General features: G+C 64.7%; 49 protein-coding genes and 1 tRNA gene (2 of these 50 running past the window's edge). 28 read left to right on the forward strand and 22 right to left on the reverse strand.

Annotated features, from left to right (window positions below; translation table 11 throughout):
- On the reverse strand, positions 1-1,091 hold the 5' portion of the coding sequence (locus ACL02S_RS05855) for a glycoside hydrolase family 183 protein (RefSeq protein WP_412801261.1). The gene continues 16 nt to the left of window position 1, outside the view; the window shows 1,091 of its 1,107 coding nt (coding positions 1-1,091); its start codon is at positions 1,089-1,091; its stop codon lies off the left edge, out of view.
- Positions 1,092-1,624: 533 nt separating this feature from the next.
- Between ACL02S_RS05855 and ACL02S_RS05860 the strand changes: the two genes are divergently transcribed.
- From ACL02S_RS05860 to ACL02S_RS05875, 4 genes are all read left to right on the forward strand, one after another.
- The gene (locus ACL02S_RS05860) at positions 1,625-2,389 is read left to right on the forward strand and encodes a crotonase/enoyl-CoA hydratase family protein (protein ID WP_412801262.1); all 765 of its coding nucleotides are present in this window, start codon (positions 1,625-1,627) and stop codon (positions 2,387-2,389) included.
- Between the two features lie 95 nt (positions 2,390-2,484).
- Positions 2,485-2,709 carry a hypothetical protein gene (locus tag ACL02S_RS05865; protein ID WP_412801263.1) on the forward strand — a complete coding sequence of 75 codons (225 nt, stop codon included), beginning with the start codon at positions 2,485-2,487 and terminating at the stop codon, positions 2,707-2,709.
- Positions 2,696-2,992: a hypothetical protein gene (locus tag ACL02S_RS05870; RefSeq protein ID WP_412801264.1), complete on the forward strand. Its 297-nt coding sequence runs from the start codon at positions 2,696-2,698 to the stop codon at positions 2,990-2,992. Before ACL02S_RS05865 ends, ACL02S_RS05870 begins: the two co-directional genes overlap by 14 nt.
- A 107-nt stretch (positions 2,993-3,099) precedes the next feature.
- Positions 3,100-3,441 (forward strand): hypothetical protein, encoded by a 342-nt coding sequence (locus ACL02S_RS05875; protein ID WP_412801265.1) that lies wholly within the window; start codon positions 3,100-3,102, stop codon positions 3,439-3,441.
- A gap of 93 nt (positions 3,442-3,534) precedes the next feature.
- Here ACL02S_RS05875 and ACL02S_RS05880 read toward each other — a convergent pair whose 3' ends face one another.
- The gene (locus ACL02S_RS05880; RefSeq protein ID WP_412801266.1) at positions 3,535-3,837 is read right to left on the reverse strand and encodes a DUF1905 domain-containing protein; all 303 of its coding nucleotides are present in this window, start codon (positions 3,835-3,837) and stop codon (positions 3,535-3,537) included.
- Positions 3,838-4,249: 412 nt separating this feature from the next.
- On the opposite strand from ACL02S_RS05880, the gene ACL02S_RS05885 reads away from it, so the two are divergent.
- Positions 4,250-5,269, forward strand: a complete 1,020-nt coding sequence (locus ACL02S_RS05885) for an alpha/beta hydrolase (protein ID WP_412801267.1) — start codon at positions 4,250-4,252, stop codon at positions 5,267-5,269.
- A 233-nt stretch (positions 5,270-5,502) separates the two neighbouring features.
- Here the strand turns inward: ACL02S_RS05885 and ACL02S_RS05890 are convergent.
- Both ACL02S_RS05890 and ACL02S_RS05895 read right to left on the reverse strand, forming a co-directional pair.
- A tRNA-Gly gene (locus ACL02S_RS05890) sits at positions 5,503-5,573 on the reverse strand.
- Between the two features lie 194 nt (positions 5,574-5,767).
- Positions 5,768-6,523 (reverse strand): helix-turn-helix domain-containing protein, encoded by a 756-nt coding sequence (locus tag ACL02S_RS05895; protein ID WP_412801268.1) that lies wholly within the window; start codon positions 6,521-6,523, stop codon positions 5,768-5,770.
- 655 nt (positions 6,524-7,178) lie between these two features.
- Between ACL02S_RS05895 and dcd the strand changes: the two genes are divergently transcribed.
- The 4 genes from dcd to ACL02S_RS05915 all read left to right on the forward strand — a co-directional run bounded on the left by dcd (position 7,179) and on the right by ACL02S_RS05915 (position 12,791).
- Positions 7,179-7,778, forward strand: a complete 600-nt coding sequence (gene dcd, locus ACL02S_RS05900; RefSeq protein ID WP_412801269.1) for a dCTP deaminase — start codon at positions 7,179-7,181, stop codon at positions 7,776-7,778.
- 592 nt (positions 7,779-8,370) lie between these two features.
- Positions 8,371-9,762: a helix-turn-helix domain-containing protein gene (locus ACL02S_RS05905; RefSeq protein WP_412801270.1), complete on the forward strand. Its 1,392-nt coding sequence runs from the start codon at positions 8,371-8,373 to the stop codon at positions 9,760-9,762.
- A 119-nt stretch (positions 9,763-9,881) separates the two neighbouring features.
- Positions 9,882-11,138: a pyridoxal phosphate-dependent aminotransferase gene (locus tag ACL02S_RS05910; protein ID WP_412801271.1), complete on the forward strand. Its 1,257-nt coding sequence runs from the start codon at positions 9,882-9,884 to the stop codon at positions 11,136-11,138.
- A 378-nt stretch (positions 11,139-11,516) separates the two neighbouring features.
- Positions 11,517-12,791 (forward strand): YibE/F family protein, encoded by a 1,275-nt coding sequence (locus ACL02S_RS05915; protein WP_412801272.1) that lies wholly within the window; start codon positions 11,517-11,519, stop codon positions 12,789-12,791.
- Between the two features lie 16 nt (positions 12,792-12,807).
- On the opposite strand, the gene ACL02S_RS05920 is transcribed toward ACL02S_RS05915, so the two are convergent.
- Together ACL02S_RS05920 and ACL02S_RS05925 are read right to left on the reverse strand one after the other, a co-directional pair.
- Complete coding sequence (locus tag ACL02S_RS05920) at positions 12,808-14,112, reverse strand: DUF7159 family protein (RefSeq protein ID WP_412801273.1); 1,305 nt, start codon at positions 14,110-14,112, stop codon at positions 12,808-12,810.
- 151 nt (positions 14,113-14,263) lie between these two features.
- Positions 14,264-15,586 (reverse strand): UDP-glucose dehydrogenase family protein, encoded by a 1,323-nt coding sequence (locus ACL02S_RS05925; RefSeq protein WP_412801274.1) that lies wholly within the window; start codon positions 15,584-15,586, stop codon positions 14,264-14,266.
- 144 nt (positions 15,587-15,730) lie between these two features.
- Here ACL02S_RS05925 and ACL02S_RS05930 point away from each other — a divergent pair, with 144 nt between their 5' ends.
- Positions 15,731-16,267: a YdcF family protein gene (locus tag ACL02S_RS05930; RefSeq protein ID WP_412801275.1), complete on the forward strand. Its 537-nt coding sequence runs from the start codon at positions 15,731-15,733 to the stop codon at positions 16,265-16,267.
- Between the two features lie 171 nt (positions 16,268-16,438).
- Here ACL02S_RS05930 and ACL02S_RS05935 read toward each other — a convergent pair whose 3' ends face one another.
- A complete protein-coding gene (locus tag ACL02S_RS05935) occupies positions 16,439-19,495 on the reverse strand; it encodes a (Fe-S)-binding protein (RefSeq protein ID WP_412801276.1) in 3,057 nt (1,018 codons plus the stop codon).
- Between the two features lie 461 nt (positions 19,496-19,956).
- On the opposite strand from ACL02S_RS05935, the gene ACL02S_RS05940 reads away from it, so the two are divergent.
- Positions 19,957-20,631: a DUF8020 domain-containing protein gene (locus ACL02S_RS05940; RefSeq protein WP_412801277.1), complete on the forward strand. Its 675-nt coding sequence runs from the start codon at positions 19,957-19,959 to the stop codon at positions 20,629-20,631.
- Positions 20,632-20,702: 71 nt separating this feature from the next.
- On the opposite strand, the gene ACL02S_RS05945 is transcribed toward ACL02S_RS05940, so the two are convergent.
- From ACL02S_RS05945 to ACL02S_RS05965, 5 genes are all read right to left on the reverse strand, one after another.
- Positions 20,703-21,590: an NRDE family protein gene (locus tag ACL02S_RS05945; RefSeq protein WP_412801278.1), complete on the reverse strand. Its 888-nt coding sequence runs from the start codon at positions 21,588-21,590 to the stop codon at positions 20,703-20,705.
- Positions 21,591-21,724: 134 nt separating this feature from the next.
- Positions 21,725-23,047, reverse strand: coding sequence for a S1 family peptidase (locus ACL02S_RS05950; protein ID WP_412801279.1), 1,323 nt, complete (start codon positions 23,045-23,047; stop codon positions 21,725-21,727).
- Positions 23,048-23,147: 100 nt separating this feature from the next.
- A complete protein-coding gene (locus tag ACL02S_RS05955; RefSeq protein ID WP_412801280.1) occupies positions 23,148-24,506 on the reverse strand; it encodes a S1 family peptidase in 1,359 nt (452 codons plus the stop codon).
- A 155-nt stretch (positions 24,507-24,661) separates the two neighbouring features.
- Positions 24,662-25,906: a hypothetical protein gene (locus tag ACL02S_RS05960; RefSeq protein ID WP_412801281.1), complete on the reverse strand. Its 1,245-nt coding sequence runs from the start codon at positions 25,904-25,906 to the stop codon at positions 24,662-24,664.
- 47 nt (positions 25,907-25,953) lie between these two features.
- Positions 25,954-28,545, reverse strand: a complete 2,592-nt coding sequence (locus tag ACL02S_RS05965) for a LuxR C-terminal-related transcriptional regulator (protein ID WP_412801282.1) — start codon at positions 28,543-28,545, stop codon at positions 25,954-25,956.
- Positions 28,546-29,506: 961 nt separating this feature from the next.
- On the opposite strand from ACL02S_RS05965, the gene ACL02S_RS05970 reads away from it, so the two are divergent.
- A complete protein-coding gene (locus tag ACL02S_RS05970; RefSeq protein WP_412801283.1) occupies positions 29,507-30,151 on the forward strand; it encodes an endonuclease in 645 nt (214 codons plus the stop codon).
- Between the two features lie 26 nt (positions 30,152-30,177).
- Here the strand turns inward: ACL02S_RS05970 and ACL02S_RS05975 are convergent, their stop codons facing one another.
- On the reverse strand, positions 30,178-31,341 hold the full coding sequence (locus ACL02S_RS05975; protein ID WP_412801284.1) for a zinc-binding dehydrogenase: 1,164 nt from the start codon (positions 31,339-31,341) through the stop codon (positions 30,178-30,180).
- Positions 31,342-31,864: 523 nt separating this feature from the next.
- On the opposite strand from ACL02S_RS05975, the gene dnaK reads away from it, so the two are divergent.
- From dnaK to ACL02S_RS06000, 5 genes are all read left to right on the forward strand, one after another.
- Positions 31,865-33,712 carry a molecular chaperone DnaK gene (gene dnaK, locus ACL02S_RS05980; RefSeq protein ID WP_412801285.1) on the forward strand — a complete coding sequence of 616 codons (1,848 nt, stop codon included), beginning with the start codon at positions 31,865-31,867 and terminating at the stop codon, positions 33,710-33,712.
- Positions 33,709-34,365: a nucleotide exchange factor GrpE gene (grpE, locus tag ACL02S_RS05985; protein ID WP_412801286.1), complete on the forward strand. Its 657-nt coding sequence runs from the start codon at positions 33,709-33,711 to the stop codon at positions 34,363-34,365. The genes dnaK and grpE overlap by 4 nt, the downstream gene beginning before the upstream one ends.
- Positions 34,366-34,389: 24 nt before the next feature.
- Positions 34,390-35,550 carry a molecular chaperone DnaJ gene (dnaJ, locus tag ACL02S_RS05990; RefSeq protein WP_412801287.1) on the forward strand — a complete coding sequence of 387 codons (1,161 nt, stop codon included), beginning with the start codon at positions 34,390-34,392 and terminating at the stop codon, positions 35,548-35,550.
- Positions 35,550-35,969 (forward strand): heat shock protein transcriptional repressor HspR, encoded by a 420-nt coding sequence (locus tag ACL02S_RS05995; RefSeq protein WP_412801288.1) that lies wholly within the window; start codon positions 35,550-35,552, stop codon positions 35,967-35,969. The genes dnaJ and ACL02S_RS05995 overlap by 1 nt, the downstream gene beginning before the upstream one ends.
- Before the next feature lie 491 nt (positions 35,970-36,460).
- The gene (locus ACL02S_RS06000; RefSeq protein WP_412801289.1) at positions 36,461-37,630 is read left to right on the forward strand and encodes an FAD-binding oxidoreductase; all 1,170 of its coding nucleotides are present in this window, start codon (positions 36,461-36,463) and stop codon (positions 37,628-37,630) included.
- A 63-nt stretch (positions 37,631-37,693) separates the two neighbouring features.
- On the opposite strand, the gene ACL02S_RS06005 is transcribed toward ACL02S_RS06000, so the two are convergent.
- Complete coding sequence (locus tag ACL02S_RS06005; RefSeq protein WP_412801290.1) at positions 37,694-38,443, reverse strand: SDR family oxidoreductase; 750 nt, start codon at positions 38,441-38,443, stop codon at positions 37,694-37,696.
- 277 nt (positions 38,444-38,720) lie between these two features.
- Between ACL02S_RS06005 and ACL02S_RS06010 the strand changes: the two genes are divergently transcribed.
- Positions 38,721-39,182 (forward strand): hypothetical protein, encoded by a 462-nt coding sequence (locus ACL02S_RS06010; protein WP_412801291.1) that lies wholly within the window; start codon positions 38,721-38,723, stop codon positions 39,180-39,182.
- A gap of 318 nt (positions 39,183-39,500) precedes the next feature.
- Here ACL02S_RS06010 and ACL02S_RS06015 read toward each other — a convergent pair whose 3' ends face one another.
- From ACL02S_RS06015 to ACL02S_RS06025, 3 genes are all read right to left on the reverse strand, one after another.
- Positions 39,501-40,271 carry an FAD-binding oxidoreductase gene (locus tag ACL02S_RS06015; RefSeq protein ID WP_412801292.1) on the reverse strand — a complete coding sequence of 257 codons (771 nt, stop codon included), beginning with the start codon at positions 40,269-40,271 and terminating at the stop codon, positions 39,501-39,503.
- A gap of 15 nt (positions 40,272-40,286) precedes the next feature.
- Positions 40,287-41,444 carry an FAD-binding oxidoreductase gene (locus tag ACL02S_RS06020; RefSeq protein WP_412801293.1) on the reverse strand — a complete coding sequence of 386 codons (1,158 nt, stop codon included), beginning with the start codon at positions 41,442-41,444 and terminating at the stop codon, positions 40,287-40,289.
- 259 nt (positions 41,445-41,703) lie between these two features.
- Complete coding sequence (locus ACL02S_RS06025; protein ID WP_412801294.1) at positions 41,704-42,639, reverse strand: NADP-dependent oxidoreductase; 936 nt, start codon at positions 42,637-42,639, stop codon at positions 41,704-41,706.
- A 399-nt stretch (positions 42,640-43,038) separates the two neighbouring features.
- On the opposite strand from ACL02S_RS06025, the gene clpB reads away from it, so the two are divergent.
- The 6 genes from clpB (at position 43,039) to ACL02S_RS06055 (ending at position 50,643) form a co-directional block, all read left to right on the forward strand.
- Positions 43,039-45,594, forward strand: coding sequence for an ATP-dependent chaperone ClpB (clpB, locus tag ACL02S_RS06030; RefSeq protein ID WP_412801295.1), 2,556 nt, complete (start codon positions 43,039-43,041; stop codon positions 45,592-45,594).
- A 229-nt stretch (positions 45,595-45,823) separates the two neighbouring features.
- Positions 45,824-46,645, forward strand: a complete 822-nt coding sequence (locus ACL02S_RS06035; RefSeq protein WP_412801296.1) for a DUF5666 domain-containing protein — start codon at positions 45,824-45,826, stop codon at positions 46,643-46,645.
- A 140-nt stretch (positions 46,646-46,785) separates the two neighbouring features.
- Entirely contained in the window at positions 46,786-47,826 is a 1,041-nt protein-coding gene (locus tag ACL02S_RS06040; RefSeq protein ID WP_412801297.1) for a TtfA family protein, read from the forward strand.
- 444 nt (positions 47,827-48,270) lie between these two features.
- Positions 48,271-48,822 (forward strand): orotate phosphoribosyltransferase, encoded by a 552-nt coding sequence (gene pyrE, locus ACL02S_RS06045; RefSeq protein WP_412801298.1) that lies wholly within the window; start codon positions 48,271-48,273, stop codon positions 48,820-48,822.
- Between the two features lie 51 nt (positions 48,823-48,873).
- Positions 48,874-49,932, forward strand: a complete 1,059-nt coding sequence (locus ACL02S_RS06050) for a beta-ketoacyl-ACP synthase 3 (RefSeq protein ID WP_412801299.1) — start codon at positions 48,874-48,876, stop codon at positions 49,930-49,932.
- 3 nt (positions 49,933-49,935) lie between these two features.
- Positions 49,936-50,643 (forward strand): lysoplasmalogenase family protein, encoded by a 708-nt coding sequence (locus ACL02S_RS06055; RefSeq protein ID WP_412801300.1) that lies wholly within the window; start codon positions 49,936-49,938, stop codon positions 50,641-50,643.
- On the opposite strand, the gene ACL02S_RS06060 is transcribed toward ACL02S_RS06055, so the two are convergent.
- On the reverse strand, positions 50,627-51,073 hold the full coding sequence (locus ACL02S_RS06060; protein WP_412801301.1) for a hypothetical protein: 447 nt from the start codon (positions 51,071-51,073) through the stop codon (positions 50,627-50,629). The genes ACL02S_RS06055 and ACL02S_RS06060 overlap by 17 nt on opposite strands.
- Positions 51,074-51,263: 190 nt before the next feature.
- On the opposite strand from ACL02S_RS06060, the gene ACL02S_RS06065 reads away from it, so the two are divergent.
- The 3 genes from ACL02S_RS06065 to ACL02S_RS06075 all read left to right on the forward strand — a co-directional run bounded on the left by ACL02S_RS06065 (position 51,264) and on the right by ACL02S_RS06075 (position 53,632).
- A complete protein-coding gene (locus ACL02S_RS06065; RefSeq protein ID WP_412801302.1) occupies positions 51,264-51,590 on the forward strand; it encodes a DUF4190 domain-containing protein in 327 nt (108 codons plus the stop codon).
- A 47-nt stretch (positions 51,591-51,637) separates the two neighbouring features.
- Positions 51,638-52,324: a TrmH family RNA methyltransferase gene (locus tag ACL02S_RS06070; protein WP_412801303.1), complete on the forward strand. Its 687-nt coding sequence runs from the start codon at positions 51,638-51,640 to the stop codon at positions 52,322-52,324.
- Between the two features lie 222 nt (positions 52,325-52,546).
- The gene (locus ACL02S_RS06075; protein ID WP_412801625.1) at positions 52,547-53,632 is read left to right on the forward strand and encodes a glycoside hydrolase family 76 protein; all 1,086 of its coding nucleotides are present in this window, start codon (positions 52,547-52,549) and stop codon (positions 53,630-53,632) included.
- A gap of 7 nt (positions 53,633-53,639) precedes the next feature.
- Here the strand turns inward: ACL02S_RS06075 and ACL02S_RS06080 are convergent, their stop codons facing one another.
- Together ACL02S_RS06080 and ACL02S_RS06085 are read right to left on the reverse strand one after the other, a co-directional pair.
- On the reverse strand, positions 53,640-54,290 hold the full coding sequence (locus tag ACL02S_RS06080; protein WP_412801304.1) for a DedA family protein: 651 nt from the start codon (positions 54,288-54,290) through the stop codon (positions 53,640-53,642).
- Between the two features lie 52 nt (positions 54,291-54,342).
- Complete coding sequence (locus ACL02S_RS06085) at positions 54,343-54,999, reverse strand: DedA family protein (RefSeq protein ID WP_412801626.1); 657 nt, start codon at positions 54,997-54,999, stop codon at positions 54,343-54,345.
- Positions 55,000-55,356: 357 nt separating this feature from the next.
- On the opposite strand from ACL02S_RS06085, the gene fbaA reads away from it, so the two are divergent.
- Positions 55,357-56,391 carry a class II fructose-bisphosphate aldolase gene (gene fbaA, locus ACL02S_RS06090; protein WP_412801305.1) on the forward strand — a complete coding sequence of 345 codons (1,035 nt, stop codon included), beginning with the start codon at positions 55,357-55,359 and terminating at the stop codon, positions 56,389-56,391.
- A gap of 66 nt (positions 56,392-56,457) precedes the next feature.
- On the opposite strand, the gene ACL02S_RS06095 is transcribed toward fbaA, so the two are convergent.
- Both ACL02S_RS06095 and ACL02S_RS06100 read right to left on the reverse strand, forming a co-directional pair.
- Positions 56,458-57,519: a fused (3R)-hydroxyacyl-ACP dehydratase subunits HadA/HadB gene (locus tag ACL02S_RS06095; RefSeq protein ID WP_412801306.1), complete on the reverse strand. Its 1,062-nt coding sequence runs from the start codon at positions 57,517-57,519 to the stop codon at positions 56,458-56,460.
- A 99-nt stretch (positions 57,520-57,618) separates the two neighbouring features.
- Positions 57,619-57,671, reverse strand: partial view of an Rv0361 family membrane protein gene (locus tag ACL02S_RS06100; RefSeq protein WP_412801307.1) — the 3' end only. The gene runs 1,459 nt beyond the window's last position; the window shows 53 of its 1,512 coding nt (coding positions 1,460-1,512); the start codon falls outside the window, past its right edge — the gene reads right to left on this strand; its stop codon occupies positions 57,619-57,621.

Raw genomic sequence — 57,671 nt, forward strand, 5'->3', positions numbered from 1 at the left:
ATCAGTACCACGTTGTACTGGCTGTGCACTGTGGTGAGGAAGTACAGATCGCGCCCGGTCTGATAAGGGAAGATCGATGGCGCGTAGGCGGTCGGTAGTTCCCGCGTGTCGATCAGCACCTCGGGTGCGCTCCACGGGCCTTCCGGGGAGGGTGCGCGGCGCATCACCACGGAATTGAACGGATCGGTGGTGAGCGAGATGAACTGCCCGAGGTACTCGTTGTACATCACCGACAGTTCCCCGACACCCCACATGATGGGCGCGGCGGCGTTCACATCGTTCTTACGCCAGCCGTGCCCGTCCCAGTATTCGTACTCGCCGAGATTCGCGATGTCCTGCGCGCGGACGCGAGCGATATGCGCGGCGCGATTGCGTCCGGGCCTGGTGCCGTATTCGTAGATGTATCCGCCGTCCGATAGGAAGGCGTTCATCTGGAATTCGGCGTGCCCGCCTTCGTTCGGTCGCCGGGTTGCGGGCAGCTCGGCCCAGGTCTCGCCGTTGTCGCCGGAGGCGGCCAACCCGGAGTAGTTGGTACTCCACTTACCGACGTCGTCCCAGCTGCGTACCGACATCAGGCTCATGTACTGCACACCGTCGACCGCGATACCTGCCGTCGGGATCCGGCTGATCTCGAGGAAGGGAATCTTCGGGCTGGGAATCAGATCGCGGGCCTGGCCGAGCATATCGGTGACCACGCTGTTGAAGTAGATGCCTTCGGCCGGATTCTTGGTGTGGCTGCGCACGAGGATATTGCTGCGCCAGGACCACATACTGCCTGCGAGCAGATTCGGGAAGCCGATGCCCGCGGTATCACCGAACGCGGTGAGCATTTCGCCGCGTCCGTTGTCCCACATGATGCCCAGGTCGGTGCCGAGGATGTTGTAGTTCTGCGTGTTGTTCGGGCTCGCCATACCTGTCACCTGGAAGACCGCTCTTGTGCGGCCGACCAGGTTCGGTAATCCGGTCGAGCCGTTGAGTACCGGGATCGGGTTGATGGCGTTCGGATTCGCTATGGCTTGCGTAGGTGTGGTGCAGAGCAAGGCCGAGATGCCCGCCAGCACCGACATCAGCAAAGATGCGGTTTTGATCAATGTCTGTGAGCCCTCCGGTTCTTGCCGAGAAACGGTGCGGAGTGACAGAGGTCCCGCGACACCGGCCCTTCGTAGCGTGTCGCGCACCGCTGATCGACTGGCTGGCAAAATCTCAGCAAATGATAACAACGCGACTGGAGGGCGTAAGGCTTTTGTTTTAAAATGGCAAATCTCCAGCTATATCTAATCTAATGGCGAAAGCGTGCAGGCAGGGGACTTCAGCAGACGGGTTTGCTGGATGGCTGCGAGCGAATGGAGCAGACTGCTCGTGCGTATGAGATCTACCGGCCCGTGCACCTCCTCGGTGGCGTCACAGCCAACCGGACCGATGCCATGGTTGCTACCCGATCGAGATGATGCGCGCCGGACAAGGGCGCACCCGGCCGGGCGGTGGAAGCTATGGCAAAGAGGTACATCGGTAATCAGGTGAGCAGCATACTGGTTCGGGTGCCGGATATCGATGCCGATGCGGCACACTGCGGAGTCGAGCTCGCAGCGGACATGCTCACCTTGTTCACCGAGAGGAACGCCGGATGGCCGACCTGGTACTTGTCGAACGGCACGATGCGATCACCGTGCTGACGATCAACCGCCCCGAAGCGCGCAATGCCATCGACCTTGCCACTGCGCACGCCATCGAAGCCGCTGTCGACGAGTTCGAAGACGACGCTGCCGCGCGCGTGCTCGTGCTCACCGGAGCAGGCGGAACATTCAGCGCCGGAATGGATCTCGTCGCCGCGTCGAAAGGGGAGATGCCGATGACGCAGCGGCGCGGTCCGCTCGGTATCACGGCGAAGCCGCCGGCGAAACCGATGATCTCGGCAGTCGAGGGTTTCGCATTGGCCGGTGGTTTCGAACTGGCGCTGGCAGGCGACCTCATCGTCGCCGCGCGTGATGCGCAGTTCGGCATCCCCGAAGTCACTCGCGGCCTGGTCGCCGCTGGCGGTGGTGTGCTGCGGCTGACACAGCGTCTGCCGCGCAGTACGGCTGCCGAACTCGCGCTCACCGGTGGCCGGATCGGTGCCGAGCGGCTTCACCAGCTCGGTATGGTCAACCGGATAGCCGAGCCGGGTGCGGTGCTGCCGGTCGCGCTGGAACTCGCGGCCGAGATCGCCGCGGCCGCGCCGCTGGCCGTGGCGGCGAGCAAGCGGATCATCGACGAGTCGCCGGATTGGCCGATCGCGGAGGCATTCGCGAAGCAGGGCGAGATCGCCTTGCCGGCACTGCTGTCCAAGGACGCCGCCGAGGGGGCGCTCGCATTCGCGCAGAAACGTACGCCGCAGTGGCAGGGGCGTTGAGAGCGGCGCCGGAGCGTATCCGGTGGTCGCGAGCGCGGCGCGCTACCAGCGGGCGCGCGGCCGCCGGGTACGGAATTATCGGTACGGTAAATGGTATGGCAACACGTAAGGTCACACTGTCGCTGGACGAAGCCGCGTGGTCCTACGCCGAGCAGGCGGCAGCCCGCGCGGGTATATCGCCCTCGGCATGGATATCGCGGGCCGTGCGCCGGGAGGCGGTACGTATGGGTGTCGGCCCGATGCCGGAGGTGACCACCGAGGCCGCGGCAGACGCCGCCGAGCTCGCGGCTGGCGAGGAGGCGATGCGTGCGTCGGGGTGAACTGTGGACCTACACCCCGCATGGTTCGCTGCGTCGCCGGACCGTGGTGCTGATCAGCAGTGACGGCATCAACGATTCGTCGCGGCCGTGGCTGATCGGCGCCGAGGTGGTCGAGGACGACCCGCACGACATCCTCGCGGTTCCGGTGCGGGAGCACGGTTGGGCGCATGCCGGGAACATCGGTCGTGTCTTTCGTGGCTGGCTGGCCGAGCGGGTCGATGTGGTGGACACCGGCACCCTCGACCGGCTCGATACCGCGCTGCGGGCGGCGATGGACCTGTGACTCCTGCTGGTGGTGCTCGCTGCGGGGCCGCAAGCGAGTGCCACCGGACGGTGTACGGCATTATGGTGGCCACGCGGGGGTGGTGACAAGGAGGAGAGGGAAATCAGGTGCGGATCTGCATGATCGCCGCGGCGTTTCTCGTGCTGCCGGTGCTCGCGGCATGCGGTAGCGACAGCGATACGGCGCCAACGGTGACGCAGGCCGATATCGCCAAATCTTTACAAGACAAAGGTCTGGACAATGCGGAGTTGGCGAATTGCGCTGCGCGAATATTCGTCGACCAGGGGATTTCGCAGGCCGGGCTCCGAGCTTTGATCAGCGATGAGTACGACACGAAGGCCCCCGATCCGGAGACGCTGGGGATGAGTGCGGAGGATGCGGACAAGGCCCGCGCCGCCAGCAGCCGGATCGCCGGCGAGTGCATAACGGGTGCGGTGGGGTCACGCTAGCGAGCCTTCGCTGGATGGCGGTACCGCTTCCTGACACGGCCTTCGTGGCGGACATCGCACCGAGCTACCTCTGTCGCACCGCGCACCCGGTTCTCATAGCGCGATGGTGAGTTCGATCGATGCGGTCGACCCCGCTACCAGGTCTTCTGCCGTGCGCACGGCTTTCTTCAGCGGAAGCAGGTAGGTCGCCCGCGAGGTATCCGGGAACAGCGAGGTGGACCACCGGCTGTCGCCGACGACCACATGCACCCGGACCGAACCGAAGCCGCCAGAACGGTGCCCGTACCGTTCCTCGATCTCGTCGGCTATGTCTTCGGGGAGCGACACGAAATGCCATGCGGCATTGCCCTGGTGCTCCCATACCCGCGCTGTGAACTCATACCGCGCTCCAGTCACGCCAGTGACTGTACGACAGGAGTACGACATTCCCAGCCGGTCACATATCCGGTGCGGTAGGCAGGTTCCGCTGTGATCGGTTCTACTCCAGCGGGATATCGCCCACAGCCGAAGTCCTGGTCAGGAAGGTGAGCCGCGGCAGCCACTTCCGTTCGCCCCTGGTAACGAGTAACAGTCTTGCCGAACAGGAAGACATAGCGAGTCGAAGGCCGGGCAGCATCCGGCCGGACGAATCGCAGCAAACAACGGAGTGATCGATGAACTGTCGAATATCCAGACAACCTCCTCAACGGCGCATTGGCGTGACGGCGCGACCGCGCGCTGGCTATGATCAGCCCGTTCGTCAGGCTGCTGGGGAAACCACTTCGACGATGTGGCCGACAGCGCCCTATGGATTGGAATCGACTGCTCGATGAAACTCTCTGCCCTACGCGGTATCGCCGCTCTGCGAACCACCGCTGTCGCGCTCACCGGCGCTCTATGCGTAACGATGCTCGGCGGCACCGCCTCGGCGGCGCCACAGCAATCCTCCGCCGTCACCTCTGTCACCAAGGAGGGGCGTGCGTGGCGGCTGCAGGTGTACTCGGCGGCAATGGACACCGAGATCAGAGTCGATGTGCAACGTCCGGCCGATGAGTCGACCCCGGCGCCGAACCTGTACATGCTCAACGGTCTGGACGGCGGTGAGGGAACCGCGAGCTGGAACGCCCAGACGGATGCCCTGGAATGGCTGTCCGACAAGCATGTCAATGTCATCCAGCCGATCGGTGGCCGTGGTAGTTACTACACGGACTGGCAGGCAGAAGACCCGGTTCTCGGCCTGAACAAGTGGACGACTTTCTTCACCGAGGAACTGCCTCCACTGCTGGACAAGACGCTGGACTCCACGGGGCTCAACGCACTGGCGGGCCTGTCGACATCGGGCACATCGGTGCTGCAGCTGGCCGAGGCCAAGCCAGGGCTGTGGAAGTCTGTCGCCGCCTATAGCGGATGCGCGCAGATCGCCGACCCGGTGGGACAGCGGTTCGTCAAGCTCTCCACCGAGACCTGGGCCGGTGGCGACACCATGAACATGTACGGTCCCCCGGACAGCCCGCTGTGGGCCGAGAACGACCCGGTCATCAATGCCGAGAAGCTGCGCGGCACCCTGCTCTACATCTCCACCGGAAGCGGTATCCCGATGATCGAGGATGTCGAGTACTACCTGAACAGCGCGCCCGGCCCCGTCGGCGCACTCAACCTCGGTCTCGGGGTGGTGATCGAGGCGGCCGTCAACGGCTGCACGATCAACTTGAAGAACCGGCTCGATTCGCTCGGAATCCCGGCGACCTACCAGTTCAATCCGGTCGGTACGCACTACTGGCCTTACTGGGAAGAGGCGCTGCACAATTCCTGGCCGCTGCTCGCCCAGGGCATGGGGCTGGAGGGCTGACAGCCCCCGGACCATATCGACGAAACGCTCGGCCGGGGTTTCCGGCCGAGCGTTTCGCGTAGGTGGGAACTGGGTTCGCCGACGACGTTTCACTCTCCTCGTGCACACTCGGCGGCGGTGACGAATCGCTTCATCCTGAAGTCGGTGCGGGAGAGCGCCGACTCATCGGCCACAGGCATGATTCGAGAAAGGCCCTTGATCCGCGTTTACGCGGATCAAGGGCCTTTCTGCGGAGCCGATGACGGGAATCGAACCCGCGCCGTCTGCTTGGGAAGCAGAAGTTCTACCATTGAACTACATCGGCAGCAGTACCTGGGTACATCGGAGACTGTAGCAGAACCCGTGCTCAGGTGGGAAAAATCCGGATGGATCGTCCTGACCCGTACCGATGTCTTCCCACGTGGTAGACGGGAAGCGCCGCTCAGGCAGCGGTCGACGCGAGTGTCGCGGCCGACCGGTGTTTCGGCGAGGTGCAGCCGCTCTAGCGCTGGGGCCGGGTCACGTGGTGAAGGCCAGGGGGCCGTCCGTATCGGCGAGGTGGTAGATCCACCAGGGGCGGTCGGGGAACTCGGTGGAGGTGATCGTGAGGTAATGCGGGCGCAGTAGTCCGGTGCCTGGGTCGCGGACCATGACGGTGTCGCGGGGGATGTCTTCGACGGGAACATCGGTAGTCCACAGGCGTTCCCAGCTGTCGGCCTTGCTGAAGGTGTCGATCATCCGGTTGCGTTCATCGTGGGGGATGAGCCCGAACGACAGCATTTTGAACGCGTGCACGATGAGGTGGGCCTCGCGTTCGAGGCCGGTTTCGCCCATCGCTTCGACAGCCCGGTCGTCGAGCAGCATCCATTCGATGATGTTCCCGCCGGGGACCAGGCCGGGAAACGAGTCCAGATAGCGTTGATTGGCGGCGGCGACGGTGAAGTCGGGGAGGGTTTGATAGCAGGTGGCGCCGTTGTAGTCGGCGAGGACGCGGAGGTCTTTACGGGTCGGCCGGTGGAACGTCGCGCCGAGGATGCTCGGGATCATGTTCGGCGCGGTGAGATGCATGACGTGCTGGAAGTACCAGCGGGGGATTTCCAGTGCGGTGAACAAGGCGGCCAGTACCTGATCGGTTGCTGGGCGGAGACCTTGCTCGATCTTCTTGATGATGCTCGGGCTGAGGTTGGACCGTTCGGCCAGCTGTTCTTGGGTCAGTCCGAGGTCGCGGCGGCGGGCGGCGACATAGGCTGCCAGGAGGTGGCTGGGTCTGGACATATGGGTTTTACCTGCCCTTCCGGGAACTTCGAAGTGGCGAAGGGTCTGATTTGTGTCACTCGCGAGATTGTGCGGCGGTGGGGGCGCATCGCAGGATTAGGTGTGCGAGTTTCGTGATGCGATCGGCGGGTGCGGTGCATCGCGGCGTGACTATCAGACGGCGTCGGCCGTGTAGTGGGATATGTGTTCGAGTGGATGTGTGGCTGGAGGTGAGATCAGCAAAGCTGGGTATGGGGCTGTGACTACCGTTGCCCGGTCGGCTGTGCGTCACTTCGAGTGGTTCGGCACGAAGGTGTATGCCAGGAAGGTTTCAGCATCCTGTGGCGCAGGGGGCCATGGGTAGCGCTGGGCTGGATTTCCGGGCCGAATCGGCGGAACAGCGCGATGTCGCGGGCGGCACTCCTATGTAGCGTGCTTTCGGCAATACGGTAGAAGGCAGAGTGGGACCGCGATTTTCATGGAGAAATGTTAGCAAGCGCTCCAGGGGTGGCTGGTTGGACAGGTTGCTGTCAACTTTCTGGCAAACCGAGTGTGAGTTCATCTCGCCGGTCCGGTAGCTCTGGTCGATGCGCTCCGGTCGATAGCGAGGGGATCGTGCTCGACTGAGCGCTGTGCGGCTGAACTGCCGTGACATGCGGGCGCTAGGCTCGTCGGCGTGCTGCTTTCCGATCGTGACATCCGTGCGGAGATCGCCGCTGGGCGTCTGGGTGTCGATCCGCTGCTGGACAATCTGATCCAGCCGTCGAGTATCGATGTGCGCCTGGACCGGATGTTCCGGGTATTCAACAACACCCGGTACACCCATATCGATCCCGCGCGGCAACAGGATGAGCTGACCAGTCTGGTCGAGCCGGAAGCGGGCGAGCCGTTCGTCCTGCATCCCGGTGAGTTCGTGCTCGGCTCCACCTTGGAGTTGTGTACATTGCCGGACGATTTGGCCGGTCGGTTGGAGGGAAAGTCGAGCCTGGGCAGGCTCGGTCTGCTGACCCACTCGACTGCGGGCTTTGTTGATCCCGGCTTCAGTGGGCACATCACATTGGAACTGTCCAATGTGGCGAATCTGCCGATCACATTGTGGCCAGGCATGAAAATCGGCCAGCTCTGTCTGATCAGGTTGTCCAGTCCTGCCGAGCATCCCTATGGCAGCGCCGCGGTGGGTTCGAAGTACCAGGGCCAGCGCGGACCGACTCCTTCGCGGTCCTACCTCAACTTTCCGATCCCGGAAGCAGCCCTTGGGGCTGCCGAGACACGCTGAGTGTCAACCGGGTCGGTTGCCCGAGCGGGGGCCTTGGGGTGGCGACGGGAACTGCTCGCGGAGGTGATCAGCCCCCGTCGCCTGCTCCCACCATGCGTGCCATGGCGCAGGTGACCGATGGCGGTGGGAGCGTGTCACCGCGGCTCGGCGTTTGGTCCAGAAGCACCCTTTCCGGACCGGCTGCCGTGGCCAGTCGGTGTCATTACAGCACTGCCCAGTGCGGGCAGTTCGATATTCAGCCGATCGAGTATCGCTAGGACGGGATCCGCGGGCTGTTCGGCTCGGTGCGGGAACACTGTGACGTATCGGATATCGGGAAGCGCGGCGAATCCGGCGCGCTCGATGACGGGTTGTCCGAGCCCGTGCCGAGAGAGTGTGACCCGGCCGTCGGTGGTCCCGAGTTTCTTGACATATGCGGCGAACTCCTTGTCTTCTGCTCAATGATCCCAGTCCTCGGCATATTTCGGTGTTGTCCGTATGCCAGCCTTTTGCTGCCCTTCCACCGCCATTGATAGAGACCATCTTTCACCTGTGGCCCTGCTCACAAACCGCTCGTACTCTGGGAGGAAGTTCGTTCGGAAGGGATGACATCGTGATCAGGCATTGGTCAGGTAGAGAAGTCCGGGCCCTTCGCGATGCCAAGCGGATGAGCATCAGGGAATTCGCCGCCCATCTGGGAGTGCACGAACGCCTGGTGTCCAAATGGGAGGCCGGGGGCGTCCGGGTCCATCCGCGACCGATCAACCAAGCTGCCCTGGATACGTCTTTGGACAGGTCCGACGAGGTGGTGCGGGCGAGGTTCGCCGCGCTGATCGATCAGCCTGTGATCGCTTCGGTCGGTGTGCCTGGATCCGATGGGCGCGCAGACACCTCGGTGCGTGTCCAGTATTCGGGCGATGCGGATCTATTGGCCCTCGTAGCCACTGGTGCGCTGAGAGGTGTTGCTATAGCAGCGATTTCGGAGAGGGATCTGATCATGGCGGCTGCCCATGAGGCCAGTGAGCATGCAGGCAAGGCCGAGAGCACGAATATCGGTTCGGCTACTTTGGAACAGCTCGACGCCGATGTCATGCGTATCGCGAACGATTATGTGCGTATTCCGCCGATTCCGATGATGGTGGAGATGCTGCGGGTGCGACGTCGGGTGTATCGGTTGCTGGAGGGACAGCAGCGGCCCGCTGATACCAGCCATCTGTATCTGCTGGCAGGTATGCTCTCCGGGCTGCTCGCCAATGCGAGCACCGATCTCGGTCAATACGACGCCGCGGGCGAACAGGCCAGGGCCGCCTGGGCCTATGCGGAACTGTGCGGGCACAACGGTCTTCGTGCCTGGACCCGCGGTATGCACGCGCTGATCGAATACTGGTCGCAGCGTCCGCGCCGAGCGGTGCAGCTCGTGCAGAGCGGGCAGGATTTCGCCGAGTCCGCGACCGCTGCTGTGCGATTGCACACTATCGAGGCGCGGATCTGGTCTGCTTTGGGCAGCACGGCGGACACCAGCCGATGTCTTCGGGCTGCCGCCGCGGCCCGCTCGACTACCGTGACCGACACTGTGCACGACGAGGTGGGCGGGGTCTTCGGATTCAACGACGCCAAAGCCAGCTATTACGCGGGCGCGACCTGTATCCACTTGGGTGCGGCCGAGTCGGCTCTCGCCGCTACTCGGCGGACTATCGAGTTGTATTCGAACGGTCCGGCCGAACAACGCTCCTATGGTGCGGAAGCTCTGGCCAGGGTGGACTGTGCCGCCGCGCACTTGATCGACGGCAGTGTGGACGGTGCGGCCGAAGCGCTGGATCCGGTGTTCGGTCTCGATGAGGACAGGCGCATCGCGCAACTGGGGGAGCGGCTGGGCGGTATCCGCAGACGGATCGCGGCCCCGGCCTTCCGGCATGCGGTGGAGGCGCGGCGATTGGATGAGCGGATCGAGGAGTTCTGCGGCTCCACGGCGGCCGGAGGTATCTCTCCGGGCAATTCGGCGTGAGCCGGATCACCGCATCGCGATCCGGCCCGTGGCGCCCTCACCGGCTGGGCGCACACGGTGACGGGCTGCTGGGTGCGGGCTTCGGCCAGGTGGTTTAACCGTTTGCGCCGGATGGCACCATGGGACGGGTGAGTCCTAGTCAGCATCCGCATCGTCCCCCGCGTGTTCTGGAGCAGTCCACGAAGCTGCAGAATGTCGTCTACGAGATCCGTGGACCGGTACACGCGCATGCGGCACGGTTGGAGGCTGAGGGCCACCGCATCCTCAAGCTCAATATCGGTAACCCCGCGCCCTTCGGGTTCGAGGCCCCGGATGTGATCATGCGTGACATCATCGCGGCGCTCCCGTACGCCCAGGGCTATTCCGAGTCCAAGGGCATCCTGTCGGCCAGGCGCGCGATTGTGACCCGCTACGAGCTGGTGCCAGGCTTCCCCGAACTCGACGTCGACGATGTCTATCTCGGCAACGGCGTCTCCGAGCTGATCACCATCACTATGCAGGCGCTGCTGAACAATGGTGACGAGGTGCTGATTCCCGCACCGGACTACCCGCTCTGGACGGCCATGACCAGTCTCGCGGGTGGCACTCCGGTGCACTATCTGTGCGATGAGACCAATGGCTGGCAGCCGGACATCGCCGATATCGAATCGAAGATCACCGACAAGACCAAGGCGCTGTTGGTGATCAACCCGAACAATCCGACCGGCGCGGTGTACTCCGCCGAGGTGCTCCAGCAGCTGGCCGATCTCGCGCGCAAACATCAGCTGTTGCTGCTCGCCGACGAGATCTACGACAAGATTCTCTACGACGACGCCAAGCACGTCTCGATGGCGACCATGGCACCCGACCTGTTGTGCCTGACGTTCAACGGGTTGTCCAAGGCCTATCGGGTCGCGGGATACCGGTCGGGATGGTTGGCGATCACCGGCCCCAAGGAGCATGCTGCCGGTTTCCTGGAAGGCATCGACCTGCTCGCCTCGTCCAGGCTGTGTCCGAATGTTCCCGCGCAGCATGCGATCCAGGTCGCGCTCGGTGGGCATCAGAGTATCGAGGATCTGATCCTGCCCGGTGGCAGGCTGCTCGAACAGCGTGATGTCGCCTGGGAGCGGCTGAACATGATTCCCGGGGTGTCCTGTGTGAAGCCGAAGGGCGCGCTGTACGCGTTCCCCAAGCTGGATCCGGATGTCTACGAGATCCACGACGATTCGAAGCTGATCCTGGATCTGCTGCTGCAGGAGAAGATCTTGATGGTGCAGGGCACCGGTTTCAACTGGCCCGACCACGATCACCTCCGGATCGTGACGCTGCCCTGGGCACGGGATCTCGCGGTCGCGATCGAGCGCTTCGGCAACTTCCTCTCCAGCTACCGGCAGTGATGGGGAGCGGTGATGGATGGCGTACATGCCCCGGTTCGAGCTCATAAACAGACCGTCCGTACGGATAGATGCCGAATTTCGCGACCGCCTAGCGCAAAAGAAGTACTTTTGTGTACAGTAGTCCTCGGCACCTAGAGTGCCCGGCCGGATTGCCTACCCCCCCTGGGCACATCCGGCCCCGGGTTAGGCCGCCTACCCCCCTGGGCCGCCTACCCGCGGGCGGCGGAGACATCCCCCTGCTCTCCGCCGCCCCCTTCCCGAATTCCACTCGGCTCGGGCCGCGCCACCTCTGGTATCCGGTGTGGGTGTTGCGCCGCTTATGAAAATGAAATCCTTTAAGCTCGCTCCGGTAGAGCACCTCGGAGGTTAGGGAGCGCGGTGGGCGGCCATCATCACCACGATCACTCGGGACCGATCGCGATCGGGACGACTGCGGCACGTGTGGTCATCGGGTTGCTCGTCGCGATCGGTGGCATCGTCCTGCTCGGCGCTACCGTGCTGTGGCCTAGTGAACAGCACGTCGATATCCCACTGCCGATGCAGAACGCGGGCGGTGGTGCGGTGCAGACCGAAGCGGGCACCGTACTGCGGCAGGACATCGGCCCCTGTGGCAGTCCCTCCCAAGGCAGGGTGTTCGTCGACCAGCCAGAGGCACCGCGCACCAACGCCTACTCGTGCCAGCGCAGTCTGATCGCTATCGAGTCGGGACCGCATGAGGGCACCCGCACCCTATTCGAAATCTCGCCGAGCCCAGGACAACCCGATCTGCGCGTTGGCGACGAGATCCGGCTGGTACGGCAGACCGATCCGAACGGAGTGCCGCTGTACTCCTTCGAGGACTATGCGCGTGGACTGCCGCTGACCCTGATCGGCCTGGCTTTTGTGCTGGTGATCATCGTGGTGGCTCGGTGGCGCGGGGTGCGCGCGTTGCTCGGGTTGGTATTCGCTTTCGCTGTGCTCGTCATGTTTCTGCTGCCTGCTTTGCTGGACGGCAAACCAGCGATACCGGTCGCGTTGGTCGCAGGCGCTTTGATCCTGTACGCGGTGCTGTATCTGGCGCACGGGGTGAACCTGCGCACCAGTTCCGCATTGCTCGGCACGCTGACCGCGATGCTGCTCGCCGCGGGGTTGTCCTGGCTTTCGATCGAGCTGACCAGTCTGACCGGACTTTCGGAGGAACAGAACACCGCCGTCGCCACCTATATTCAGCACGTCAGTATCACCGGGCTGTTGCTGGCCGGGTTCATCATCGGTTCCCTCGGTGTGCTCAACGACGTCACGATCACCCAGGCATCGGCCGTGTTCGAGCTGGCCGCCATCGATGAAACGGCCTCGCGTCGCGCGGTTTTCACCGCCGCTATGCGGGTGGGGCGAGACCATATCGCCAGCACTGTCTACACTCTGGTGCTCGCCTATGCCGGTGGGGCATTGCCGCTGTTGTTGCTGTTCAGCGTCGCCGGGCGGTCGATTCGCGATGTGCTGGTCGGGGATGCGGTGGCGATCGAGATCGCCCGTTCGGCGGTCGGCGGTATCGCGCTGGCGCTTTCGGTACCGTTGACCACCGGTATCGCGGTATTGCTTGCTCGCCCGTTCGGTGGGGAGAAGCTCACTGCACCGCCGCAGCCGCGTCCCGCCAGACACGCCAGGGTCTGATTCGGCCCGCTCCAGGTCAGCGGGGCGGCGGCAAAGGGAAAATTCCTGGTGGAAGGGTAGGCACCACGATCGGCGGAAGGCCTGGTACCACAATGGTGTTCGGACCTGGCGCCGGTGGCGCCTCGCTGGTCGGCTCCGGCCGGTACGGCCGTGGTGCGACAGCCGATGCCTGTAACAGCGATTCAGTGGTGGTCGGCACTACCACGGTCGGTGGTTCGAGGCTGGTGGCCGGCGGTGCGCTGGTCGGTGATAGCGAGGGCGGTGCTCCCTCGCTCGTATGCGAATCACTTTCCAGAACCTCCGGTCCGTAGCTGAGGCCGAGCCCGATCGCGGAGATCGCGGCCAGCGCACCGACCGTCAGTACCGCACCGCTGATCTGCCGCTTGCCTCGCCGGGCCGGTGCGGACAACCACGCGGGCGATAGGTCGTTGTCGAGTACCGGTTGCGGGGCGGCGGTCTCCGTGTGGTTCGGTCTGGCCAAGAGCGCGGCACCGCGGGCGACGACGCTCTCCGGGCTGTCCGGCACGATGACAGGCACGCCCATCCAGCGTTCGAGTACGCCCGCGACCAAAGGAATGCGCGCGCAACCGCCGATGGCGAGCACTCCGTGCACCGGGCGGTCGGAGCGCACGATCACGTCACGGGTCATCCGCGCCGATGACTCGATGGCCAGCATCAGCAGCGCTTCGAAGTTCTCCTGTGCCAGCAGCACCAGCCCTTGTTCGCTTGGCAGTGCCACTGCGGTATTGCTGCTCAGCTGTTCTTTGGCCGACCGGCACAGGGCGTCGAGCGCGGCCAAGCCTGCGGCGTCCGGTGGCGGTGCGATCCGGCCGGATGCGATCTGCTGCTCACGGATCAGTGAATCGAGATAATCGCCGCTGATATCACTGGTGCGTTCACTGTAGTGAACCTCACGGGTATGGGTATCGACCACACTCACCGAAAGGCCTGAGCTGCCGAGATCGTAGACGACCAGCGAGGATACACCGCGGATATCGCCTGTGGCCTGGGCGAATTCCAGTACCGCCGATATTTCCGGGATCAACTCGTAATTGGTCAGCTGCTGACGTGCCATAGCCGCGCGAATCGCGTGCGCGTGCTGCTCACCACGGTGGCCGATCGCGATGGCGTCGATATCCGGCGCGGTCTCCAAGACGACCCCGATAGCTTCGGCTGTCAGTTCCGCCACGTTCCGGTCGACGACCGGGATGGTCTGCAGATCGAAAGAATTCGTAGCGACCTGCCCGTTGGGGTCGCCGGCGTGTGGTCGCGCCATACGAACGGCGCTCGCTCCCACCGAAACTCCCAGTACCGAACTCATCAGCTGTCCATCTCGTTTCATACGTCACGACATGCGAGCCCGCCGTATTTGCCGGTATCGGCCCGCTGGACGGACCCTACCGTCGGCGATCAGCTGTGCTCGAGGCAGGACTGATCATTCGTCCGGTCGTAGTCCGCCTCGTACCGCGAGTTTACGGTGTGCCGAGTCCCGCGTATACCCATCCCGCTGCTCGCCACGTGGCGCGATCGAGACAATTCCGTCCGTCGATGATCGAGCGGGTGCGCACCACCCGGTCCAGATCCTGGGGGCACAGAGTGGCGAACTCGCCCCATTCGGTGAGGACAAGCACCACATCGGCTCGCTCACACGCCTCGACGATGGAGGTCGCGTAATTCAGGGTCGGGAACACTCGGCGCGAGTTCTCCAGTGCCTTGGGGTCGTACACGGTCACCACGGCGCCGTGCAGCTGGATCATGCCCGCCACATTCAATGCGGGCGAATCGCGGACATCGTCGGATTCCGGTTTGAATGCCGCACCGAGTACGGCGACATTGGCACCGAGCAGCGTGCCGCCGCAGGCGCGGGCAGCCATATCCACTACCTTGGCGCGGCGGCGCATATTGATGTTGTCCACCTCACGCAGCAGGGCCACAGTGTGGTCGGCGCCGAGTTCACCCGCTCTGGCCATGAACGCGCGAATATCCTTCGGCAGACAGCCACCGCCGAAACCGAGTCCGGCATTGAGGAATCGGCGGCCGATCCGCACGTCATAACCGAGGGCGTCGGCAAGCATGGTCACATCGGCGCCGGTCGTCTCACACACCTCGGACACCGCGTTGATGAACGAGATCTTCACGGCCAGAAAGGCGTTTGCCGAGACCTTGACCAATTCGGCGGTGGCAAGATCGGTCAGCAGGAACGGGACCTCGGCGGCGATCAGTTCGGTGTAGAGCTCCCGGACCAGCTCCTCGATCCATCCCGCGGCACCACGTTCCCGATCGACACCGAGGACCAGCCGATCCGGGCGCAAGGTGTCTTTCACCGCGAAGCCCTCGCGCAGGAATTCCGGGTTCCACGCCACCTCGACGTCGGTCGAGCTCAGCGCGCGGGCACGAGTGCCGAGTGCGGCTGCCGTGCCGACCGGAACCGTCGACTTACCGATGATCACCGAGGGGCGCTCCAGCATCGGAGCCAGCGTATCGACCACGGCGTGCACGTATTTCAGGTCGGCGGCGTACTCGCCTTTCTTCTGCGGGGTGCCGACGCCGAGGAAATGCACCTCCGCGTGCGCGGCCGCCTCGGCATACGAGGTGGTGAACCGTAGTCGTCCCGCGTCGAGGTTGCGGCGCAACACATCTTCCAGGCCTGGTTCGTAGAACGGCACCACCCCATCGGACAATTTCGCGACTTTGCCAGGGTCCACATCCACCCCGATGACCTGGTGTCCTAGTTCGGCCATGCACGCCGCGTGCGTAGCTCCGAGATACCCGGTTCCGAAGACTGTGCATCGCATGATCGATTGGTAAGTCCCGCCGGTGGCCACGCCACGTCACAGAGGCAAGGGCTCGGGCAACGGCAGATGTACATGCGACGACATCGTTCTTCTCGTCCCTGTGACCTGGGCGGAGCGGAATGGCGCCCGGCTAGCATCGGCGTGGTGCGATGTCGTCGGTGGGTCTGGACTCTGCTCGGCACCGCGCTGTCGGTCGTTATCGCCGTGGTCGCGCTGTGGCCGGTCTATGTGCGCCCGCGTACCGACCCGCCCGCCCCCGCGGATGCCATCCTCGTTCTGGGTGGCGCCCATGACGGGCGGGAACAACTCGGTCTGCGTTTGGCTCGTGCGGGTTACGCACCACGGGTGGTGTTCTCCAACCCCTACACCGACAGCGCCATGATGAATCGCATCTGCCACGGCGGCTACAGCTTCGAGGTGCTCTGCTTCGATCCAGCCCCACGCACCACCCGCGGTGAGGGCCGTGCCCTCGCTCGGCTCGCGTGGGCCGACGAGTGGCGCCGGGTGATTGTGGTCACCTTCACGCCACATGTCGCCAGAGCCCGATACATCCTGGGGAAGTGCTGGGACGGAGAGCTGCTGTTCGCCGAGCACCGGCCCGACCTCTCCGTCGCCCGCTGGGCCTACGATTACGCCTATCAGTCAGCAGGGTTCGTCAAAGCGTTCTTCGAGGATTGCTAGCCGTCGCGGGTACACGGACGATGCCGTGGTGGTGCCGAGCTGTGCGCGGGATTTCCGGCGGCAGGATCACCGCACTGCGGGACGTGCACTGAGATGAGCAGAGCCCGGGCCCCTGTGCGGGAACCCGGGCTCTGCTCATCTATCGGGCGGCTCGCTTATCGGATGCCGTGCTCAGTTCTTCCGTCCCGGCGCCTTGGCGCCGGATTTGAAGCCGAGACCACCCGGCTTGGCGGTGGGCGGTGCGATATCGGACGCACCGTTACCGCCTGTGCCGTTGCCGGACTTTTCTGGCTCGGTCGGTTCCGCGGCGGGGACTTCGTCCGTCGCGGCGGGCTCGGTGGGAGCCGGGGCCGCGGCACCGGGAGCCTTGGGGCCGGGGCGCTTGAAGCCGGACTTCATCGCCAGGCCCTTGGCGGGAACTGTCGGCTTGGTCTCGGTCGGCGCAGCCGCTGTCTCGGCGGCAGGCGCCGCTTCGGCGGACACCTCAGCCGCGGGTGCCTCGGTGGTTGGCGCCTTGCTACCCGGCGCCTTGGCCGCACCCTTCATCGCGAGTCCCGGTGCCTTGGCTCCGCCCTTCATACCGAGGCCCTTGACCGGCGGTGCCGCCGGTGCCTCGGTCGCCGGGGTGGATTCGGCGGCGGGGGCTGCGGGTGCCTTGGCGCCGGGTGCCTTGGCTCCGCCTTTCATACCGAGCCCGCCGGGTGCCTTGGCCGGGCCCTTCATGGCCAGGCCCTTGACCGGCGGTGCCGCCGGTGTTTCGGCTGCCGGGGTGGATTCGGCGGCGGGGGCTGCGGGTGCTTTGGCGCCGGGTGCCTTGGCAGCGCCTTTCATACCGAGTCCGCCGGGTGCTTTGGCCGGGCCCTTCATCGCGAGGCCGCCACCGGTCGGCGCGGCCTTGGTGGCGGGCGCGGGGGCCGCGGCAGCCGGGGCAGGTTCCGGTTCCGGCTCGGGTTCGGTTTCCGGCGCCTTCGGCTCCTGGATCACGGTGAGCTTCTCGGTCAGTTCGGCAGGCTCGACGCGATCGATGGCATCGAGCATCAGCTGCGCGACGTCCACCACCTCGACGCCTTCGCCCTCACCCTTCTCTTGGCGAGCAGTGACGCCATCGTTGAGCATCACCCGGCAGAACGGGCATCCGGTCGCGATCTTCCCCGGTGCGGAGCCGCCCGAAGGCGCGGCGAGGGTGCTCAATCCCTCGTCCACCCGGTCGATGTTGATGCGCTTGCCCAGCTGCTCTTCCATCCACATCCGCGCACCGCCCGCGCCACAGCACATGGACCGTTCCCCATGCCGTGGCATCTCGACCAGATTCGAGCCGGAGGCGGCCATCAGCTCACGCGGCGCGTTGTAGACCTTGTTGTGCCGACCCAGATAGCAGGGGTCGTGGTAGGTGACGTTCTGCGTTACCGAGGCCACCGGGATCAGCTGCTTGGACCGCACAAGGCGGTTGAGCAGCTGGGTGTGGTGCACCACCTCGTAGTTACCGCCCACTTGCGGGTACTCGTTGTTCAACGCGTTGAAGCAGTGCGCACAGGTGACGACGATCTTCTTCTTGGACTGCTCGACACCTTCGAACACCGAGTCCAGCAGTTCGATGTTCTGCTGGGCCAGCTGCTGGAACAGGAACTCGTTACCCGCGCGCCGCGCCGAGTCACCCGTGCAGGTCTCCTCCGCGCCGAGCACCATGAATTTCACGCCCGCGGTGGCCAGCAGCTCCGCGACCGCCTTGGTGGTCTTCTTCGCCCGGTCCTCGTACGCACCCGCGCAACCGACCCAGAACAGGTACTCGTACCCGTCGAAGGAATCCGCTTCCCTGCCGAAGACCGGGATCTGGAAGTCCAGCTCGTTGATCCAGTTCAACCGGTCCTTGGAGTTCTGCCCCCACGGATTGCCCTTGTTCTCCAGGTTCTTGAACAGACCAGCGAGCTCGGACGGGAAGTCCGATTCGATCAGCACCTGGTAGCGGCGCATATCGATGATGTGGTCGACGTGCTCGATATCGACAGGGCACTGCTCCACGCACGCGCCGCAGGTGGTGCAGCTCCACAACACCTCGGGGTCGATGATGCCGCTGACATCCTCGCCGCCGACCAGCGGACGCTCGGCCTCCGCTTTGGCCTGCGCCGAGATCTTGGCCAGCCGGGCCTCGTCCGGGTTGCCCTCGGCGTCGACCAGGCCGACCTCGTCGCCACCGATGTCCTTGCGGCCACCGGCCAGCAGATAGGGCGCCTTGGCATAGCCGTGATCACGCAGCGACATGATCAGCAGCTTGGGCGAGAGCGGCTTACCGGTATTCCAGGCCGGACACTGCGACTGGCAGCGACCGCATTCGGTGCAGGTGGTGAAGTCCAGCCAGCCCTTCCAGGAGAAGTCCTCGATCCGGCCCGCGCCAAGCGTGTCGGTATCGGGATCGACGTTCTCCATGTCAAGAGCGCGGCCCTTGGACATCATCGGCTTGGCGGCGCCGAGGGCGACATCGCCGTCGTCTTCACGCTTGAAATAGATATTCGGGAACGCGGAGAACCGGTGGGTGATAACACCCCAGGTGACATTGCGGCCCAGGTACCACAGGAACGCCATACCCGACATCAGCTTGATGAACGCGAAGATCGACACCATGGTCGGGCTCGCGGGCAGCAGCTCGGCCACCCGCATGGTGAAGAAGTCGGTCGCCGGATTGGCGTGGCCGTAGGTCGCGATCTTGCCGGCCTTGACGAAGATCATGCCCAGACCCTCGAGCAGACCGACAGCCTCGATGAAGTACGCGGCGGTGAAGTTCGAACCGCTGAAGCGTGACAACCGCTCCGGCACGCGCGGGTGATTCAGCTGACGGATGGTGATCAGCGTCAGAATGCCGATAACCGTTCCGATACCGAGAACTTCGTCCCACAGATGGTATACAGCCGTATCACCGATGATCGGCCAATGGAATTCGGGATCGAAAGTCTGACCGTACGCCTCGAACCACAGCATGAAGCCACCGAGAAAACCGATCATGAAGATCCAGTGCGCCCAGCCCACGGTGCGGAACTTGACCATTCGCGTGTGTGCGATGAACTCCACCAGCATGGTCTTGAAGCGGGGGAGGAACGGACGCCAACGATCAGGAGCCGACTGGCCGATCATGACGGTACGGACGACTCGGGACACGCCGCCGAAGAACGACGCCCAACACACAAGGCTGAGCACCGCTCCAATCGTGCCCAGCGTCACGGTCAGGGCATTCATGTTGCGACCTTTCTTTCGAGGCAACACGAGCGAAGGCGGCCATAGCACCGCCTCGGTTGGCTCGTATCCTAACTGGCAGTAAGTTACCCGCCGGTAACAAGACTGTCCATCATCGGTTTTTCACTGTGCCGGGGCTTTATATGCGCCCGAGGTCGACTCGATATCCGTCTGTGATGAATGTCATAACAGTGCGGCGGCTGATTCGAACTCGGCTGACTATCACCGTAAACGCCAAGGTGTTCTGCCCTATTGGTAAGGATTGGCTTAGTTCTCCCGGTCGGTAAAGGATGTCGCTTTAAGTCGTAGTGTCCGATTACACTCACAGCATTCTCTTAACTGTGCCTGTCTTCACACTGCTCGGGGAGGGTCCGTGGTCGATACCGGATTCGATGCAGAAGGCTCTCGCGTGCTGAAGACCGGCTGGTGACAACGGTGTGACCACGGAACGGATTGGAAACTGAATGAAACTCCGCAGAATCGCCGCGGCGTCCGCGATGGTGATCGGTGCGATGACGATCGGCCTCGGGACCGCGCACGCCGAGCCGGTCTCCACATCCGGGCAGGACATCAGGTACTCGGTCAAACTGGTGGACCAGACCGTCGTGACGACGCTCAAGGGAGGGACGTTCGAACTGGCGAAATCCTCCGAGGACGTCGAGGAAAACGACATCTACAAGGTCAAGGATGCGGCCGGGGAGACGGTGATGGCCTTGCCGATCGCCTTCCAGCTCGGCGAGATCACCGTGCCGGTGAAGGCCGTGGTTTCCGATGACGACGCCGTATTGAAGCTGACCCCGGAACAGGGCGTCGCGTCCACAGACGAAACGGTTCGCTCGGTCAATGTCGTCGCGGACCCGATCGCCTCGCCGATGGAGAACCAGCGCGCGCAGAACAACTTCTCCAGCCAGTTCGGACTGGCTACCGCGATCGGTGGTTTCGTCGGCACCGCTGTCGGCGCCGCGGTCGGTTGTGTCGTCACTCTCCCTGTCTGCATCCCGGGCGTGCTGACAGGCGCTGGTGTCGGCGGCATCCTCGGCACCATTGCGGCCGGTGGCCCCACGCTGGTGGTGGCGGGTATCGATCTGCTCAACACGCTGCAGGCGCCGGAAGGCACCACACAGTGGGCGGATAAGTAACTCATCCGGCCGGACGTAATACGTTCGATTCCTGGCGGCCCGTGTTCCTCGGAACGCGGGCCGCCAGCCGTCTATCGGGGAAGATCCAGCCGGCCGCGCACAGCGACCTCGCCCAGTTCCCGGCCCTGTTCGCCGAAGGAGCGTTCGACCATATCGAAGGTCCCGTTCTCGCGTACGAGCAATACGGTGCATGCCCTGGTGCCGTGTACCGCGTCCGCGATGAATCTGGCCGACAGCGCCCGTTCCAGCTCCAGCGGTACCCCGGTCCGCGGTAGCGACTCGTCCGGAGCCACGGTGCGATCGGCGAGTACCGCGAAATAGCGATCGATCGCACTGGGCTCGGTCTGCACTACCGCCCGTAGCTCGGCCACACCTGTCCGTACTTTGGGCCAGACGGGCTGTGGTGCGCCCAGTTCTGGTTCCGCCTCGGTTATCCCCGCGGAAGCGACGAATGCGTCGTTGGAGACGCCGTGGAAGCCAGGAGCCAGTTCCCTTGGCTCCGCGGTGCCGCGGTTGGAATGCCACCACAGTGTCCGCAGATCGGAGACCACCAGGTTGTAGCCGTTGTACTCATCGGGTGCGGTGGCGATATCGAGTACATATTTCTCCGGGCTGGGCAGTTCGCCCACCGGGTGGTGGTCCGCGGTCCCGCGTAGGAAATCCAGCAGCAGTGCCCCGCGGGAACGGGCATCGAGGCGCTGGCCGCTGGGGTTGCGCACATTCGTGACCGCCGCGAAGCGACTGTTGCCTGCAGGCTCGGCGATGAGCCCTAGCCAGGTACCGGGAGATTCGTTCGCTGCCCGGCCCGCGGCGCCGGTATCCCGCCCGGCGAGCAGATCGGGTACTTCCGGCCACCAGCGCATGGGCTCGGTCGGCCGGGTATAGAACTCGTCCCGGTTGGCGGCGACGATCAGCCGGTATTCCGGATGCGCGCGCCAGCCGATCAACATCAGACACATGTAGTCCAGAATGCCGGACCGGACAGACCGGACAGACTGCCTACCCGGTGTTCTCCCCGCTGGGCCGGATAAGGGCAGCGGAAAGGAGGAGCAGGCAGCGGGCCCCCGCTGCCTGCTCCTCCGGTGTCCTGCGGTCAGCTGGTGCGTACGCGCAGCCCCGGGTTATCGGAGAGCACGACATGCACCGGCTGTACGAACAGTTGCGGCACGTCACCGGTGAGGACACCGAGCAGGTTCGGGATCGCGCACACCGGATACTGCGCTACCGTCGACGCGCTGGAGATGCCGAGTGCCAGCCTGCCGGTTACCACCGGACCACCGCTGTCACCGGGCAGGGCGCAGATATTGGCCGAGAAGCTCTGTGTGAGCTGCCGCTCACCTACCTGCACAGTCTGGTCGACAGCGTTGATCACGCCGCAACTGAAACCGGTGCGTGTGCCGGATTTGCATACCGGCGCTCCGATAACCGGGATGGCTACGCCCTCGATCGCGATCGCGCCCGCACCAGGAACCCGGACGGCGTTATTGGCGAAGCGGCTCTCGGCCTGGTCATCGATACGCACAATCGAGTAGTCCTGCGCGCCGAGCACCGATTTCTGGAATACGCCGAGGCGCGCGCCGGGATCGTTGCCGTGCAGCTCGTAGATGGCCGCGGCTTCGGTACTGCCCGCCGATGGAATATCCGGGTTGCAATGACCCGCGGTGATGTTCACTGTATCGCCGTTACGGTCGATGCCATTGAAACCGAGCGAGCAGCGCAGCGACTCGTCTCCAGAAATCGACGCGTAGCCGTCGCCTCCGGCGAGGGCGCCCTGTGCCCCGGCGATCTCACCGGCTTGCAGGGTGGTTTTCTCGCCCGCCACCGGTGGGGCTGTCACCAGCACCCGTGCCGGATCGATGAAGCTGGGCATGGGCAGGCCCGCTTGGTCCACACGTACCGCGATGGTGTTGTTCACGGTATCGACCACGGCGCCGCGTACCTGCGCGCGCACTGCTTCGGGTTGGTCCTCCAGCCAGCGCTCGAACGCGCTTTTCTCGCCGCGCAGCACAGCCTCGCTTTTGGCGACGTTCTCGACTCCGAAACCGGCCGATTTCGCGGCTTGCTCCGCCTCGTCCGCACGGGGGCCATCGGCTATCGCGATAACCGGCTTACCCGCCTGGTCGAGCCAGGAACCGGCGAATACGGCCGGATACCGGCGCTGCGCTGTGGTGGCGAACGCGGCCACCTCTTGGGCGAGCTCGGCGCGGCGCAGGTACTCCGCCGGCGAGATCTTCAGATCGCGGGCCAGCGCGGCGACCAGCTCGGCGGGCATGCCGGGGGTCTGGTCGGGTGCGGCTGTCGCTACTGCCGTGGTCGGGCCGGACAGCAGGATTGCCGCCGAGGCGGCAATCAGTGCTCGTCGGATTCCGGTCTTTCGTAAAGCTGATCGGAGCGGACCTATACGTGGCAGGAGCATTACCAGACTATATGGGGTTCTGTACGGTATGCCCACCCATCAGTTCGCCCGATAGTCGGTCGGTCGGACTGATGGGCCCGGGTGCCTCGTGGAGAAACGTTCAGCCTGCATTCGGCACGGTGCGTACCCTGATGCCGCTGCCGATCCCGCCACCGGAGTTGGCATCGATATCGGCCAGGATCGGACGAATCGGAATGCCGAGGGATGCGGTGCCGCCATACTGCGCGAGGGCGACATTGGCCTCATCGCAATTCGGCGCGTCCGCGGAATTGGATCCGCTGGTGATGCCGAGTGCCAGCGTGCCGGATACGATCGCGCCACCACTGTCGCCGCCGAGCGTGCACGCCGAACTGGCGAATCCACGTACGGTCTCGGCCTCGCCCTCGGCGGTGTAGAGCTGGGTCTCCACCCGATCGGCCAGGACGAAACCACAGGTGAAGGTGGACGACTGGCCCGATTTGCAGACCGGGGCGCCGGTGATCGGGTCGGCGGTGCCGGTGATCGACAGTGTGGTGCCGCCGGAGCCGCGCACCGAGGGCTGGTCCATACCTGCCCGCACCGCGCGCTCGTTCAGCTTGATCACCGAGTAATCCAGCGCGGATGGGCCGCCGAGTGAGGCCCGCACGAAGGTGCCGAGTTCCGGGCTGGCGGGAATGTTCCCGGCATCCGGCATGTAGACGCCCGCCGTCTGATCGGCTTCGTTCAGGTTCGGATCACAGTGGCCCGCACTGATGTTCAGTGCGTTCCCTGCCGCGTCGATGCTGTTGAACCCGAACGAGCAGACATCGACGGCGCGCAGCGACTCGTCTTTCAGCGAACCGGGGGCGCTGATGTAGGTGTCACCACCCATCGGCCGGTGCTCGATCGGCCCCCCGTTATCCGGCGACAGTATGACGGTGATGTTCGCGAGCAGGGTGGGCAGGTTGAGCAGGTGTCCCGCGGGAGTGTTGGCGACGTTGAGTATCAGCTTGCTGTTGAGGAAGTCGATGGCCACCGAGTTGATCGCTTGCGAAATCTCGCGCGGCAGACCGGTGATCCACCGGTTCAGCTGTACCAGCGTGTTTTCCAGGCTATCCGCGGATACCGGGGCCAGCTGGGTCTGATAACCGTCGGCCGCGGCGATCTTGGCGGCGTCCAGCGAGGTGACCGCGATGACCGGCTTGCCGTCGGGGCCGAGCCAGGCGCCGGCATAGGAATCCGGTCGTTCCGCGCGGAACTCACGCGAGTAGTCGTGTAACTGCTGTGCGCGCGCGGCGCGGTCCAGGTATTCCGTTGGGGTCATCTTCAGGTCACGGGCGATCGCCTGCACCAGTTCCGGCGGTAGCTCGTCCACGCTGAGTTGTCCGGGGGCATCGGGTGCTGCCGAAGCGGTTGTCGTGCCGGACAAAGGAGCCAGGAGAACGGTCGAAGCGATAGCAACAGCTTTGACCGCGGCGCGGCGCGCCACCAACTTGCGCATGAAGTCCCTTCGTCGGCACACAGGTGCCAGCTAAATCCGTGGCCATGAGCAGAATTCATTGGCTCACAGTCTTCGTCCAGCGACAGACCGCTGTGGAAGTTCATCCGAACAGTACGGTCAGCGCAACACTTTAAGCCAAAAACTCCGAAAGGACGCTACCAACTACTGGATCCAGGGTGTTGCCACCCCTGGGATGGAATAGGTGGAATGTTCGGCAGTTGCGGGAATGGGCGTGGCGTGGTCGTGGTGACCTTGGTTGTCGGCTGCTGAGTTGTGGTCGGTGGCACGGGTGTCGTGCTGGTTGCCTGTGGGGTTGTCGTGCCAGTTGTCGGCAGGGTGGTCGTGCCGCTCGGTGGCACCGTCGTCGTGCTGGTTTTCGTACTGGTCGGTGACACCGTTGTCGTGCTGGTGGGCAACACGATTGTCGTGCTCACCGGCGGCGGTGGTGGTGGTGTCTGCGGCTGCGGGTTCTCGGGGGGCACCGTGGTCGGCACCGGTTCCTCGCTGGTCGGAGCGATAGACGACATGATCGGAAGCGGAGGTGGTGGCGGATTCACCGCCGACATGTGCTCGGATTTGGCGTCGGGCGGCGGTGACACCGGTGTCTTGTCGTTGTCCCGGAACAACAGCGCCATGACGGTGCCTCCGAGCATCAGACCGAGCAGCGCGGCCGCGACTACCAGGAGCGACGTCGGTCGCGATCTTTTCTCGGGAATGGCGCGCGGCCCGCTCTCCTCAGCGGAAGCCGGTGCGGCGGCCGCGATCGGTTCAGCCATCGGGAGGGCCGCCGAGTATGCCTGCGGTTGCGCATCGGGGGTTGGCACGGACGGAATGACGATGGTGTCCACCGCCGCGTTCTCCGCGGTCGCCGGGTCGGGCGGGGTAGCTCCCGCGGGGGTGGCCAGCACAGCCGCCAGTGCCGCACGGGCCGCGTCATGGGCCAGCGAGCTGTCCTGCGCACCGGTTTCGCTGCTCGGCAGTTCGCTCTCGCTGACCAGCAGCACCGAGCGCAGGCCGAGATAGTCCAGTGCCTCACGCAACGAACGCACCTGCTCGGCAGGCCAGTCCGCCGGATACGCCGCATAGAACTCGGCCGGACCGCAGAGATGTTCGGAGGCCAGGTCGATCAGGCAGAACAGCGCGGTCGCGACGAGGTCCTCGGCGCGATACGCCGCACCGTCGTCGACCGAGATGCCAGCGGGGTCGCCGACCGCGGATACGAATCCGGTGATCGAATGGGAGTACCCGGCGGGCGCGGGACCACCCAGTTCGGTATCGCCGTCATCGGACATATGCAGGGTCGGTTCACGGACGATGTATCGCGGTTCCTCGTCGCCGTCGGTGACGAGGACTGCTGTGCACTCGTCCTCGGCGATACGCAGGCCGACCCCAGTGGCCATCCTCAATACCTCGCTTCGGCGTTCCCGCTGACGGAAGCGCGCCTCGGTCACACCAACAGCGAGTTGTGTCCCATGGCGCGGAGCATCGACAATAGCTCCGAACGGGAGCGGGCGCCGACTCGGCGTCGGATGCGAGCAACGTGATGTTCGACAGTCTTGGCGGAAATGTACAGGCGCGCGCCGATCTCTCGGTAGGTGAGCCCGAGCAGGACGAGTTCGGCTACTTCGTGTTCGCGTTCGCTGAGAATCGCGGGTGCGGGCTTGGTCGCGGGTGCGGGGGCGGTTTCGTCATCGGTGTGTGCCGCGGCTCCGGCCGGTTGCGGCCGCGGGTCCTGGGGACGCGCGTCGGCGCGGATCGTGCGGGCGAGTTCGAGCAGCTCATCGGCCATCGGGGTACCGGGCACAGCATGCGCGGCTTCGGTGGCCAGCCTGGCTCCGTCCCAGCTCATGCCGATCCCGGCGAGGCCGGTGACGGTCGCACCGACCGGTGCGGTTTCGGTCTGACCGCGTAGTACGAGCATCCAGGTACGGCTCGCGTCGGCGAGTACGGTCGCGTGCCGGTCACCGGTTTCGGCCGCGGTCTGCAATGCCCGCGCGTGCGGTAACAGTTCCTCGGGGCTTCGATGTGCGATCGCGGCCTGTACGCCGTACCAGTGGAAAGTATTGGACCAGATCGGTGGCTCGCTCATACGGCGGAGCAGGGCGAGCCCGGCGTCGACCAACGGAGCGATCCGGCGTTCATCACGCATCCGGATCCCAGCCAGCCACAGTTCGCCGATCGGCAGTAACGCCAGCAGATCGGCCTGTACGCCATCGAACATCGGATACGCCGTCTGCCATGCGCGCGCCAGGGCGATGTGATCGCCACTGCGCCGGGCGAGACCGACCGCTATACCGTGCGCGAGCAGTCGAGCGCGTACATCCAGTTCGTCATGGTTCAGCGTGGCTATCGTGTCCGCGGCGGTGCGCTCGTCACCGCGCAACATCGCTGTCCATGCGGTGAGTACCTCGAGGTGTGGGTGGTTCAGTCCGCTCGCGCTTGCTCGGCAGAGTACCTCCGCGGCATGTTGCGGCTCGCTGCCGCTGAGCGCGATCACCGTAGCGATCGTTACCGCGAGGCATGGGAGGAAAAGGTCGGCATCCGCCTCCGGGTGCGCTGCTTGTCTCAGTGCGGGCAGCGCCGTAGCAGCGCTTGCGCCGGACCCGATGGTGTCGGCGAGGGTGGTGGCGATCAGTCCGGCGCGCGCGTTCGCTTCGGTGGGTGGCCACTGCGCCGCTGATGCGGACATCTGTTCGGCACCGGCCGGATCGCCAGCCAGGTACAGCACAATGGCGCCGATCGCCCAATCCGGGCCTGCCCGGTTCGCGCCCAGCCAGGTATACAGCTGCGCCGCGCGACCGACCAGGCCACGGCGGGTCAGCACGGTAGCGCAGATCCGTACGGCGGTCGCGAGCTCGGCGCCGGTGCTGCCCGGACGGGCCAACATCGGCTCGGCCAGTCGCATAGCTGTATCGCCGTCGCCGGTGCGTGCGGCTGCTTCGGCCCAGCGCAGCGCGATCGGATCGAGCTCAGCGCCCGCGGCCGCGGCGGCGGCGTAGTAGCCGCCCGCATCGCAACCTGCTTTCTCCGCGGCAGTGATGAGGAACCCGGCCAGGCGTGGATCCCGGACACCGGACTCGGCGAGTTGCAAGGCAGTGTGATCGCGCAGTAGGCCGGCTTCCAGCCTGGTGCTGAGCAGCTTGCGCTCGATCGCGACGAATTTGCGTTCGCCGAGCAGCGTACGCAGCGGAGCGACGGCGGGCGCGAGCAGCAGGTCGGCATCGGTCACCAGCGCACTGGCCCTGGCCCGGTCGATGAGTTCCTGGGCAGTGGTGGGTTCCACCCCGAGCACCTCACTGAGTTCCCCGGAGTCCAGCCCGGTTCCGGTGGTGGCGACCACGAGAGTTGCCATCAGATCGGGTTCCAGGTCGTCGAGCAGTCCCCGCGCCCACGTGGTTACGGCGGTATCGACGGCGGTGACGCCGGCATTCAGACGTGCCGAGCAGGCGGCGGACAGCGCGGTGACCACACCGCCGCGGATTCCGGCGGTCTGCGCGTGGATGTGCTGGGCGATCCGGCGCGGCACCATCAGGCCGAGCTCCCTGGCGAACGGCGCCATATCGGCGACACCGAGCGGACGCAGGTCGATGATGCGACCGCGCCGGTTGATCGCGTCGGTGAGCCGCCGTAGCCGCGGGTCATGCGGGCGTGGCTGCATGGCGAGGATCACCGTTCTGGTTTCTGTGGTGATAGCGGCGCAGAGATATTCCAGATCGAACGGGCTGAGTAGGTGAGTGTTGTCGATGACGAGGGCGGGCTTGGCGGTGCTGGTGGCCACGCTGGATCCGCCGACGGCGGTCGTGCTCGCGGCCTGGAGTGCCGGATGCGCGCCGTTGTGCAGGCGCCGCATCACGGCGGTGTCGTCCTGTACCGTTACACCGCGGGCCCGCAGCCGAGCTCGGATCTCCGCCAGGAGTGTCGATTTACCGGTTTGCGAACGGCCTCTGATCAGATAGATGACCGGCTGCTTGTCCACGGAATCCAGGTCGCGGAAGATATCCCGCGCACAAGGGAGGGTGTCGAACGCGGCCTCAGGCATCGGAGTTTCCTCCGAGTGGTCCTGGTACGCCGTCGGCGGCGTACCGGGGGGTGCCGTTATCGCGGCGGGCCCGGTGTGTGGGGCCGTGGCGCGGGTCGGTCGAACTCGGCAGCGATCCGCGCGGCCGGTCTTCCCGCACACCGCGGATCGGCCGCGTAGTGCGGGCACTTCGATCCGTGAGATCGAGCTGTGCCGACACAACCGTCGCAGTATTTATGGAAAGCTCCTTTTTCGCTTTTCTATAGCATTCGTACGAAGCCGTTGATTCGCGTTTCATCGCTGGGCCGAATGGGTCGTAATCCGAGACGAACAGGGTATTTGCCAGAACATAGCGCATCCTCGGTGTATTTGAATTACATACTGGCGACGTCGGTGTTTCGTCCCGGACACGTCGAGCCGCTCCGCGTGTTCGGTGACTCGTGCGGAGAAGTACTCCGATGGGATTCCTATATGTGGTGCAGCCGATGCCGCCCGTGCTGGGGTCGGTCGGGTGCGGTACGCCCCACGACGGCGACACAGTGCGTGGATATGCGCATAGATCGACGTCATCGGCTGTGCTGTTGTGGTAGTCGCTATGGTCTGTGGCTGCTGTGGCGGCTGAATTCAACGCGCGGACAGTGTTGCCCGGCGCCAGACGCTGTTTCATTCGAGAACCCCGTTCGGAAAGCTGTCCGGTCCGGTTTTCCTACGGTGCGATCCGCGGTAGCGCACGGCGCGCCGTGGTTGCGTCATTGCAATGGTTCTTTCGGTTGCTGGACGTCAACCGTTACTTCTCGGTAGGGGATGGATGAGATTCTTTATTTCTTTGGTACCACTGCTGTGTACCCGGCGGGGAGCATGGAATCGACCCGTTCCGGCAGGCGATAGGCGTTCTGGTATGGAATGCATTCCGCGGCAGGGGCGGCGAGTGGTGTAGCCGTCTTATCCGCGGGTATGCGGTCGGCAGCGAGAGGAGGAGATGATGAGTTACGAGGATGTCGTACACGAATTGCTGGTCCGCGCTGGCACCGGATACGCAGAGGAAGCGGGTATCACGCTCGATGACCAACCGGCTCCACTGTTCCAGCTGCTCATGCTCGCTCAGCTGCTCAGCACCCGGATCGCTGCCGAGATCGCGGTATCGGCCACGCGGGAGCTGATCGGCAATGGGTACCGCACACCGCACCGGGTCGTCGACGCGGACTGGCAGGAGTTGGTGGATGCGCTCGACCGAGCGAATTATCGTCGATACGACGAGAGCGCCGCGACCAGGCTCGGTGCCAATGCCGCGCGTTTGCTCGACCGATATCACGGTGATCTGCGTGAACTGGCGGAGAAGGCGGGTAACGACCCGAAGCGTGCTGCCGCTTTGCTGCAGGATTTCCAAGGTATCGGGCCCACGGGAAGCGATATCTTCTTGCGTGAAGTCCAGGACATCTGGACGTGGGTCCGGCCGCACTTCGACGAACGCGCCTTGCGTGGCGCCAGACGCGTACAGCTACCGGAGGATCCCGACCGGCTGTCGGATCTCGCGCCGGATCACCACACCGCGGAACTCGCCGCGGCGTTGGTGCGGGTGACGTTGGATGAGAAAATCGCCGATGAGGTCCTCGCGGCCGCACCGTGACGCCTTGGCGCTCTAGGTGTTGCCACTCAGAGCGGTGTTATGGCCGAGCTGTGCGGGTCGACCAGGATTTTGGCATGCCACTGCGGGTTGGCGAGGATGGTGAAGGCGTTCGCCACGCCATCCAGCCCGACGGTTCCGGTGATCAACGGGGCCGGATCGATCTTTCCTTCGGCGAGCATATGCAAGGTATCCCGGAACTCACCGGGGTCGTAACCCAGCGCGAAGCGGAGTTCGATCTCCTTATTGATCGCCATGGCGGGATGGAAATGGTCGGTTTCCATGCACACTCCGACCACGACCACGCGCGATAGCGGCGGCGCCGCCGTGATGATCTGGTCGATGATTCCCGGCACGCCGACGCATTCGAAGATCACTGGCCCGGCCGGTCCCGCGTTCATCTCGCGCATCAGCCGGAAGAAGTACCACCACGGTAGGTGCGGAAGTCGCCGCAGCCGTTCCATGGCGTCGAAACCCAGGTCGAGGATACTGGTGAGGCTGTGCGGCCGCCCCTTGTCCTGCACGGCGTCCCATGGCGATGTGATCGCCGGGTCGACCACGATATCGGCGCCGCATGCGGCCGCGAGATCCCGTCGGTGCAGCGAGGAATCGCTGGCCACGATGGTGCGCACGCCCGCAGCTCGCAACATGCTGATCACTCCGAGGCCGATCGGCCCGCAGCCGATGACGAAAGCGGGCCGTTTCTTGCCGACCCGGCCCATGCGCACGGCGTGCCAGGCCACCGCCATCGGCTCGGTCAACGCGGCGTGCGCACCGGCTAATCCGTTGGGTATCGGCATGGTCATCGATTCCTGGACCACCACATGTTCGGCGTAGCCGCCTGGCGCCGCACTCGACAGCCCGACCAGCTGCGGTTGTTTCCGCTGTCGGACTATCGGCAGAGCCACCACCGGGGTGCCTGTTTTCCACCGCTTATGGCAGTCCGGTCCGTACTCGACGACGGTGCCACTGAATTCATGTCCGAGTACCACGCTCTGGTCCCGGCGCATGAAGTGTTCGTAGCCGGTGGCCAGGGCCAGATCGGCCATCTCATCGGCATGTGTGCGCGCGTGCAGGTCCGAGCCACAGATACCGCAGCGGGTGACCTCGATCAGCACCTGACCGGAACCGGGAAGCGGTGTGGGTAGTTCGGTGACCTCGAACTCTCCCGCGGTGACGACTGCTGCCCGCATGATGACTCCTCGGGTTCGATCGCGCACAGATGGCCCGGCCCGCCCTCACCTTACTCCCCGGCAATGTCCGTAGCGGGGATTTTCTGCCCTCGACCTGGTGTTTCGTCGGCACCTGATGCGCGTGGACCGTGCTCATGTCCGCGTCATCGTGGTAGGCCCGCACCGGGGTGGGTCGTCGTCCTGGTAGTACGGGTAGTAGCCGCGTTTCGGTGTTCGATGACGACATGGTCGGCGATGTGAACGACCGTCAGGCGGCCGGTGCGGCAGATTCGCGGGCTTTCGGGAATTAATCGTCGCAGTCGCGCGTTGAGCCGGATAACAACATTGAGCGTAATAGACTCAAGTTCGGGTTGACTCACAGTGCTACCCGGGGCAGTATTGAGTCGACCACGCTCAGCGTTGCTTGGGCCGTGCTCCGTGAGGTGCCAGGGGCGAGGTCGCACGACGCTCTGTCGGGGCGTCGCAGGGCGGTTGTTCGCCCGGCACCGGACACATACAGGTACGTCAATCAGGAGGAACCACAATGGCTCGTGCGGTCGGAATCGACCTCGGGACCACGAACTCGGTCGTCGCTGTTCTCGAAGGTGGCGAGCCGGTCGTTGTCGCCAACTCGGAAGGATCGCGGACCACTCCGTCGATCGTCGCGTTCGCCAAGAACGGTGAAGTGCTGGTCGGCCAGCCTGCCAAGAACCAGGCCGTCACCAATGTCGACCGCACGATCCGTTCGGTCAAGCGGCATATCGGCACCGACTGGTCGGTGGATATCGACAGTAAGAAGTACACCCCGCAGGAGATCAGCGCGCGGGTGCTGATGAAGCTGAAGCGCGATGCCGAGGCCTACCTCGGTGAGGAGATCACCGACGCGGTCATCACCGTGCCCGCCTACTTCGAGGACGCGCAGCGGCAGGCCACCAAGGAAGCGGGCCAGATCGCGGGCATGAACGTGCTGCGCATCGTCAACGAGCCCACCGCGGCCGCGCTGGCCTACGGCCTTGACAAGGGCGATAAAGAGCAGACCATCCTGGTCTTCGACCTCGGTGGTGGCACCTTCGACGTCTCGCTGCTGGAAATCGGCGAGGGCGTCGTCGAGGTCCGCGCCACCTCGGGCGATAACCACCTCGGTGGTGACGACTGGGACGAGCGGGTCGTGCAGTGGCTGGTCGACAAGTTCAAGGGCAGCTCGGGCATCGATCTGACCAAGGACAAGATGGCCATGCAGCGGCTTCGTGAGGCCGCGGAGAAGGCCAAGATCGAGCTGAGCTCCTCGCAGAGCACCTCGATCAACCTGCCCTACATCACCGTCGACGCGGATAAGAACCCGCTGTTCCTCGACGAGCAGCTGACCCGCGCCGAGTTCCAGAAGATCACCTCCGACCTGCTCGACCGCACCCGCGCGCCGTTCCAGTCCGTGATCAAGGACGCTGGGATCAAGGTCGCCGATATCGACCACGTCGTGCTCGTCGGTGGCTCCACCCGGATGCCCGCGGTCGCGGACCTGGTGCGCGAGCTGACCGGTGGCAAGGAGCCCAACAAGGGCGTGAACCCGGACGAGGTCGTCGCCGTCGGCGCCGCACTGCAGGCCGGTGTGCTCAAGGGTGAGGTCAAGGACGTCCTGCTGCTCGATGTGACCCCGCTGTCGCTGGGTATCGAGACCAAGGGCGGGGTGATGACCAAGCTCATCGAGCGCAACACCACCATTCCGACCAAGCGCTCGGAGACCTTCACCACGGCCGACGACAATCAGCCTTCGGTGCAGATCCAGGTGTTCCAGGGTGAGCGCGAGATCGCCTCGCACAACAAGCTGCTCGGCTCCTTCGAGCTGACCGGTATCCCGCCTGCCCCGCGTGGCGTGCCGCAGATCGAGGTCACCTTCGATATCGACGCCAACGGCATCGTGCATGTGACCGCGAAGGACAAGGGCACCGGCAAGGAGAACACGATCAAGATCCAGGACGGCTCCGGTCTGTCCAAGGAAGAGATCGATCGGATGGTCAAGGACGCCGAGGCGCACGCCGCCGAGGACAAGGCCCGCCGCGAGGAGGCCGAGACCCGCAACCAGGCCGAATCGCTGGTGCACCAGACCGAGAAGTTCATCAAGGAGAACGAGGACAAGGTCTCCGCCGAGGTCAAGACCAAGGTCGAGGCGGCCATCGCCGAGGCGAACGAGGCGCTGAAGGGCAGTGACATCGCCGCGATCAAGGCGGCTGTCGAGAAGCTGGCGACCGAGTCCCAGGCGCTCGGCCAGGCCCTCTACGAGTCGTCCGCAGCGGATGCCGCGGCGTCGGGCAACGGCGAATCCGGCACGGCCACCGATGACCAGGTCGTGGACGCCGAGGTTGTGGACGAGCCGGTCGACACGGAGAAGAAGTGACCGAGGGTAACAGCGAAAAGGAACCGATCACCTTCGTCGACAACCGGAAGATCGACCCGGACAGCGGGGAGATCCGCCAGCAGGCCGCGGACAACGGCACCGCGGCCGAGGCGGCCCAGGATGTCGAGGCTCAGCAGCTCGCCGACACCATCAGCGGCGAGCTCGCCGAGCGCACCGCCGATCTGCAGCGGCTGACCGCGGAGTACGCCAACTATCGGCGCCGGGTCGAGCGCGACCGTCAGGCCACGATCGACTCGGCCAAGGCGTCGGTGGTCACCGAATTGCTCAGCGTGCTCGATGATCTCGACCGCGCACGGGCACACGGTGACCTGGAGTCCGGTCCACTGAAGTCGGTGGCCGATAAGCTCTCGGACGCGCTGGTGAAGCAGGGTCTCGCCGAATTCGGTTCGGAGGGTGAGCCTTTCGATCCGACGCTGCACGAGGCCGTACAGCACGAAGGCTCCGGGCACGATCCGGTGATCGGCATTGTGATGCGTAAAGGCTATCGCTTCGGCGATAGGGTGCTGCGGCACGCGCTCGTCGGGGTCACCGACGGCGTATCCGATCTGGCGGAAACCGCTGATCGGGCCGAGGCTGCCGACGGCAAGACGGAAGAGGCATCGGATGTTGATGCCGGTACCAGCGACAGATAAGGACGCGAGAGGAGGAGATGCTCGGTGAGCCAACGGGAGTGGATCGAAAAGGACTTCTACAAGGAGCTGGGTATTTCCTCCAGCGCCTCGCCCGACGACATCAAGAAGGCCTACCGCAAACTCGCCCGTGACCTGCACCCGGATGCCAATCCGGGGGATGCCAAGGCGGAGGAGCGGTTCAAGACGGTCAGCGAGGCGCATGCCGTGCTGTCCGATCCGGCCAAACGCAAAGAGTACGACGAAACCCGCAGACTCTTCGCGGGTGGTGGCTACGGCCGTGGTGGGTTCGGTACTCCCGGCGCGGGGGGCGGCTTCTCGCAGGAGTTCAACCTCGGGGATATCTTCGGTGGCGGGACCGCGGGCGATGGTGGCCTCGGCGACCTGTTCGGCGGTCTGTTCAACCGGGGTGGTACCCGAACCACCAGCCGCCCGAGGCGCGGCGCCGATGTGGAGACCGAGACGACACTCGGTTTCCGGGAGGCGGCCCAGGGCGTCACGGTTCCGCTCCGGATGACCAGCCCGTCGCCGTGTACCACGTGTCACGGCAGCGGTGCCAAACCGGGGACGAGCCCGCGGGTATGTCCGCTCTGCAACGGAGCCGGTGTGGTCAGCCGCAACCAAGGTGCGTTCGGCTTCAGTGAGCCGTGCGATGAGTGCCGGGGTAGTGGCTCGATCATCGACGACCCGTGCGCCGACTGCCACGGCAGTGGCATCCAGAACCGCACCCGCACCATTACCGTGCGGATTCCCCCTGGAGTCGGCGATGGGCAACGGATCAGGCTGGCCGGTCAGGGTGAGGCAGGGTTACGCGGCGCGCCGTCGGGTGATCTGTACGTCACCGTGCACGTCAGCCAGGACAAGGTCTTCGGCCGTACCGGCGATGACCTGACCGTGGTGCTGCCGGTCAGCTACAGCGAACTGGTCCTCGGCACTACCGTTTCGGTACCGACCCTGGACGGTCGGGTCGGGGTCAAGGTGCCACCGGGCACCGCCGACGGGCGCATCCTGCGGGTGCGTGGCCGTGGTGTGCCCAAACGCGGTGGCGGTGCCGGCGATCTGCTGGTGACGGTGAAGATCGCGATACCGCAGAAGCTGAACAACGATGCCACCGAGGCGCTGGAGCGCTATCGGGAGGCGGAACGGTCCAGCGGCTTCGATCCACGTGCGGGATGGGCAGGTGCGTAATGTCCACTGAGCCGAAGAAGGCGTCCGGCGGGTCGCACACCGAGTTCTTCATGATCTCGGTGGCGGCCGAGCTGGCGGGTATGCACGCACAGACGTTGCGCACCTATGACCGGCTGGGGTTGGTTACTCCGCAGCGCACTTCGGGTGGTGGACGGCGCTATTCGGCGCGGGACGTGGAGTTGCTGCGCGAGGTGCAGCGGCTGTCCCAAGACGAGGGCGTCAACCTGGCGGGTATCAAGCGCGTCATCGAATTGACCAACCAAGTAGAGGAACTGCGCCAGCAGGTCGCGGAGTTGGCGGCCGAGCTGGAGCGGATGCGAGCAGGCTACCGGCCCGATCTCGCACCGCCACAGCGGAGTACCGCTCTGGTCGTCTGGCAGCCACGCAACCGCCGCGACGACGGTATGCGCAGACGATAACCGACACTACACCGGGCCCCGGCCGATCACATTCCGTGATCGGCCGGGGCCCGGTGGTGTTTTCGCTGTGCGCGGCACGAATCAGTTCGGCGCTATGAAGCGGGGGTTCGGCCTGTCGATGGCAGTGGTCCTCGGCTGTATCGGTATCTGATCCACTGTTCGAGCGGCACTCCGAAAACGGAAAAAACCGATCAATCAGGATGAATTCGGGCGATTCTGGATGAATTGGATAGGGGCACCCGGTGAACCCCGTTTCCCGACGGGTGGTGTGCTTGTTTCGCAGGGAAACCATTGACTATCAGTCGGTTTCCCTGATGTTTCCCACTCCGTACCCTCGATTAGGGCAAATCTCGTATGTGATGTTCAGGCGAAAAACTCCCCTGCTGGCAAACCTCACCTACACTCCTTGTCGGAACTGTTATCAAGCATCTCGCGGCACCTGTCTCATCGGCACGATTCGTGTACGAGCGCGAAATGGGGTTGTGATAGCAATGGATTCACGCACTATCGCTTTGATGAGAACGACGTTCAAGGCGGTTATCGCGGCGGAGGACGGGACGGAGCAACTGGCTCGTTCGTTCTATGCGATCTTGTTCGCCGATTGCCCACATGCCCGCGATCTCTTTCCGGCCGCGATGCATGTTCAGCGCGAGCGTCTCATCACCGCGATCTCCTATGTGCTCGACCGATGGGAGGAGCCGGATAAGCTGTTCCCGTTCCTCGCTCAGAGGGGCAGGGAACACCGCAAATACGGTGTCCGGCCCGAGCATTACCGTGCCGGAGCTACCGCGCTGAAAACCGCCGTCAAACTGTTCGCGGCTACGGAGAACTGGACCGACGAGGTCGACAGTGCCTGGGACGAGGGCTTGCGGATTGTCACCGGCGCCATGATCCACGCCGCGGCGAAAGAGACCACACCGGCGGTATGGCGGGGTACGGTCATCGAGCGCCGTGAGGCGCTGCGCAACCTGATCATCGTCCGGCTCCAGCTCGATCAGCCGATGAACTATGCGGCGGGCCAGTATCTGAGCGCGCAGATACCGGCCCGGCCACGGATGTGGCGGAATCTTTCGCCCGCGGTCCCCGCGAATGCCAACGGGGAGATCGAATTCCATGTCCGGAGTGTGCCCGGTGGCTGGGTCAGCCCGGCCATCGTCGGGCAGACCCGTATAGGTGACACATGGTTGCTCGGTGCGCCGATGGGCGGCCTCGGCATCCCGCGGAATCCCAAACGCTCCATGCTCATGGTCGGATGCGGTACCGGTCTCGCACCCTTACGCGCCCAGCTCATGGCGATGGCGCGGCGGCGAGGCAATCCGAAGGTGCACCTTTTCGCCGGTGGCCATCATCCGTGCGACCTCTACGACCTGGAGACATTGAGCAAACTCACCATGGCCAATCCGTGGCTCACCGTAACGCCGGTGATCGAGAACGAGGAAAACCCATGGTGGCATTGCGAATTCGATAACCCTCGCCCCGCATGGCCCGGCTTGGAACCGCAGGTGACCGGTCAGATCGGCAAAATCGTCGCGAGCTCAGGTAACTGGGCCGACAGGGACGTGCAGATCGCGGGCCCGCCGTCGATGGTGCAGACCACCAAGTTCCGTCTGATGGCAGCCGGAACACTCGCGAGGAACATCCGTCACGATCCGTTTGTGTGAGCTCCAAGGAAGTGCTTGCGCCGCAGGGGCGGCCGGGTTTCGCGCGGGGAAGGACGCAACCGCTCAGTGGTTTTCCAACCATGATGTGAAGGTTGGGCCCGCGATGATGGTGTCGGGACCGGCGAGGAGAGCGCCTTCCGCGCTCAGGCGCTGGTTGTTGTCGGCTGGGTCGACGGGCAATTCTGTGACCTGGATCGGCAGGCCACGGTGGGCGATCAACTGGCGGACCGCGTCGGCTAGGCGAATCTGCTCGGGGCCGGCAATGCTGACCAGGGCCGGAGTGGGCGAGTCATCGAGGGCGACATCGGCGATCGTCTCCGCGACGGTGTGCAGGTCGACAAACTGGCTCAGCTGTTCGGGGAGGTAGGCGACGTTGTCGTGGGCGGTCCAGTCCAGCACCATGCCGGGGAATTCGTGGAACTGCGCCGCGCGGACAATCCGTATCGGGACCGGGCCTTCCGCGAGAGTCTTCTCCTGCACCAGCTTTCCGGCGTAATGGCCCGCGGTGAAATTGTCGATGCCGATGATCGAGATCGGCACGATCCGCCGCGTTCCGGCTGTGTGGGCCGCCTGTTGTAGGTTGCGTGCCGCGACCGCGAAGAAGTCGGTGATCGTCTCGGTGTCCTGCGACGGGTTGTTGCTCGCGTCGACGACGACTCGTACGCCGTCCATGGCTTCGGCCAGGCCCTCGCCGGTGTAGACATCCACTCCGGTGGCGCGGCTGATCGCGACCACCTCGTGGCCCCGGTTCCGCAGTACCTCGACGACCTCGCTGCCGATCCGTCCGGTGGCTCCGACAACTGCGACCTTCATCTTCAGCTCCTTTGTTGGCTGTTCGGTTGTTCTGCCGGGTAGACGAGACAGCACGCGCACATGTGACCTGACAAGTGGTGACGTGTATCACTACACCGAAATCCGCAGCGGGGCTGCACGCCGCGCGGCCCTTCTCCTACCGCACTCGAACTTCCCGTCGAAATGGTTGCTTCACTGGGCATTACTGCGGCGTCTATCGGTTGGTCGTGACTGCGATAACCGGTTACAGTGACCCCTGGCGCGTATGGGCGTGTCGTTGTACCGAAAAGGGGGCACCATGTCTCGTATACCTGCTCTCGGCATGCTGCTGGCCGCACTAGCCGCGGTAGTAGTGGTCTCGGCGCCGAACGCCGCGGCATGGACTCCGGAAGACGCGCGGCTCTCGGCCTGCGATTTCGGCAGGGAGATCGGGACCTACGACCACGCGGCGCTGGACGGCTACTTTCAACGGGTCTTGGATCGCAGCACCGGCAATTTCGCGGACGAATTCTCCGCAGCAGCGCCTGCCCTGAAGTCGAGCATGCGAGAGATGCGGGTGCGTGGATGGGTCGAATCCATTGAATGCGGTGGGATCGGTGGCGACCTGCTGCGCCAGCGGGTATTGATCAATCTTGTCCAGGTCCGGACCAATGCGGCCGGCCCTGCACCCTCTCTCGAGCACCTCACGCTGACAGCGACCCTCGACAACGTCTGGGGCCGTTGGTTGGTCAGCGAACTCGATTCAGCGAAACGTTTCTGAGACCAGCTTCGAGCTCGCATTGCTTCAACCAGGAAATCGTCGTATCGGACAGCAGTGTGCGGCTTGGCCGATATCGGCTGCTCATCACCGATTTCCTGGATCGACTACTCGGACGCCCCCCGGTGGCTCGCTTCAGCGCTCGAATCGAAGACCAGCTCGCTTGCCAGGGGTGAGACCCGAATACGACATGTTCGAGCAGTTCTTCCACGCGGTGTGAAGCGAACTGTCTCTTCCTGCCATATAGCGGGTCGACCGCGAACCCGTCGCGCCCGCCCATATAGCAGGTCGACCGCGAACCCGTCGCGCCCGCACGACCGGCTAACACTGTATGAGCTCTGCCGGAGTTCCCGTTTCGATCAGTCGGTCCACGGTGGTCTGCACCATGGCGGGTGAGCCGCAGACCAATATCTGGTGGTTGCGGAACGCGCCGTGTGCGGCGACTACGTCGGCGAGAGTGCCCTGCAACAGGTCGTCGGGGGGAAAGCCGATGTCGACGCGGGACTGTTCGTACCATTCGTCCACCCAGCCGGGGTCGTCCAGGTTTTCCACTACGGGAATCACGGTGAGCCAGGGCAATTCGCCTGCCAGCAGGTAGAGCATGTCCGCGGCGTACAGGTCGCGTGGGCAGCGGCCGCCGATGAACAGGTACGTGCGTGGCGGGTCCGGTTTGCGGGCCATATCGAGGATTTGGGCACGCATGGGCGCCAATCCGGTGCCACCGGCGATCATTATCACCTCATCGCCGGCAGGGTCGACGCGGAATCCGCTGAGTGGAGCGCTGATACGCCATTCGTCACCCGGCCTGGTATCGGCAACGATGGAGCCGCTGCACCAGCCGCCGGGCACGGTGCGTACGTGGAACTCCAGTTTGCCGTCGAGCGAGGGCGGCAGGGCGGGTGAAAACCTGCGCCGCACACCGGGATGTTGTGGCACCCGCACTTCGACGGACTGCCCAGGGGCGAATGGTACGAACTCACCGATCAATCGGATCACCGCGAGGTCGTGGCGTAGCCGATGATGGCCGACGACGGTCGAGGTCCATTGCGGTGCGTTCTGTGTTCCGGGGCTGGACGTGCTCGGCTCCCCCAATGGGGCCTCCTTCTCCTACACAGGGTCACAGCTGATGTTGTGCTCCGGCGTGCCGACCGAGATGAGCGCGCGGCGGGTATCGGCGATCATATGCGCGGATCCGGCGATTTGGATCTGCCGGTCTGCCCAGGAGCCGAAACTGGCGACCACGGCGCCGAGGTTACCGATCAGGCGCCGGTGCATGCCGTACGGCTCGTCCTGCGCTGGATGCGGGTACCACCATGGATTGGTCTTCTGCTCGCATACCGGTATGACGGTGAGCCAGGGATTGCTCTGCGAGAGCTGCCACATGTTCTCCACATCGTATAGATCGCAGGGGTAGTGGCCGCCGATGAAGAAGTGCACCCGTGGGTTGATGCCGCGCTGGCCCATCTCGATCAGCTGAGCGCGTAGGGGGGCGATGCCGGTGCCCGAGCCGATCATCAGCACATCGCGTCCGCTGTCCCGGTCGACATGCAGACCGCCGAGCGGGGCCGCGATCTGCCACCGGTCACCTATTTCGGTCTCGTTGACGATCGCGGGGCTCACCCAGCCGCCGCGGATCTTGCGCACGTGGAACTCGATCTCGCCGTAGGGGTTGGCTGGGATCGCCGGGGAGAGGTACCGCCACATCCTCGGGCGCTGCGGCACACTCACCGGCACGTATTGACCTGCTTGGTAGGGCACCGGCTCATCGGACTGCAAGCGTACGACGGCCAGGTCGTCCAGTACCCGGCGATGGCCGACCACGGTGGCCTCCCAATACGGCTTGGACTTATCGGAGTTGGCGCCGATGGCCATGGCCGCGGAGATCAGGATGGTGATGTCGCGCCAGCCTTCTTCCAGCTCGCTGTGCCATGCCGCGCCGTGGTAGGTGCGGAACGCGGCGAGCAGGGCACGGGCCGCTCGGTCGTAGTGTGCTGCTTGTACGCCGTATTTGCGGTGGTCCCTGGCGAGCTGTTCCAAGAATTTCTGTGCCTGTTCCCAGTCCTCCAAGTGTTCGAGCACGTACTGGATGGCCATGGTCATGCGTTTGGGTTGCATGTCCATGGTGGGTGGGAACAATTCGTACAGCCCAGGGTTCTCGGCGAACAGGTGACTGTAGAACGCGCTGACCAACCGCTCGGGTCCCTGTGGTGACTCGAGCACCGAGCGGAAGTTGGCGCGGACCAGCGCAGCCGAACGCGCATCCACGACGTCGAGCTTCCTTTCCCTAGTTCTGCCCGGAGACCTACCTGTTACCGGTGGTCTCCCACCGACAAGTATTCCTGAGAACTGCGTGGTCGTGTGGGCACGGCTGAGAAGACCGGGGAAATGGTGAATATCGGGCAAACCAAGGGTGGTGCCGGCTCGGCGGAGTACGGTGCCGTGGGTGAGCCGCACCAGGGGTGTGGGGTCGGCTCCGGCTGGTCATCCCGCCGGCGGCGGCAGTGTGCCGATGTTTCGGTGTCGATCAGATGGTGAGTACGGTTTTGCCGCGGGCTCCGGTCGCGCCGATGACTTCGGAGCCCGCGGCCAGCGGCACGGTGGCCGCGATCGGTACTACGACGTCACCCGCGGCGACGCGCTGAAGGAGCCGGGCCAGCTCCGGGGTTTTCCCTTTGGATTCGATATTGCCGCCTCGGAGGGATCGCGCCCGCAGGGCGTCTTCGTCGGCGGCGAAGGTAGTGGAGTAGACGGTCCCGCCCGCACGGACCAGGGTGCTCAGTTCGCTGAGTGTCTCGGGTGGGCTCACCAGATCGAACAGGACGTCGATGCCATCGGGATGTGCCTCGGCGACCTGATCGCGCACCGATCCCGCGGTGTAGTCGACGGTCTCGGCGGCGCCGAGCCTGGTCATCTGGTCGGCTGAGGTGCTGCGCGCGGTCGCGATGACATGTGCGCCCGCGATATTGGCCAGTTGGACCAAGAATGAGCCGACACCACCGGTCGCGCCGACGATCAGCACGGTCTGGCCTGGTTCGATATGCGTGGCGTCTACCAGGTCCTGCGCGGTGACTCCAGCGGTCGGTAGTGCCGCGGCTGTGACCGTCGGTACGCCGGGCGGGATCGGTACCAGTGTGCCGCCTTCTGGGAGCACCGCGTATTCGGCGAAGCTGCCGTGGCCTGCCGGTGGAGTGAGGAATTTACCGACCACCCGCTCGCCGACGGTGAATCGGCTGACACCGGCGCCGAGCGTGGTGATGGTGCCCGCGCCGTCCACTCCGAGGATCATCGGAAAGTCGTGTGGCAGTTTGCCCTCCAGTACACCGGAGGCCATCTTCTGGTCGAAGGGGTTCACTCCGGCGGCCTCCAGGTGCACTTGTACGGAGCCGGGCCCCGGCTCAGGCACCGGCATCTCGGCTAGCTCTGGTGTCGCACCGAACTTTCGTACCACGATCGCGCGCATCCGTTCACTCCTCGTATGGGCTGAAGTGTTTTGAACCGAAGAAGCTGTATTGAATGATTCCGAAACTGCGAGATTCCAGAGGGAAGAGTGCTGCCGCACCTGGCGACTGTGGTCATCGTAGGCATTCAAGGGGTATCGACCGGCGGAACCATCGCCTTCGGTGGTGTCGGAATCGTCGCTTTCCGCAGCGTGGTGGCGTAGCGTTCGGACCCGATCCGGCAGGGCATCCCCGCTTCGGGGAGTTCGGCGGAGAATTTCAAACTTGAGCGGAACAGACTCAACCTTTCCAACGTTGGAAGTGGTAAGAGCGGCGCCGAACTGGGCATCGGTTGTGCGAGGCGAAGCGAGAGGCTTCGATCATGCTCGGCGCCGCGCGAACGACTAGTAGGAAGGTGACTCGTGGACTCGTTCAACCCCACCACCAAGACCCAGGCTGCTCTGACCGCCGCACTGCAAGCGGCCTCGGCCGCGGGCAATCCCGAGATTCGTCCGGCGCACTTGCTGGTGGCGCTGTTGGATCAAACCGATGGCATCGCCGCGCCGTTGCTGAAGGCCGTCGGCACAGATCCGGCGCCGATCCGGCGCGAGGCCCAGGACATCGTGGATCGGCTGCCAAGCGCGACCGGTGCCACCACTACGCCGCAGCTGGGCCGGGAGGCGCTCGCCGCGATCACCGCCGCGCAGCGCGCGGCCACCGAGCTCGGCGATGAGTACGTCTCCACCGAGCATGTCATGGTCGGTCTCGCCGAGGGCGACTCCGATGTGACGATGCTGCTCACCAAGTACGGCGCCACCGCGGACGCGCTGCGCTCGGCGTTCACCGCTGTGCGCGGCAGCGCCAGAGTGACAAGCCCCGATCCGGAAGGCAGCTACCAGGCGCTGGAGAAGTACTCCACCGATCTCACCGAGGCCGCCCGGTCCGGCAAGCTGGATCCGGTGATCGGACGGGACACCGAAATCCGGCGTGTTGTCCAAGTGCTGAGCCGCCGTACCAAGAACAATCCAGTGCTGATCGGTGAGCCTGGTGTCGGTAAGACCGCGATCGTCGAGGGGTTGGCCCAGCGGATCGTGGCAGGCGATGTTCCGGAGTCGTTGCGCGGCAAATCGGTGGTGTCACTGGATCTCGGCGCGATGGTCGCGGGCGCGAAGTATCGCGGTGAGTTCGAGGAGCGGCTCAAGGCCGTGCTCGAGGACATCAAGAACAGCGCGGGGCAGATCATCACCTTCATCGACGAGCTGCACACCATCGTCGGCGCCGGAGCTACCGGGGAATCGGCGATGGACGCGGGCAATATGATCAAGCCCATGCTGGCCAGGGGTGAGCTGCGCCTGGTCGGCGCGACCACCCTGGAGGAGTACCGCCAGCACATCGAGAAGGACGCGGCCTTGGAGCGCCGCTTCCAGCAGGTGCTGGTCGGGGAGCCGTCGGTCGAGGACACCGTGGGTATTCTGCGCGGCATCAAGGAACGCTACGAGGTACACCACGGAGTACGCATCACCGATTCCGCCCTTGTCGCCGCGGCGACGCTGTCGGACCGGTACATCACTTCCCGGTTCCTGCCGGACAAGGCGATCGATCTGGTCGATGAGTCGGCCTCGCGCCTGCGTATGGAGATCGACTCCCGCCCGGTGGAGATCGATGAGGTCGAGCGGGCGGTGCGCAGACTGGAGATCGAAGAGGTCGCGCTGAGCAAGGAGACCGACGAGGCATCCAAGCAGCGGTTGGAGAAGCTGCGCGGTGAACTGGCCGATTCCAGGGAGAAGCTCAACCAGCTGACGACGCGCTGGCAGAACGAGAAGAACGCGATCGACCAGGTCCGGGTGCTGAAGGAGGAGCTGGAAGCGTTGCGTGGTGAGTCGGACCGCGCCGAGCGCGACGGCGACCTCGGCAAAGCGGCCGAGCTGCGCTACGGTCGGATCCCCACGCTGGAAAAGCAACTGGTCGAGGCCGAGAAGACCTCGGCGACCGCAGGCGATGGCGAGGTCATGCTCAAGGAGGAGGTCGGCCCCGACGATATCGCCGAGGTAGTGTCCGCGTGGACCGGCATCCCGGTGGGCCGGATGCTGGAGGGCGAGACGCAGAAGCTGCTGCGGATGGAGCAGGAACTCGGGCGCCGCGTGGTCGGGCAGGCGGAGGCGGTGCGGGCGGTATCCGACGCGGTACGCAGGTCGCGTGCCGGTGTCGCCGACCCGGACCGGCCGACCGGCTCGTTCATGTTCGTCGGCCCGACCGGTGTCGGCAAGACCGAGCTGGCGAAGGCGTTGGCGGACTTCTTGTTCGACGACGAGCGGGCCATGGTCCGGATCGATATGAGCGAGTACAGCGAGAAGCACTCGGTCGCCAGGCTGGTCGGTGCTCCCCCCGGCTATGTCGGCTACGACCAGGGCGGTCAGCTCACCGAGGCGGTACGGCGCAGGCCCTACACCGTGGTGCTGTTCGACGAGATCGAAAAGGCGCATCCGGATGTATTCGACATCTTGCTGCAGGTACTCGATGAAGGCAGGCTCACCGACGGCCAGGGCCGGACCGTGGACTTCCGCAACGCGATTCTCATCCTCACCTCCAATCTGGGTGCGGGTGGTGATCAGGAGTTCGTGATGAACGCGGTGCGTTCGGCGTTCAAACCGGAGTTCCTCAATCGCCTCGACGATGTGGTCATGTTCCACGCGCTCGAACAAGAGCAGCTGGAGGACATCGTCGACATCCAGCTCGCCCAGCTGCAGAAGCGGTTGTCGCAGCGCAGGCTGACCCTCGACGTCAGCGATTCGGCCCGGTTCTGGCTCGCTATCCGTGGCTACGACCCGGTCTACGGCGCTCGTCCGCTGCGCAGGCTGATCCAGCAGGCGATCGGCGACTCTCTCGCCAAGGAGCTGCTCGCCGGGGAGGTCGCCGACGGCGACAGTGTCAAGGTGACGGTCAGCCCCGACGGCGACTCCCTCCTCATCGGTCGCTGATCCAGCGGTATCCGGGGGGCCGGACAGGTGTGTCCGGCCCCCCGGATGACCCGGAGCCGATCAGTGGTCTGCAGCCGATCGGTGGCATGGCCGGATTTCGGCTCGGCTCAGCCATGTGAGCGCGGCTCGATCCTTCCGTTGCCGCCATGCGGGTACATCCAAGGCGATAGTGCGGGGACACGCTGTAAGCGCGGGTGCGGGGAATCGAACACGGCTTACGCTGGATGGCATGACCAACCCGAATGATCCGTGGGGACAGCGGCAGGCCGATGCGCCGACCGAACACCTAGGTCCAGCGGTCGATTCGGGGCGTGGGGATCCGGCCCGCCCCACGGGATACCCGGAATACTCGGAAGGATCCGGAGCAAACCCCTCGGAGTATCCCCCGGCGTATGCGCCGACCGAGCAATACGGGGTGTGGGCGCCGCCTGGGGCGAACGCCACGCGGGAGCTCCCGCCCTATGAGGCCCAGTGGGGTTCCTATCCGGACAGTACTTATCAGGACAAGGGCGGCGGCCAGTGGGCGAATACGGCCGCATTACCAGGTAACGCGCCCCAGCCGCCCGCGCCGCCGCCCCCGCGGCGCAATACCGGCCTGTGGATCGTGCTCGGTCTCGCCGTCGTGCTGTTGGTCGGAGCGGTCGGCGTAGCCGCGGGGGTAATGCTCGGCGGAGACCGTTCCGGTTCGACCAGCACCATGGCCACCTCATCGGCGCCTGCCACGGTCGAATCCATTCCGCGCGACCGCACCGATCAGCCGATTCCACCGAGCGGGCTGCCGGAGGTACCCGGTTTCGGCGGTATCGATGGTCTCGGCGCGGTGGTGGGGACCATCACTGTCAACGACAACGGCACCTTGTCGGTGCGTACCGTACTCGGCGATACCGTCACGGTGCGCACCGATGCGAACACCAGGGTGATCTCGCTGTCGAGCGAAACAGTGGCTGATCTGCCCACCGGCGAGCTGGTGATGATCGAGGGGGACAAGGCGTCGGACGGATCGTTGCGGGCCAGGGTGATCATCGGCACTTCATTGCCCGGTGGCGGATGAACGGCGCTCGGACAGAAGCGAGACAACCGCTGGCAGGCATGCGACCGGTGCGTCGCAGCGGCGGATCTCCGACCCGTACCCGCTCCGGCATAGGGCCAATGGCCAACCATGTCGGGCCGCGCCTATTAGGCTAGGCGGCGATGACGGCAATGTGGTTCGGATTAGCGGCGATCGCACTCATAGGGGCGATCGTGTTGCTGCATTTCGATCGGCTCCAGCGACAGCGGAGCGGTCATGCGCGACAGGTATGGGCGAAGGACCAGGGATACACCTATGTGTCGGTGGAGCCCGCGCTACCGTCCACCTGGCGGCGTGGTGCGCTGGCCAAGCTCGGCTATCTCTCCGCGGTGGATGTGGTCTCCGGCATTCGAAAGGGAGAGAAGTTCGTGCTATTCGATCTGGAGGACGCCGCGACCTTGGTCGCGGTGCGCCGCCAGATCGGCTCGGACATCGATGTGGACATGCGGTTGAAGACCACCGCTCCGCCCAAGGACCACGATCTGGAACTGCTTGGCGCTATCGGTGACCGGGTCGTTTTCGCCACCAATCCCGAAATCGCCAGACACGCTGTCGACCAGCGTATGGTCGCCTTCATCGAGGCACTGTCCGATAACGTGCAGATGCTCTGGAGCGAGGGCAACTGGACGTTGGGCATGCTGCCGTGCGGCACCTCCGCCAAGGACTGGGAGGGCGCGATCGACGCGGTGTTGCGCCTGTCCGGCCTGTTGCACGTGTTGCCGCCGGTCAGTGAGCCACGATTCGATGAACCACGCTTCGATGAAGAAGGACACGATCCCGCGCGCAGGCAGCAGGCCGGGCGTCAGCGGACAGCGGATTCCTCCGAGACCGATAGCGAGCAGGCGGCCGATACCGAGCGTGATGACACGGCGGACTCCGTAGCGGATGAGCAGGCGCCACCGGCCGTGATCGGCGAAAGCGAGCCGGAGTCGCCTCGTCGTCCCTCGCTGGCAGTGGTGCCGAACGCCAGGGTGCGGATGCGGGAGGATGCCGTGGCGGCCGAGCGGAGCAGGGCACAGGAGGAGCCGGACGAGCATCCCGAGGCGACCGAGCAGCCCGGTGTGGCAGCTGAGCCGGGCGAGTCACCGGAACGGTCCGTCCATCCGTCCGGCGGCCCGTTCCACCCCGGTTTCCGTCCCTATCAAGGGCCGGTGTCGAAGTAACCGGGTGCGCGTGACGCGGCTCGCCCTCGGCGCGGCGTGATCGCTGCGGTGCCGCGAGCATCGTCGACGCCGTTCACGTGGCCGGGCAGCTTCCCTGACTCGGCTCGGCGTGTTCGACGTCCACTGCTCACGCCGTATCCTTCACGGAAGGGTTGGCAGGCGGATCGGCCGGAACCGGATGCGGGTCCGGCCTCTGCACCCGGGATTCGTGAGCTCGGAATTCCGTGAGCGAGCCGGTATCGCGATGTCGGCGCCGTCGAAGCGTCGTGAACGAGTGTCGGCCAGGTCGTCGCAGGCTCACGAGGTGATCTGACGGAGGACCGGGTGCGCGGCGTATCCGGTGCGCAGTATTCAACGGCTTACCGCCGTCGCCGGAATGATCCCGCGAACCCTGGCGGCCCGACTGAATCGCGGGCTGCTCAACGCACGCGGAAGGGAATAGAGATGATCGACCAGGTGCTCACCGACGACAGGGACAGACTGGCCGCGCTGGTGCGCGAGCTCGCCGTGGTGCACGGCAGGGTCACCCTCTCCTCCGGCAAGGAAGCCGACTACTACGTCGACCTGCGCCGCGCGACATTGCACCACGACGCGGGCCCCCTGATCGGCAAACTACTGCGCGAGTTGGTCGCGGACTGGGACTTCGCCGCGGTCGGCGGTCTGACCATGGGCGCCGACCCGGTTGCTCTGGCCGTTATGCACGCGCCGGGCCGCCCGATAGATGCCTTCGTGGTGCGCAAGGCCGCGAAGTCGCACGGTATGCAGCGGCAGATCGAAGGTCCGGATATCACGGGTAAGCGGGTCCTTGTGGTCGAGGACACCACTACCACCGGGAATTCCCCGTTGACCGCGGTGCGTGCGTTGCGTGGGGCAGGCGCTACTGTGGTCGGTGTCGCCACGGTCGTCGATCGGGAAACCGGCGCCGACCAGGTAATCGCAGCGGAAGGGCTGGAATACCGGTCGATTCTCGGTCTGAAAGATCTCGCCTTGGGATAGCCTGAGCGGTGATCTGAGTTTATAGATGGTGAAGGGTCGTGTGAGCCACCTGTGGTGAGCATTGCAGTCAATAGAGGTCGGGAAAATGTTGCGATGCTCGGAATCGGTGCTTACCGACCCCAGCGTCTGGTCAGCAACGACGAAGTATGCGAGGTGCTGGATTCCACCGATGAGTGGATCTATGAGCGCACCGGTATTCGCAACCGGCGCTGGGTCAGTGGTGACGAGACACTGCGGTCGATCGCCGCGGCGGCAGGTGAGCGCGCGCTCCGTAACAGCGGTATCGACCGGTCGAAGATCGGCGCCCTGATTCTGGCCACATCCAGCTGGCTGAAGCTCACCCCGCACGGTGCGCCGTCGGTGGCCTCAGATATCGGGATGAACGGAATCGCCGCGTTCGACCTGACCTCCGGTTGCGGCGGTTTCGGATACGGTCTCGGCGTGGCCGCCGATATGATCCGCGCGGGCTCGGCAGAATATGTGCTGCTCATCGGTGCCGAGACGATGACGGTCGGGCTCGACCCAACCGATCGTGGCACCGCGATGATCTTCGGTGACGGCGCGGGCGCGGTGGTGGTCGGTCCGAGCGAGGAGAACGGTATCTCGCCGACGGTATGGGGTAGCGACGGCGAGCATGCCGACGCGATCATGCAGGACATCGACTTCTTGGAGTACATGCATCGGGCACAGGCCATGCAGGGTCTCGACCCGGCGACCGATCCGGTCGGGCGGATGTCACTGCGGATGGAGGGCCAGCAGGTGTTCCGCTGGGCCGCGGTCACTCTGCCGAGGGCGCTGTCCACCGCGCTGGAGTTGTCCGATGTGGCCAAGGAAGACATCGATGTCTTCATCCCGCATCAGGCCAATGCCCGTATCAGCGAGTTGATGAAAAAGAATCTGGGCTTGGCCGACGAGATCCCGATGGCCAACGATATCGAGAACACCGGCAACACCTCGGCCGCCTCTATTCCGCTGGCGATGGAGGAGATGCTGGTAACCGGCAAGGCCAAAGGCGGGCAGACCGCGCTGCTGCTCGGTTTCGGCGCGGGTTTGAGCTACGCGGGGCAGGTGGTCACCTTGCCGCCTGCTCCGGAAGAGCCGAGTTTCTAGCCGATGCGACCGTTCCGAACCGGTTTTCTCGTTGCTGCCGCGGTTACCGTCTATGGTGCGGTCAGCGGTCGGGATATGGTGCAGCGGATCGCGAAACCGCTGTTGATGCCGCTGCTCGCGGCTGATGTGGCGACCGAGGGCCGTGAGCTGGAGCCCGCGCATCGCGCCGTGCTGATCGGTTCGCTCAGCGCGGCGACGATCGGTGATATCGCGCTCATCGACCCGGATGACGACCGGCGGCTGATCGCCGGTGCGTCGTCGTTCGCGATGATGCAGGCGGGCTACTCCGCGCTGTGGTGGCGGATGGGTGGCAGACCGACCCGCGGCGCCACGGTGCCGCGGGTGGCCGCATGGTTGGGGGTGGCCGGGTTGTTACGGGTGAAGGCGCGGTCGGTGGCCGCGCCACTGACCGCTTATGGCCTCACCTTGGGTGCCGCCGGCGTGCTGGCCTCGGATCCGGGATTGGCACCTGCCGCGAAAAATATTGCGGGCATAAATGTTCCCGGTGCCGATCCACGCAGTCGCCTCGGGCTCGGTGCGTTGCTGTTCACCGTCTCCGACGGGATCATCGTGCTGCGCCGAGTGTTTGCCCGCGGTGCGCGGGCCCGCAGGGGTGCCGAAGGCGTCATCCTGGCCACCTATGCGGCAGCGCAGTATCTGCTCGCAGATCCGAAGGCACACCGGAAAGCTGAGCTCACAACACCACAATGATGCGATCACGGTCAGCGGGATCGACGCGGATGGAGAGTGTTTTGCCGACCTCCATCCTGGTCCGGTCAGCCGGGGTGACATCGAAGATGATCGTTCCTCGGTAGCTTTCCGAACCGGGTACGGTCAGTTCCAGATCCAGTTCGGTGAGTTCGGTGCAATGGTCGGTGCGCTCCAGCGGATGCACACCCGCGATGGTCGCCCAGCCCTCCACACCGTGTCGCCACAACCGGCGGTCCGCTCTCGACGGTCGCGCCGCCCACATCATCCCCATCCCGACGCACGAGCCGAACAATCCGGTCAGCGCCATGATCTGATACGGAACGGTCTCCGGTGGAGTGCGATGCACCACCCACCCCAGCCAGAACCCGAGCAGCACCAGATACCCGGCCGTCGCTCCGAGCACCGCACGCAGTATTCGCTCGTGATCCATGCCAGCCTCCGCCCCCGAGTGCCAGAATTCCAGGATAGGCGGACCGGCTCCGAGTAGGGGGGCCGCTATCGGCTATCGGGAACATCGGCCGATGCGACGCGCTGCTCGCCTATGCCCGCAATGCTCACGTCCGATCGAGCCGAATACCGAATCAGTGCTGTAGGCAACCACTTCCATTACCATCCTGGGAATGAGTCACCCTCCGCCACCCTCGTCGTATGGCTATTCGGCCTATGGCGGGTACGGGCCGCCGCAGGATCATCCCCAAGCCACAACGATCCTGATCCTCGGCATCCTCGGTCTCGTGCTGTGCCAGGTTCTCGGACCTTTCGCCTGGGTGATGGGTAAGCGAACGCTCACCGAGATCGATGCTTCCGGTGGTGCCATCGGTGGCCGGGGGGTTGTCCAGGCGGGGTACATTTGTGGCATCATCGCCACAGTATTGCTCGGACTCGTATTGGTTCCGTTTGTGGTGCTCTTGATGGTCGGCATTATCGGTGTGTTCACCAGTTCCTGAGCCGGGCCGGCCGCCGACGGTGCGACAGCCGGATTAGCATCGTCGGAGTGAATCACCCAGTGTCGGATACGACGGAGCACGACCTACCCGGGCCGACGGAGTGGGGTACGCATCCCAACGGTGTCGGCCCGTGGGCCACTGAGCACACCTCGCCACCGCCCGCGGATCCGCGCCTGGACCCAGAATTGCTGGCCGATGGCGACCGCCGCAATGTGGTCGATGCCTACCGGTACTGGACTCGTGAGGCGATCATCGCCGATATCGATCGGCGCAGGCATCCGTTCCACGTCGCCATCGAGAATTTCGGGCACGATGCGAATATCGGCACGGTGGTCCGTACGGCCAACGCCTTCGCCGCCGCGGCCGTGCACATTGTCGGCAGGCGGCGCTGGAATCGCCGTGGGGCCATGGTGACCGATCGCTACCAGCACATCGAGCACCACACCGATATCGGCGAGTTGCTGGCTTTCAGTCAACGCCGCGGGCTCACGGTGGTCGCTGTGGACAATGTGCCCGGCGCGGTCCCGCTGGAGACAGCCCGGTTGCCGCGCGAGTGCCTGCTGCTGTTCGGTCAGGAAGGCCCCGGTGTCACCGAGCACGCCAAACAGGCCGCCACCATGACGGTGTCGATCGCACAGTTCGGTTCCACCCGCAGCATCAACGCCGGTGTCGCCGCGGGGATCGCGATGCACGCCTGGATTCGGCAGCACGCCGATCTGGCAAAAGCCTGGTGAACATCAGGTCCCCAGATTCGCCTCGCCCACATGACAAATTATCCGCGTGAATCCGTTACATCCTGGCACCATTGACCCATGACCTCGCGGAGCGACGATATCGAGGTGCCGCGCGCGAAGCAGGCCGGTCCCACCGCCGCGGTACCGCATTCGCCTGCCGGATACCTGCGGGCGGTCCGGGAGACGACCGCGGCGGCGACGCTGTGGTCCGAACGAGCCGATATGGCCGAATCCGCGATCATCTCACGTCATCTCCGTGCGCTGTGGGCCCTGCCGGGCACAGCGCTCGGTGTAGTCGGCTGGCCCGCCACCAAGCGTGAGCGGCTCTTCGGTTCATGGCACTACTGGTGGCAGGCGCATCTGATCGATTGCGCGACCGATGCCGCCAATCGTGTGCCGACGCCGATGCGACGCAAGCGCATCACCGAACTGGTGCACGCACTTCGCATCCGTAACCTGACCGGCTGGACCAACCGCTATTTCGATGACATGGCCTGGCTGGCCATCGCACTGGAACGTGCCGAGCGCACCCAGGGTACGGAAGTGCGCAGCGCGCTGATCGCACTGGAGCGAGCACTCTACGAGGGCTGGGAGCCGCAGACCGGAGGTGGTCTGCCTTGGCGCGTCGGTTCGGACTACTTCAATACGCCCGCCAACGGTCCCGCCGCCATCGCACTGTTGCGCCTCGGCCGGATCCAGCGCGCACAGGAGATGGCCGACTGGCTGGACGCGACCTTGCGCGACCAGGAGACCGGATTGATGCTGGACGGTATCCATCTGCCTTCCGGTGTGGTCGAGCGTCCCGTCTTCACCTACTGCCAGGGTGTGGTGCTCGGTTTGGAGACCGAGCTGGCCGTGCAGACCGGCGAGATCAGACATACCGAACGGGTGCACCGGCTGCTCGCCGCTGTCGAAGAGCACCTGACCACCAGGAGCGTTGTGACCGGGGGCGGCACCGGCGACGGCGGTCTGTTCAACGGCATCCTGGTCCGCTATCTGGCGTTGGTAGCGGTGATGCTGCCCGGCGAAGGCCGGGCACAACTGGCCGATCGCCGCGCCGCGGCCGCGATTGTGCGCGCATCGGCCGCGGCGGCGTGGGAGAACCGGTTGGAGGTGGAGGGGGAGCCGCTGTTCGGACATGACTGGAGCAAGCCGGCGCAACTGCCCTGCGGCGTCGCCGGATCAGGCTTTCTCACCTCCGGTGGTGCGGTGAGTTCCGCGCGGGTGCCCGAACGTGACCTATCGGTGCAGCTGTCCGGCTGGCTGCTCATGGAGGCGGCCCACCGGGTCAGCGCGGCGGGCCTGTGATCGTGGCTCAGCTCTCCTGGTGCAGCGCGGCGGCCGGTGTGGTTTCCACCGTGAAGTCTTCGGCAGGCTGGGACATTTCCTGCCGGTAGTGCCGTATGCCGAGTATGGTGCCGATGATCAGGCCCGCCACCAGAATGCCGATTACGAGCGGCATCAGCCAGGGCACTCGTTGCAGGAAGCCACCCGCGTAATAACCGGCCAGCAGCAGTACCGGTGCCCAGACGATCGCGCCGATGGTACTGGCCACGGTGAACCTGGTGTGGTCCATCCGCGCTGCACCCGCGACCGTCGGACACAAAGTGCGTACCCACGGAATCCACCGGGCGATCAGTACCGCGACGAATCCGTGCCGATGGAGCAATTCCGCCACCCGCTGCAGATTTTGCACGTTGATGTACTTGCCGCCTTTACGAGCTACCAGATGGTGGCCGGTGCGATGCCCGATCGCATATCCGACCTGGTTGCCCGCGATGGCCGCCACCATCGCACCCAGCGATAGCGCCCACACGTGTTTCTCGCCGGAAGCGTGCGACGCCATCACGATGCCCGCGGTGATGAGCATGGAGTCACCCGGCAGGAACAATCCCAGGATCACCGCGCATTCCAGGAAGACGAAGGTCAGCACTATCGTCCAGACGAGTGCTGGCCCCGCTGACATCAGGGGATCAAAACTGCCCACCGCTAAGGGTGGCGATGCCGTCGACACCGGCTCAGCGAGTGGGCTCGCCGGTCGAAGCGGTCAGCTCGGACTCGGGTGTGCCTGGCTCTGGTGTCTTGCGGTCGAGCAGTTTCCGCGCCACCGCGGTGATGCCGGGCAGAATCGACACGAAGACGATGAGCAGGAAGATCGCTTCGATGTTGTCACGGATGAACGCGACATTGCCCAAGAAGTAGCCGAGCACTGTGACCCCGCCACCCCAGAGCAGCGCTCCGACGATATCGAATGCGACGTACCGGCGATAATTCATCTCGGACACACCGGCCAGTACCGGCATGAAGGTGCGCACGATCGGGACGAAACGGGCGATGATGATCGTCTTGGGACCGTGTTTTTCGAAGAACTCATGTGTCTGTGTCACATAGTGCTTCTTGAAGAACCGGGTGTCTTCCTTGTGGAACAGCGCGGGCCCGATCTTCCTGCCGATCCAGTACGCGCATTGGTCGCCCGCGAATGCGACCACGACGGTGGCGGGCACCAGTACCCAGATGCTTACCGGCGGGTCCGGTTGCGCTGCCAGCAGACCACCGGTGAACAGGAGTGAGTCGCCAGGCAGGATCGGGAACAGCAGACCGGTCTCGATGAAGACGATCGCCAGGATTGCCGGGAGTACCGCGTTCTTCAGCCATGTCTCCGTGAGCAGGTGCATCGGATCGAGCAACTCGGTAAGTGCGAGGTTGCTCGTCACCGATTCTGTGGCTGCCTGCAGAATCACGTGGTCTCCTGTCCCGACTCAGCCGGCCTGCCCGCGTGTCACCGCCTCGGAAGCTGCCAGCGCAAATTACCGGCCCCACAGTACCGGTTTTCCGGGCGGATGCTCATGTCGTGTACGAAAACCTTGTCCACCAACTGCGCACTCCGTCCCTGTGTACCAGGTGAAATGGTCCTGCCTTAGGGTAAGGGCTGACAAAATAGGTCGATAAAACAGGTCTTTGCCGCAACGACCCCGCTGCGATAAAGCCCCTGCCGCGACAACGCCCTGCTGCAACAATACGGAGGTCTTACTGTGCCCATCGCGACTCCGGAGGTCTACGCCGAGATGCTCGGTCGGGCCAAAGCCAACTCCTTCGCCTTCCCCGCCATCAACTGCACCTCGTCGGAGACGATCAATGCGGCCATCAAGGGTTTCGCGGATGCGGGCAGTGACGGCATCATCCAGTTCTCCACCGGTGGCTCGGAGTTCGGCTCCGGCCAGGGAGTGAAGGATATGGTCACCGGCGCGGTCGCGTTGGCCGAGTTCGCGCATGTGGTCGCGGCCAAGTACGACGTGACCATCGCGCTGCACACCGATCACTGCCCCAAGGACAAGCTGGACAGCTTCGTTCGTCCACTGATCGCGATCTCCCAGGAGCGGGTCGCCGCAGGCCGGAACCCGTTGTTCCAGTCGCATATGTGGGACGGTTCCGCGATTCCGATCGACGAGAACCTCGAGATCGCCAAGGAGCTGCTGAAGGCCACGCACGCGGCCAACATCATCCTCGAGGTCGAGATCGGTGTGGTCGGCGGTGAAGAGGACGGTGTCGAGGCCGAGATCAACGAGAAGCTCTACACCTCGCCAGAGGATTTCGAGAAGACCATCGACGCGCTCGGCGCGGGTGAGAACGGCAAATATCTGCTCGCGGCCACTTTCGGCAATGTGCACGGGGTGTACAAGCCGGGCAATGTGGTGCTCGAGCCGGAGGTGCTGGCCGAGGGGCAGCGTGTCGCCGCGGCCAAACTGGGCTTGGCTGCCGAAGCTCAGCCGTTCGACTTCGTCTTCCACGGTGGTTCGGGCTCGCTGAAGTCCGAAATCGAGGACTCGCTGCGCTACGGTGTGGTGAAGATGAACGTCGACACCGACACCCAGTACGCGTTCACCCGGCCGGTCGCCGGGCATATGTTCGCCAACTACGACGGCGTGCTGAAGATCGACGGTGAGGTGGGCAACAAGAAGACCTACGATCCGCGCAGCTACCTGAAGAAGGCCGAAGTGTCGATGGCGGCGCGGGTGCTCGAGGCGTGCAACGATCTGAAATCCGCCGGACGTTCGATCAGCGCCTGATCCGGTAACCCTGCCGTACTGCCCTGATGCACTCGGTATCCAGCGAGTGCATCAGGGCGAGGTCGGCTAGCGCAGCCTGACCTCGGCCAGCGCGCGGCCGAACAGCTTACGGCCTGCCGAGGTACCGCCGAGCATGATGGTCGCGGTCCGCGTATCCGGATCCAGTGACTTGATCCGGCCGGTGAACTCCACGGTGCTCGCCGCATCGGCGGCTACTGGGACGAAGCCGGAAAAGCGCACACTGAACTTCCGGATGGCAGTGGGATCGCCCAGCCAGGAAGTGAGATAGCCGCTTGCCAGGCCCATGGTCAGCATGCCGTGCGCGACTACGGTCGGCAGCCCGACCAGCTGTGCGGCGTAGTCGCTGAAGTGGATGGGGTTGGCATCGCCGGAGACACCCGCGTAATTGGCCAGATCACCGCGGGTCAGCCGGAAGATGCCGCCGGGTAGCTGGTCGCCGGGGGCCAGCTCATCGAACGCGGGCAGCGTGTGCACCGGGATGTTCTCGTAGTGGGCAGGCTCGGTCAGCGGGCTGCTGTCGAGCGGGATCAGGGTATCGTCGTGCGGAAGCGTGGCCGTGTCGGATTCGGCCGGGCGCCCCTGCATCATGATGTTCTCGATCACGTCGGTCATATTGGCGTCGACTTCGGCGCCACGGCGTGCGGCGATGGTGGTCGACCCGACGATGGCGATCTCGTCGTGCTGGTTGCTCAGCGCGAACCGCACTACCAGGAAATCGTTATCGCCGAAGCGGCGAATCGATTCGATCGCGATCTCGCTGTGGATCCGGTCACCGGCCAGAATCGGCCGGTAGCTTTCGAAGATTTGATCGGTTTGCAGGAACTGGGACAGGTCGTAATCGGCGAGCACCGAGTCGAGCAGTGCCCTGGTCCCGGTCATCCCGATCACCGATGCGAACGTCGGCGGCGCGATGATCGCGGGATAGCCGAGTGCGTGTGCGCTATCGCCCTGATGATGCGCCGCGTGGTGGTTCTGCACCGCGCGCGCGAACTCGCGGACCTTTTCCCGGCCGACTTCGTAGTGATCGCGTATCCGGAATCGCTGTCCAGCGGGCGTCGCCGGAACCTTGTCGGTATCCGGCTGCGCCATCGTTTGATGCCTGCTCATGATCCGGGTCATGCTACTGAGGACCTCGAGCATTGACCAGTATGTGTGACCGGTGCTACCAGCGGGGAGAGCGTGTTCCGGTGTCCGGTGCTGTGCCTATTACGTACTGGAGGGCGGGTCGCAGACTTTCCATCCGGTATCGGTGCGTTGCA

It is taken from the genome of Nocardia spongicola (genome assembly GCF_047200775.1).
Taxonomy (GTDB): Bacteria; Actinomycetota; Actinomycetes; order Mycobacteriales; family Mycobacteriaceae; genus Nocardia.

Coding starts and splice junctions, on each gene's coding strand:
- ACL02S_RS06010 (WP_412801291.1), top strand. CDS start 38,721: ATGTCTCGTATACCTGCTCTCGGCATGCTGCTGGCCGCACTAGCCGCG.
- ACL02S_RS05960 (WP_412801281.1), bottom strand. CDS start 25,906: ATGGCCACTGGGGTCGGCCTGCGTATCGCCGAGGACGAGTGCACAGCA.
- ACL02S_RS05995 (WP_412801288.1), top strand. CDS start 35,550: ATGTCCACTGAGCCGAAGAAGGCGTCCGGCGGGTCGCACACCGAGTTC.
- ACL02S_RS05895 (WP_412801268.1), bottom strand. CDS start 6,523: ATGTCCAGACCCAGCCACCTCCTGGCAGCCTATGTCGCCGCCCGCCGC.
- ACL02S_RS05865 (WP_412801263.1), top strand. CDS start 2,485: ATGGCAACACGTAAGGTCACACTGTCGCTGGACGAAGCCGCGTGGTCC.
- dnaK (WP_412801285.1), top strand. CDS start 31,865: ATGGCTCGTGCGGTCGGAATCGACCTCGGGACCACGAACTCGGTCGTC.
- ACL02S_RS06040 (WP_412801297.1), top strand. CDS start 46,786: ATGACGGCAATGTGGTTCGGATTAGCGGCGATCGCACTCATAGGGGCG.
- ACL02S_RS06035 (WP_412801296.1), top strand. CDS start 45,824: ATGACCAACCCGAATGATCCGTGGGGACAGCGGCAGGCCGATGCGCCG.
- ACL02S_RS05885 (WP_412801267.1), top strand. CDS start 4,250: ATGAAACTCTCTGCCCTACGCGGTATCGCCGCTCTGCGAACCACCGCT.
- ACL02S_RS05920 (WP_412801273.1), bottom strand. CDS start 14,112: ATGAGTTCGGTACTGGGAGTTTCGGTGGGAGCGAGCGCCGTTCGTATG.
- ACL02S_RS05965 (WP_412801282.1), bottom strand. CDS start 28,545: ATGCCTGAGGCCGCGTTCGACACCCTCCCTTGTGCGCGGGATATCTTC.
- ACL02S_RS05860 (WP_412801262.1), top strand. CDS start 1,625: ATGGCCGACCTGGTACTTGTCGAACGGCACGATGCGATCACCGTGCTG.
- ACL02S_RS05975 (WP_412801284.1), bottom strand. CDS start 31,341: ATGCGGGCAGCAGTCGTCACCGCGGGAGAGTTCGAGGTCACCGAACTA.
- ACL02S_RS06060 (WP_412801301.1), bottom strand. CDS start 51,073: ATGGATCACGAGCGAATACTGCGTGCGGTGCTCGGAGCGACGGCCGGG.
- ACL02S_RS05925 (WP_412801274.1), bottom strand. CDS start 15,586: ATGCGATGCACAGTCTTCGGAACCGGGTATCTCGGAGCTACGCACGCG.
- ACL02S_RS06085 (WP_412801626.1), bottom strand. CDS start 54,999: ATGCACCTGCTCACGGAGACATGGCTGAAGAACGCGGTACTCCCGGCA.
- ACL02S_RS06080 (WP_412801304.1), bottom strand. CDS start 54,290: ATGTCAGCGGGGCCAGCACTCGTCTGGACGATAGTGCTGACCTTCGTC.
- ACL02S_RS06000 (WP_412801289.1), top strand. CDS start 36,461: ATGGATTCACGCACTATCGCTTTGATGAGAACGACGTTCAAGGCGGTT.
- ACL02S_RS05945 (WP_412801278.1), bottom strand. CDS start 21,590: ATGTGTCTGATGTTGATCGGCTGGCGCGCGCATCCGGAATACCGGCTG.
- ACL02S_RS05950 (WP_412801279.1), bottom strand. CDS start 23,047: ATGCTCCTGCCACGTATAGGTCCGCTCCGATCAGCTTTACGAAAGACC.
- ACL02S_RS05935 (WP_412801276.1), bottom strand. CDS start 19,495: ATGAATGCCCTGACCGTGACGCTGGGCACGATTGGAGCGGTGCTCAGC.
- ACL02S_RS06065 (WP_412801302.1), top strand. CDS start 51,264: ATGAGTCACCCTCCGCCACCCTCGTCGTATGGCTATTCGGCCTATGGC.
- ACL02S_RS05970 (WP_412801283.1), top strand. CDS start 29,507: ATGAGTTACGAGGATGTCGTACACGAATTGCTGGTCCGCGCTGGCACC.
- pyrE (WP_412801298.1), top strand. CDS start 48,271: ATGATCGACCAGGTGCTCACCGACGACAGGGACAGACTGGCCGCGCTG.
- ACL02S_RS06025 (WP_412801294.1), bottom strand. CDS start 42,639: ATGCGCGCGATCGTGGTACGAAAGTTCGGTGCGACACCAGAGCTAGCC.
- ACL02S_RS05955 (WP_412801280.1), bottom strand. CDS start 24,506: ATGCGCAAGTTGGTGGCGCGCCGCGCCGCGGTCAAAGCTGTTGCTATC.
- ACL02S_RS06055 (WP_412801300.1), top strand. CDS start 49,936: ATGCGACCGTTCCGAACCGGTTTTCTCGTTGCTGCCGCGGTTACCGTC.
- ACL02S_RS05940 (WP_412801277.1), top strand. CDS start 19,957: ATGAAACTCCGCAGAATCGCCGCGGCGTCCGCGATGGTGATCGGTGCG.
- ACL02S_RS06075 (WP_412801625.1), top strand. CDS start 52,547: ATGGCCGAATCCGCGATCATCTCACGTCATCTCCGTGCGCTGTGGGCC.
- ACL02S_RS06095 (WP_412801306.1), bottom strand. CDS start 57,519: ATGAGCAGGCATCAAACGATGGCGCAGCCGGATACCGACAAGGTTCCG.
- ACL02S_RS05910 (WP_412801271.1), top strand. CDS start 9,882: ATGGGACGGGTGAGTCCTAGTCAGCATCCGCATCGTCCCCCGCGTGTT.
- ACL02S_RS06005 (WP_412801290.1), bottom strand. CDS start 38,443: ATGAAGGTCGCAGTTGTCGGAGCCACCGGACGGATCGGCAGCGAGGTC.